General features: G+C 53.4%; 52 protein-coding genes (1 of these 52 running past the window's edge). 37 read left to right on the top strand and 15 right to left on the bottom strand.

Annotated elements, in window-relative coordinates; genetic code table 11:
• Positions 1-812, top strand: the 3' portion of a protein-coding gene (gene dnaA / locus FJM65_RS06385; protein ID WP_140620678.1) for a chromosomal replication initiator protein DnaA. The gene continues 613 nt to the left of window position 1, outside the view; 812 of the gene's 1425 nt are visible here — the last part of the coding sequence; its start codon lies beyond the left edge, outside the window; it ends in the stop codon at positions 810-812.
• Positions 813-890: 78 nt separating this feature from the next.
• Here dnaA and FJM65_RS06380 read toward each other — a convergent pair whose 3' ends face one another.
• Together FJM65_RS06380 and FJM65_RS06375 are read right to left on the bottom strand one after the other, a co-directional pair.
• Positions 891-1400 (bottom strand): hypothetical protein, encoded by a 510-nt coding sequence (locus FJM65_RS06380; RefSeq protein ID WP_140620675.1) that lies wholly within the window; start codon positions 1398-1400, stop codon positions 891-893.
• A gap of 59 nt (positions 1401-1459) precedes the next feature.
• On the bottom strand, positions 1460-1894 hold the full coding sequence (locus FJM65_RS06375) for an OsmC family peroxiredoxin (protein WP_140620673.1): 435 nt from the start codon (positions 1892-1894) through the stop codon (positions 1460-1462).
• A gap of 164 nt (positions 1895-2058) precedes the next feature.
• On the opposite strand from FJM65_RS06375, the gene FJM65_RS06370 reads away from it, so the two are divergent.
• The 6 genes from FJM65_RS06370 (at position 2059) to FJM65_RS06345 (ending at position 8233) form a co-directional block, all read left to right on the top strand.
• Entirely contained in the window at positions 2059-3558 is a 1500-nt protein-coding gene (locus FJM65_RS06370; protein ID WP_140620671.1) for a GH3 auxin-responsive promoter family protein, read from the top strand.
• Positions 3559-3582: 24 nt separating this feature from the next.
• Positions 3583-3969, top strand: a complete 387-nt coding sequence (locus FJM65_RS06365) for a four helix bundle protein (protein ID WP_140620668.1) — start codon at positions 3583-3585, stop codon at positions 3967-3969.
• Positions 3970-3975: 6 nt separating this feature from the next.
• The gene (locus tag FJM65_RS06360) at positions 3976-5127 is read left to right on the top strand and encodes a 1-deoxy-D-xylulose-5-phosphate reductoisomerase (protein ID WP_140620666.1); all 1152 of its coding nucleotides are present in this window, start codon (positions 3976-3978) and stop codon (positions 5125-5127) included.
• Positions 5128-5188: 61 nt separating this feature from the next.
• Positions 5189-6502, top strand: a complete 1314-nt coding sequence (gene rseP / locus FJM65_RS06355) for an RIP metalloprotease RseP (protein WP_140620664.1) — start codon at positions 5189-5191, stop codon at positions 6500-6502.
• 13 nt (positions 6503-6515) lie between these two features.
• Complete coding sequence (locus tag FJM65_RS06350; RefSeq protein WP_140620661.1) at positions 6516-7667, top strand: LysM peptidoglycan-binding domain-containing protein; 1152 nt, start codon at positions 6516-6518, stop codon at positions 7665-7667.
• 59 nt (positions 7668-7726) lie between these two features.
• Positions 7727-8233, top strand: coding sequence for a DUF6702 family protein (locus FJM65_RS06345; RefSeq protein ID WP_140620659.1), 507 nt, complete (start codon positions 7727-7729; stop codon positions 8231-8233).
• Between the two features lie 60 nt (positions 8234-8293).
• Here FJM65_RS06345 and FJM65_RS06340 read toward each other — a convergent pair whose 3' ends face one another.
• Positions 8294-9028: a DUF4184 family protein gene (locus tag FJM65_RS06340; RefSeq protein ID WP_140620657.1), complete on the bottom strand. Its 735-nt coding sequence runs from the start codon at positions 9026-9028 to the stop codon at positions 8294-8296.
• 73 nt (positions 9029-9101) lie between these two features.
• Entirely contained in the window at positions 9102-11072 is a 1971-nt protein-coding gene (locus tag FJM65_RS06335) for an OmpA family protein (protein WP_140621036.1), read from the bottom strand.
• A gap of 224 nt (positions 11073-11296) precedes the next feature.
• On the opposite strand from FJM65_RS06335, the gene lon reads away from it, so the two are divergent.
• The 20 genes from lon to FJM65_RS06235 all read left to right on the top strand — a co-directional run bounded on the left by lon (position 11297) and on the right by FJM65_RS06235 (position 35566).
• Complete coding sequence (gene lon / locus FJM65_RS06330; RefSeq protein WP_140620655.1) at positions 11297-13783, top strand: endopeptidase La; 2487 nt, start codon at positions 11297-11299, stop codon at positions 13781-13783.
• A gap of 147 nt (positions 13784-13930) precedes the next feature.
• Entirely contained in the window at positions 13931-14974 is a 1044-nt protein-coding gene (gene porQ, locus FJM65_RS06325; protein ID WP_140620652.1) for a type IX secretion system protein PorQ, read from the top strand.
• Positions 14975-15042: 68 nt separating this feature from the next.
• Positions 15043-16437, top strand: a complete 1395-nt coding sequence (hslU, locus tag FJM65_RS06320; protein WP_140620650.1) for an ATP-dependent protease ATPase subunit HslU — start codon at positions 15043-15045, stop codon at positions 16435-16437.
• A gap of 356 nt (positions 16438-16793) precedes the next feature.
• On the top strand, positions 16794-18644 hold the full coding sequence (locus FJM65_RS06315; protein ID WP_181163655.1) for a DUF3857 domain-containing protein: 1851 nt from the start codon (positions 16794-16796) through the stop codon (positions 18642-18644).
• Positions 18645-18751: 107 nt separating this feature from the next.
• Positions 18752-19375: an MFS transporter gene (locus FJM65_RS06310; protein ID WP_140620646.1), complete on the top strand. Its 624-nt coding sequence runs from the start codon at positions 18752-18754 to the stop codon at positions 19373-19375.
• 89 nt (positions 19376-19464) lie between these two features.
• On the top strand, positions 19465-20193 hold the full coding sequence (locus tag FJM65_RS06305) for an SDR family NAD(P)-dependent oxidoreductase (RefSeq protein ID WP_140620644.1): 729 nt from the start codon (positions 19465-19467) through the stop codon (positions 20191-20193).
• 300 nt (positions 20194-20493) lie between these two features.
• Positions 20494-20757, top strand: a complete 264-nt coding sequence (locus FJM65_RS06300; RefSeq protein WP_140620642.1) for a DUF4212 domain-containing protein — start codon at positions 20494-20496, stop codon at positions 20755-20757.
• A gap of 27 nt (positions 20758-20784) precedes the next feature.
• A complete protein-coding gene (locus tag FJM65_RS06295; RefSeq protein WP_140620640.1) occupies positions 20785-22476 on the top strand; it encodes a sodium:solute symporter family protein in 1692 nt (563 codons plus the stop codon).
• A 394-nt stretch (positions 22477-22870) separates the two neighbouring features.
• Positions 22871-24769 carry an acetate--CoA ligase gene (acs, locus tag FJM65_RS06290; RefSeq protein ID WP_140620638.1) on the top strand — a complete coding sequence of 633 codons (1899 nt, stop codon included), beginning with the start codon at positions 22871-22873 and terminating at the stop codon, positions 24767-24769.
• A 136-nt stretch (positions 24770-24905) separates the two neighbouring features.
• Complete coding sequence (locus tag FJM65_RS06285) at positions 24906-25295, top strand: hypothetical protein (protein ID WP_140620636.1); 390 nt, start codon at positions 24906-24908, stop codon at positions 25293-25295.
• Positions 25296-25369: 74 nt separating this feature from the next.
• A complete protein-coding gene (locus tag FJM65_RS06280; protein ID WP_140620634.1) occupies positions 25370-26041 on the top strand; it encodes a hypothetical protein in 672 nt (223 codons plus the stop codon).
• Between the two features lie 267 nt (positions 26042-26308).
• Complete coding sequence (locus tag FJM65_RS06275; protein WP_140620632.1) at positions 26309-26872, top strand: NUDIX domain-containing protein; 564 nt, start codon at positions 26309-26311, stop codon at positions 26870-26872.
• Between the two features lie 238 nt (positions 26873-27110).
• A complete protein-coding gene (locus FJM65_RS06270; RefSeq protein ID WP_140620631.1) occupies positions 27111-27917 on the top strand; it encodes a lysophospholipid acyltransferase family protein in 807 nt (268 codons plus the stop codon).
• On the top strand, positions 27859-28146 hold the full coding sequence (gene gatC, locus FJM65_RS06265) for an Asp-tRNA(Asn)/Glu-tRNA(Gln) amidotransferase subunit GatC (protein WP_140620629.1): 288 nt from the start codon (positions 27859-27861) through the stop codon (positions 28144-28146). The genes FJM65_RS06270 and gatC overlap by 59 nt, the downstream gene beginning before the upstream one ends.
• A gap of 124 nt (positions 28147-28270) precedes the next feature.
• Positions 28271-31309 (top strand): tetratricopeptide repeat protein, encoded by a 3039-nt coding sequence (locus tag FJM65_RS06260; RefSeq protein ID WP_140620627.1) that lies wholly within the window; start codon positions 28271-28273, stop codon positions 31307-31309.
• Positions 31310-31319: 10 nt separating this feature from the next.
• Positions 31320-32045 carry an ABC transporter ATP-binding protein gene (locus FJM65_RS06255; RefSeq protein WP_140620625.1) on the top strand — a complete coding sequence of 242 codons (726 nt, stop codon included), beginning with the start codon at positions 31320-31322 and terminating at the stop codon, positions 32043-32045.
• Entirely contained in the window at positions 32046-32597 is a 552-nt protein-coding gene (locus tag FJM65_RS06250) for a cob(I)yrinic acid a,c-diamide adenosyltransferase (RefSeq protein ID WP_140620623.1), read from the top strand.
• Positions 32598-32641: 44 nt separating this feature from the next.
• Entirely contained in the window at positions 32642-33715 is a 1074-nt protein-coding gene (locus FJM65_RS06245; protein ID WP_140620620.1) for a branched-chain amino acid aminotransferase, read from the top strand.
• A 93-nt stretch (positions 33716-33808) separates the two neighbouring features.
• Positions 33809-34886, top strand: a protein-coding gene (gene prfB / locus FJM65_RS06240) for a peptide chain release factor 2 (RefSeq protein WP_140620618.1) whose coding sequence is annotated in 2 segments (ribosomal slippage) — positions 33809-33868 and positions 33870-34886 — 1077 coding nt in all. Because the reading frame shifts where the segments join, the coding sequence is not laid out codon by codon here.
• Between the two features lie 83 nt (positions 34887-34969).
• Complete coding sequence (locus FJM65_RS06235; RefSeq protein WP_140620616.1) at positions 34970-35566, top strand: ribonuclease HII; 597 nt, start codon at positions 34970-34972, stop codon at positions 35564-35566.
• Between the two features lie 77 nt (positions 35567-35643).
• Here the strand turns inward: FJM65_RS06235 and FJM65_RS06230 are convergent, their stop codons facing one another.
• Entirely contained in the window at positions 35644-36081 is a 438-nt protein-coding gene (locus tag FJM65_RS06230; protein ID WP_140620613.1) for a response regulator, read from the bottom strand.
• A 34-nt stretch (positions 36082-36115) separates the two neighbouring features.
• Positions 36116-37606, bottom strand: a complete 1491-nt coding sequence (locus FJM65_RS06225) for a sensor histidine kinase (RefSeq protein ID WP_140620611.1) — start codon at positions 37604-37606, stop codon at positions 36116-36118.
• Positions 37607-37927: 321 nt separating this feature from the next.
• On the opposite strand from FJM65_RS06225, the gene gcvT reads away from it, so the two are divergent.
• Together gcvT and FJM65_RS06215 are read left to right on the top strand one after the other, a co-directional pair.
• Complete coding sequence (gcvT, locus tag FJM65_RS06220) at positions 37928-39016, top strand: glycine cleavage system aminomethyltransferase GcvT (protein WP_140620609.1); 1089 nt, start codon at positions 37928-37930, stop codon at positions 39014-39016.
• A 95-nt stretch (positions 39017-39111) separates the two neighbouring features.
• Positions 39112-39837 (top strand): 2-phosphosulfolactate phosphatase, encoded by a 726-nt coding sequence (locus tag FJM65_RS06215; protein ID WP_140620607.1) that lies wholly within the window; start codon positions 39112-39114, stop codon positions 39835-39837.
• 364 nt (positions 39838-40201) lie between these two features.
• Here FJM65_RS06215 and FJM65_RS06210 read toward each other — a convergent pair whose 3' ends face one another.
• The 3 genes from FJM65_RS06210 to FJM65_RS06200 form a co-directional block, all read right to left on the bottom strand.
• Entirely contained in the window at positions 40202-40528 is a 327-nt protein-coding gene (locus FJM65_RS06210) for a nucleotide pyrophosphohydrolase (RefSeq protein WP_140620605.1), read from the bottom strand.
• Positions 40529-40530: 2 nt separating this feature from the next.
• Entirely contained in the window at positions 40531-40989 is a 459-nt protein-coding gene (gene dtd, locus FJM65_RS06205) for a D-aminoacyl-tRNA deacylase (RefSeq protein ID WP_140620603.1), read from the bottom strand.
• 152 nt (positions 40990-41141) lie between these two features.
• A complete protein-coding gene (locus tag FJM65_RS06200) occupies positions 41142-41720 on the bottom strand; it encodes a hypothetical protein (RefSeq protein ID WP_239022855.1) in 579 nt (192 codons plus the stop codon).
• A 203-nt stretch (positions 41721-41923) separates the two neighbouring features.
• Here FJM65_RS06200 and FJM65_RS06195 point away from each other — a divergent pair, with 203 nt between their 5' ends.
• Positions 41924-42826 (top strand): ATP-grasp domain-containing protein, encoded by a 903-nt coding sequence (locus FJM65_RS06195; protein ID WP_239022854.1) that lies wholly within the window; start codon positions 41924-41926, stop codon positions 42824-42826.
• Here FJM65_RS06195 and FJM65_RS06190 read toward each other — a convergent pair.
• Positions 42823-43731, bottom strand: a complete 909-nt coding sequence (locus FJM65_RS06190) for a universal stress protein (protein ID WP_140620599.1) — start codon at positions 43729-43731, stop codon at positions 42823-42825. The genes FJM65_RS06195 and FJM65_RS06190 overlap by 4 nt on opposite strands.
• Positions 43732-43861: 130 nt before the next feature.
• Between FJM65_RS06190 and FJM65_RS06185 the strand changes: the two genes are divergently transcribed.
• Positions 43862-46582, top strand: a complete 2721-nt coding sequence (locus FJM65_RS06185; protein ID WP_140620597.1) for a hypothetical protein — start codon at positions 43862-43864, stop codon at positions 46580-46582.
• Between the two features lie 14 nt (positions 46583-46596).
• On the opposite strand, the gene corA is transcribed toward FJM65_RS06185, so the two are convergent.
• Entirely contained in the window at positions 46597-47730 is a 1134-nt protein-coding gene (gene corA, locus FJM65_RS06180; RefSeq protein ID WP_140620595.1) for a magnesium/cobalt transporter CorA, read from the bottom strand.
• A gap of 42 nt (positions 47731-47772) precedes the next feature.
• Positions 47773-48378 (bottom strand): IMPACT family protein, encoded by a 606-nt coding sequence (locus FJM65_RS06175; RefSeq protein ID WP_140620593.1) that lies wholly within the window; start codon positions 48376-48378, stop codon positions 47773-47775.
• Positions 48379-48492: 114 nt separating this feature from the next.
• Between FJM65_RS06175 and FJM65_RS06170 the strand changes: the two genes are divergently transcribed.
• The 6 genes from FJM65_RS06170 to FJM65_RS06145 all read left to right on the top strand — a co-directional run bounded on the left by FJM65_RS06170 (position 48493) and on the right by FJM65_RS06145 (position 55702).
• The gene (locus FJM65_RS06170; protein WP_140621034.1) at positions 48493-48900 is read left to right on the top strand and encodes a sugar 3,4-ketoisomerase; all 408 of its coding nucleotides are present in this window, start codon (positions 48493-48495) and stop codon (positions 48898-48900) included.
• Positions 48901-48912: 12 nt separating this feature from the next.
• The gene (locus tag FJM65_RS06165) at positions 48913-50022 is read left to right on the top strand and encodes a DegT/DnrJ/EryC1/StrS family aminotransferase (RefSeq protein WP_140620591.1); all 1110 of its coding nucleotides are present in this window, start codon (positions 48913-48915) and stop codon (positions 50020-50022) included.
• Positions 50023-50434: 412 nt separating this feature from the next.
• The gene (locus FJM65_RS06160) at positions 50435-51373 is read left to right on the top strand and encodes a glycosyltransferase (protein WP_140620588.1); all 939 of its coding nucleotides are present in this window, start codon (positions 50435-50437) and stop codon (positions 51371-51373) included.
• A gap of 192 nt (positions 51374-51565) precedes the next feature.
• On the top strand, positions 51566-52546 hold the full coding sequence (locus FJM65_RS06155) for an acyl-ACP desaturase (RefSeq protein WP_140620586.1): 981 nt from the start codon (positions 51566-51568) through the stop codon (positions 52544-52546).
• A 299-nt stretch (positions 52547-52845) separates the two neighbouring features.
• A complete protein-coding gene (locus FJM65_RS06150; protein ID WP_140620584.1) occupies positions 52846-53946 on the top strand; it encodes a vWA domain-containing protein in 1101 nt (366 codons plus the stop codon).
• Positions 53947-54181: 235 nt separating this feature from the next.
• Complete coding sequence (locus FJM65_RS06145; protein ID WP_140620582.1) at positions 54182-55702, top strand: sigma 54-interacting transcriptional regulator; 1521 nt, start codon at positions 54182-54184, stop codon at positions 55700-55702.
• A 78-nt stretch (positions 55703-55780) separates the two neighbouring features.
• Here FJM65_RS06145 and FJM65_RS06140 read toward each other — a convergent pair whose 3' ends face one another.
• The 3 genes from FJM65_RS06140 to FJM65_RS06130 form a co-directional block, all read right to left on the bottom strand.
• On the bottom strand, positions 55781-56074 hold the full coding sequence (locus FJM65_RS06140) for a hypothetical protein (protein WP_140620580.1): 294 nt from the start codon (positions 56072-56074) through the stop codon (positions 55781-55783).
• Positions 56075-56137: 63 nt separating this feature from the next.
• The gene (locus FJM65_RS06135; RefSeq protein ID WP_140620577.1) at positions 56138-56953 is read right to left on the bottom strand and encodes a hypothetical protein; all 816 of its coding nucleotides are present in this window, start codon (positions 56951-56953) and stop codon (positions 56138-56140) included.
• Between the two features lie 91 nt (positions 56954-57044).
• Entirely contained in the window at positions 57045-57557 is a 513-nt protein-coding gene (locus FJM65_RS06130; RefSeq protein ID WP_140620575.1) for a hypothetical protein, read from the bottom strand.
• Positions 57558-57671: the final 114 nt, after the last annotated feature.

Genomic DNA, 57671 nt, shown 5'->3' with positions numbered 1-57671 from the left:
TTTCCTCAGAGAAATTCGTGAACCAGTTCATCGAGTCCCTGAAGACGAACAACGTGCAGGACTTTGCCAATTTTTACCTGTTGGTGGATATCCTGATCATCGACGACGTGCAGTTTTTGAGCGGCAAGGAGAAGACGCAGGAGATGTTTTTCCATATCTTCAACCACCTGCACCAGTCAGGCAAGCAGATCGTGATGACCTCGGACTGCCCGCCACGCGACCTGAAAGGCCTGGAGGAGCGCCTGCTGTCCCGCTTTAAGTGGGGCCTGACGGCCGACCTGCAAAGCCCGGATTTCGAGACGCGTATGGCCATTATCCACAAGAAGATGCAGAGCGACGGCATCGACATTCCGGACAACGTGGTGGAGTACCTGGCCTACAGCGTGGATACCAACGTGCGTGAACTGGAAGGCGTGCTGATCTCGCTGATCGCGCAGTCGTCGCTGAACCGCAAGGAGATTGACCTGGAGCTTGCCAAGCAGGCGCTGAAGCATATTATTGAGGATGTGGAGACGGAGGTGAACCTCGACTTCATCCAGAAAACCGTGGCCGAGTACTTCCAGGTAAGCCTGGACTCGCTGAAGGCCAAGACGCGCAAGAAAGAAATCGTGACGGCGCGGCAGGTGGCTATGTACTTCGCCAAGGAGTTCACCAGCCACTCCCTTAAGTCCATCGGTTACCACTTCGGCGGCCGCGACCACAGTACCGTGATCCACTCCGTGCAAACTGTATCCGACCTGATCGACACAGACAAGAAATTCAAAGCCAGCATCCAGGAGCTTCAGAAGAAGTTTAAGTCCAAAGCCGGTTAAAAGTATAAACAAGTATAAAAAAAGCGGCGGCCATACTTTGCAAAGTATGGCCGCCGCTTTTTTTATACTTGTGGGGGCTTACACGTTGTTGCCCACGTTGTCGGTCAGTTCAAACTGGTGCATTTCGGCCAGGTCGCGGATCTTGTTCTTGATGCGGTCCAGGTCGCGCTTCTTGCGCACCTGCTTCAGGTCCAGGTATATCTGCTCACCATCTTTCAGCGTTACGCGCAGCGCCAGCGGCGTAATGTGCACCCCGGCAATGTCCGGAATTTGAATGATGTGCTTGGTACGGAACACGCCGAACTTCTGCACAATGTACTGCGGCGTTACCTCAATGTAGGATTGCACCCCAAAAATAGAGGTGTTCTGCAGCATTACATAGAAAAAGAAAGCAACGGCCAGCCCGAAAAAGACATAGTACAAGTAGTTCTGCTCATACGTGCGGTCTGCGGAGAAAAGGAGCATAGCGGCCCAGGCTAACCAGAACAGCGTAAGTATAAGCTGCACTGTAAAAGAGAGTTTTGCGTTACGCGTGGGGCTTAGCTGCACAATCAACGTCGATCGGGCGCTACTACCAGATACTGCCATTATCAAATTTTTTCGTGGAACAATCTGAGCCGGGCATGGCTCACCGCAATATAATAAAATTATTCCTTAAGCGTGGCCTGTAGTGTTATTTCGGGCACCGCGCCCAACGCCTTGGAAACAGGGCATCCTTTTTTGGCGTCCTGCGCCAGCTGCTGCAGCTTCTCACTGTCCAGGCCGTCGGCTTTCACCTCGGTGTTCAGCTCAATCTTCAGGATGGTAGGCGCTCCGTCCAGCTCGCCCAGCGTCACCACGGCTTTTGTCTCCACATAGTCGGGTGTCAGGTTTTCCTTTTCCAACAGCGCGCTCAGGAACATGGAAAAACAGCCGGAGTGCGCCGCTCCGATCAGTTCTTCGGGCGAGGTGCCGCTGGTGCTGTCGCCGAAGCGGGAGGCGAAACTATACTTTGACTGAAAGGCGCCTGTGGCTGATTTTACTTCTCCGTTGCCGTTCTTCAGGCCGCCGTTCCAGCGGGCTTCTGCTCTGTGTTTTCTCATCGTTAAAAATGTTTAATAGTATACTTGTTAATGTATAACTAATACTGCGTTAGCCGGTTTAGGTTGAGAAAGGTATAATTTTGTGGGAATTGTGCTTATATAACCGCCAGGTGTGGCATTGCGGCATTATCTGGTTATCTTTACTTCCTACTAAAGCTGAATGTATGGGTGTAAGAGCGTTGTTGAGTAAGCCGTTTGCGGCCTATGTGCACCGGCAGAACCAAAGCTGGATAAAGCATCCGGTAGAGGCGCAGCAAGCTGTTTTTGAGGAGATTATTGCAAAGGCACAGGCGACCAAGTTTGGCAAAGACCACGGCTTTGGAAGAATAAAAACGCATGCCGATTTTGTGAAGGCCGTGCCCGTGCGCGATTACGAGGCGCTTTTGCCATACTTTAACCTGGTGAAGCAGGGCGAGAAAGATGTGCTGTGGCCCGGCAAGCCGCTGTACCTGGCCAAAACCTCCGGCACCACCTCCGGCACCAAGTATATCCCCATCTCCTCCGACTCCATCTCCAACCACATTAACGGGGCCCGCGACGCGCTATTAGCCTACGTGCACGAAACAGGCAAAGCGGCTTTTCTGGACGGGAAAATGATCTTTCTGTCGGGGAGCCCGGAGCTGGAGGAGGTGGGCGGCATCAAAACCGGCCGTCTGTCGGGCATAGCCAACCACCACGTGCCGGGCTATTTGCGCACCAACCAGCTGCCCAGCTACCGCACCAACTGCATCGAGGACTGGGAAACCAAGCTTGACCAGATCATAGAGGAGACCATAGACCAGAACATGACGCTGATCTCGGGCATACCGCCCTGGGTGCAGATGTATTTTGATAAACTCATCCGTCAGACCGGCAAGCCGATAAAAGACATTTTCCCGAACTTTAACCTGTTTGTGTACGGAGGCGTGAACTTTGAGCCGTACCGCAAAAAGCTGTTCGAGTCCATCGGGCGGCAAGTGGACTCTATCGAGACGTTTCCGGCTTCGGAGGGCTTTATCGCTTACCAGGATAGCCAGACCGAGCCGGGCCTGCTGCTGCTCCTGAACTCTGGTATTTTCTATGAGTTTATACCTGCCGACGAATATTTCAGCGAGAACCCCACTCGCCTCACCATCGGGCAGGTGGAGACGGGGGTAAACTATGCGCTGGTGCTTAGCAGCAACGCTGGCCTTTGGAGCTACTCCCTCGGCGACACAGTGAAGTTTGTGTCCACAGAGCCTTACAGGCTGGTTGTGAGCGGCCGCATCAAGCACTTTATTTCCGCTTTTGGCGAGCACGTGATTGGCGAGGAAGTGGAGAAGGCAATGAAACTGGCCATGCAGAAGTTTAAGGAGGTGGAACTGATCGAGTTTACCGTGGCACCATTTGTGAGCCAGAACCAGGGCCAGTCGTACCACGAGTGGCTGGTGGAGTTTTCGCAAAAGCCGTTGAACCTCGATATTTTTGCCGAGGAACTGGACAGGCAGCTGCGCAAGCTCAATTCCTACTATGATGACCTTATCGCGGGCAATATTCTGCAGAAGCTAAAGCTAACGCCGCTGCCGAAGGGCGCCTTTCAGAAATACATGAAGTCGCAGGGCAAGCTGGGCGGGCAAAACAAAGTACCCAGGCTGAGCAATGACCGCTCGCTCGCCGAGGGCTTGCTCACAGTTACGAGTTCCTAATTCCGAATTGGTATAGTTGACTTTATGAGTAAGAGCATTATTGCAGAAAAGTCTTATGCCTTCGCTGTTCGGGTAGTTAGAATGTACCAGCATTTATCTGCAGAGAAGAAGGAATTCGTGCTGTCTAAGCAAGTACTGCGCAGCGGAACCTCTATTGGTGCTAATGTACAGGAAGCTACAGGGGGACAGTCAACTGCGGATTTTATCCATAAACTGAGCATAGCCAGAAAAGAAGCCCGGGAAACATCGTACTGGCTCAGGCTCTTACATGAAACGGGATACATTGAGACAAAGCATTATAAGAGCATACATGACGACTGTCTGGAGCTGATAAAAATTTTGAATAGTATAATCCTTACGAGCCAAGGAAAGAGCAAAACAAACTCGGAACCAGGAACTCGTAATTCGTAACTCACCATGAAGAGAATTGCCATACTTGGCTCAACAGGTTCCATCGGCGTGCAGGCACTGGATGTGATAAAGGCGAACCCGGAGAGCTTTGAGCTGGAGGTCATCACCGCCCACAGCAACGCCGACCTGCTCGTGCAGCAGGCGCTGGAATTTAAGCCCAACGTAGTCGTTATCGCTCGCGAGGACTTGTACGAGCAGGTGCAGCAGGCGCTGCAGCACGAAGACATCAAAGTATACGCCGGCAGCAAAGCCCTTTGCTCGGTGGTGGAAATGGGCACTGTGGACATGGTGCTGACGGCCATGGTCGGCTATGCCGGCCTGCTGCCGACCATCCACGCCATCAAAGCAGGCAAACAAATTGCCTTGGCCAACAAAGAAACGCTCGTGGTAGCGGGGCAGCTCATCACCAGCTTGGCCAAGGAGCATGGCGTGAACATTTACCCCGTAGACTCCGAGCATAGCGCCATTTTCCAGTGCCTGGCCGGCGAGTTCCACAACCCGATCGAGAAGATCATACTGACCGCCTCCGGTGGGCCGTTTAGGGGAAGAACTGCCGCAGAACTGGCTGAGGTGACCAAAGCGCAGGCCCTGAAGCACCCAAACTGGGACATGGGCGCCAAAATCACCATCGACTCCGCCTCGCTCATGAACAAAGGCCTGGAGGTGATCGAGGCCAAGTGGCTGTTCGGGCTGCGCAACGAGCAGATAGAGGTGGTGGTGCATCCGCAGTCCATCATCCACTCGCTGGTGCAGTTCGAGGACGGCTCCATCAAAGCCCAACTGGGCCTGCCCGACATGAAGCTGCCGATACAGTACGCGCTGGGCTACCCTAACCGTTTAAAGTCTGATTTTCCGCGTTTCAGCTTCTTAGACTACCCGCAGCTTACCTTTGAGCAGCCGGACCTAAAGACCTTCCGGAACCTGCAGCTGGCTTTTGATGCCATGGAGCGCGGCGGCAATATGCCCTGCATCTTGAATGCGGCCAACGAGGTGGCAGTCAGCGCGTTCCTGCACGACGAGGTAGGTTTCCTGCAGATGTCCGACATCATCGAAAGCTGTATGGCAAAAGTTGCGTATATTGCGAATCCTTCTTACGAGGACTATGTTACTACAGATGAGGAAGCCCGCAGACTGGCTGCGGAACTGATAAACAAATAAAGTATACTTCCTGTTGCCTTTGCCGGCAGCGCTATAAAAACAGATAATTTTTTCTTTTTAGATGGATATATTGATCATGGTGGGCCAGCTCATACTGGGCCTCACAATCTTAGTTGGCTTACACGAGTTGGGGCACATGCTAACGGCCAAGTGGTTCGGGATGCGTGTAGAGAAGTATGCGATTGGCTTCCCGCCGAAGGTTTTCGGCAAGAAAATAGGCGAAACCGAATACATGCTGGGCCTGATCCCGCTGGGGGGCTTCGTGAAGATTTCGGGCATGGTGGATGAGTCGATGGACACGGAGGCACTGAAAGAGGAGCCGAAGCCGTGGGAGTTCCGCGCCAAACCGGCCTGGCAGCGCCTGATCGTGATGATGGGCGGCATTATTGTGAACGTGATCACGGGTATTGTCATCTTTATCGCCCTTACCTACCATTACGGGGAGCAGTACATACCTGCCAAAGAGGTAAAGTATGGCATTGTGGCCAATGAGCTGGGCCAGGAGATCGGTTTTCAGACGGGTGACAAAGTGGTAGCAGTGAATGGCAAGCAACTGGAGCGCTTCGAGGACATCCGCTCTATGGATGCTCTGCTGGGCAGCAATTCATACTATACCGTGGAGCGCAACGGCCAGTTGGTTGACCTGAAAGTGCCGGTGAACCTGATGGACAAGCTGGCAGACGATAAGAGCCAGGGCTTTTTTGTAGAGCCGCGCATGCCCTTTAAAGTAGGGCAGGTGGTAAAAGGCAGCGCCGCCGCCAAAGCAGGCCTGCAGGAAGAGGATTACATTACCATGGTGAACGGCAAAAGCGTAAAGTTTTTCCATGAGTTTCAGGGGGCCCTGAAAGAGAACGCGGGCAAGCCGATAACCCTGACGGTGGAGCGTAACGAAAAGCTGGTGAAGCTGAAGGCCGAGGTGAGCGAGGAAGGGACAATCGGGTTCCAGCCGGTGCCCCTGCTGCAGACGGCTACCAAAGAGTATAGCCTGGGCGAGGCCATCCCGATGGGCACAGATCAGGCGTTTGGCGTCATCACGGCCAACCTGAAAGGCTTCGGTAAGATCTTCCGTGGCGAAGTGTCTGCCTCTAAATCCCTGAGCGGCCCGATCGGCATTGCCCAGATCTTCGGCGATACCTTTAACTGGTACAAGTTCTGGAGCATCACCGGCATGCTTTCCATGGTGCTGGCCTTTATGAACTTCCTGCCAATTCCGGCGCTGGACGGCGGGCACGTGGTGTTCCTGACCTATGAGATGATCAGCGGCCGCAAACCGTCTGATAACTTTTTGGAAAATGCTCAGAAAGTGGGCATGGTTTTATTGTTAGGCTTAATGGCATTTGCTATCTTTAACGATGTATTTAAGATATTCTTCTAATTAGGGTTTTCCCATGAGTTTCATCGTTCGAGTAGTTTTAGCAAACTTAATCCTTCTTTTTGTAATTGCATTTAACAAGGCTGAAGCTGCACCGGCAGCCTGGCCCAAAAGTATAAACATTACTGCAGCCGCGGCACCAACCGACAGCGTGTACCTGGTGCAGCAGGGCGATACCTACTACAGCCTTGCCCGCCGCTTCGGCATACCGCTGGACTCGCTGCAGAACTGGAACGGGCACAAGCTGCAGATCGGGCAGACCTTGTTCCTGACCAGCCCAAACAAGAAAGCGCCAGTAGCGGTGGCCAAGAAGGCTGCTGCACCCGCACCGGCCCGTAAACCAACCCCGGCTCCTAAACCCTTTCCGGCGGCAAGGCCTGCGCCGGAAAGGGCAGTGGCCGCTCAGAAAGTAGAAAGTACGTCGGCTTTTCCGGCGCCAGAGCCTAAGCCGGCCGCCTACAAGACCAAAAGCCGTGTCCTGGTGGTGCCTTTCGACCCGCACCTATACTTCTCCGATGCCGATTATGAGATTGCGCGCCAGTCACGGATACCGCGCCAGAACGTGCGCTACGTGTTCCGGGGGCGCCTGAACGCCATGCTGGCGCCGGAGGGCTACGAAACCGTGCACCTGCTGGGCGGCGTGTACCGCGACAGCGTAAGCGAGCTGAGCCGCCTGTACAAGTCGCTGCACTATGCCTACGCCGACAACAAACAATCCAGGTATAACCACCAGCCTGCCGCCAAAGAGGAAAAAGGCAATGTGCTGAGCTGGGTAAAGGAGCAGAAAGGCAAGCTGGGCCTGCAAGGGCAGCCAGCGGTGCTTCCGGTGGCGCAGGACCCGGACAAGCACTTCGGCGTAACCGTGAAGGACCCGGAGTTCTTCTCCTACTTCAACAACCAGTATGGCATCGATTACTATGTTTTCATCAACCAGTTTGAGGTGAAGACGATTTACGAGCACTGCCTGGACCGCGCCGCCCAAAACTACCAGCGCGACTTTACGGTGCACTACAGCATCTACGACAGCAAAGGCCAACTGGTATCCGGCAACAGGGTAAAGGTGCCCTTTGAGTCCAACATCAACGACGTGAACCGTATTGTGCGCGACAGCATGCCGGCAATGGCCGAACGCGTGCTGGCCGACTTGCCAAACGCAACAAAAAACTAACGGTGGCAGGAACTGGTATCACATTTGCTTCCGTTTAGCTGTATACAACTCCTCTGTTTATGAAGTATAGATTCCTGCCCCTGCTGTTACTGCTGTTCGTTTCTTTCCTGCCAAAGCCTGCCGCTGCCCATGATTACCATGCCAGCATTGCCGATGTGCGCTTTAACCCGCGCACGCAGCACCTGGAGCTGGCGGTGAAGGTGTTTATGGATGACTTGGAAACGGCACTCTCGCAGCGCAACAAGACGAAGGTGGTGTATAGCCCCACATCGGAGCAGGTGAAGAAATACCTGAGCGAGTACCTGCGAACCAACCTGGTGCTGGAAGTGGAGAAAGGAAAGCCCTTGAAGCAAAACCTGCTGGGCTCGGAGGAGGACGCGGATGTGGTATGGATGTACCTGGAGGTGCCCGTTAACCAGGCCTCGCTGTCGCAGCTGTACGTGAAGAATGCCCTGCTGACTGAGCTTTTCTCGGACCAGATGAACATCGTGAACATCAACTACAAGGGCAAAACAGAAAGCGTGATGATGCAGCGCGGCGATACGCAGAAAAAGCTGACGCTATAGTATAAAGTATAAAAACGAAGAAGGCTGGGTTTCCGGAGAAGGAGGCCCAGCCTTCTTTTGTTATAGTTGCTGCCGGATCTTGCTGGCCACCCCAGAGAGAAACAGCGCGAGCATCCAGCCGCTTATCAGCGTAACGATCATGTAGCTTACCGATTGGATCAGGTGCTCGCGCACCAGCAGGTTGAGAAGCAGAAATACAATGCCCGCTATAAACATAGCTACCCAAAAGGTAAACCAAGGCTGCTCCTGCCTGATGGGGCTAGCCGGTAGCCGGTGGACAAACCAAAGTATGGCTACACAGCCCACCACCGTGCTCAGGTGCTGCAGCACCCGGTTAAGCTGCATGGAGAGCTCCAGTACCGGCAGCCGCACCTGTTGCGAGAGCACCGGAAACTCTGCCACGAAATACATGCCCGAATGCGTGAAGCTGTCCCAGAACAAATGAGAAAAAGCACCCACAACCGCCGAAACCGACACGGCCAGCCAGTTAGACCGCAGGTAGCGCAGCCAGTTGGCAGGGTATGACACAGCCAGTGCACGGCTTTTAAAGTATGGCGGCAGGTGCTGGATGGCCACATCGCGCACCAAGGTATGGAACAGCAGGCTCAGGAGCAGGGTAACAGGCAGGTTGAACAGAAAGAGCCCCAGGAAAGTATGGCTGATGTCGCTGACGGTGCGCAGCCGGAAGAAATACTCAAAGTCCGGTGCCATGCTACCGATAACCAGGGCCGTGGCGGAAAGCCGGCGGCGGGTAAAAGGAAGTATAATGGCTGGATGAGCGGCGGTAAAAGGCATGAAGTATCAAGTTTGCTTAAGGTACTAACGCAAAATGTTGGCGCAAGGTACACACAAAGCGCTACCGGGGCTCTTACTTTCTGGGCCTGAAAACTTTAAACTCCACGCGTCGGTTAATGCGGCGGTCCTCCTCGCTGTTTTCTTCGCGCAGGGGCTTGCTGCTGCCGTAGCCAATGGCGTCTATGCGGTCGCTGCCGATGTTTACCTTTTGCTCGATGTAATTTTTTATGGCATCGGCGCGGTCCTGCGAGAGCGACAGGTTAAACTCAGGGTCGCCGGCGCTGTCGGTGTGGCCGGCAATCTCCAGCCGGTAGGTCGGGTGGTCAATCAGGAAGTAAGCCACCTCATCCAGCACAGGCTCCATCTCCGCTGTAATATCCGACTGCATCGGCTCAAACTCGATGTTCTCAAACACAATCGGGATGCTGTAGTCAATCACCGAGGTCATAAAGTCAAGGGAGGTATCGCCGCGCAGCTCCAGTTCCTTCTCAATCGTGAAAAAGTCAGGGCTTTGGATGATGATCATGTAGCGGGTGCTGTCGATGAGGTTGAACTCAAAAGAGCCGTCCGGCCGCACATACTTGCTCGATATCTCGATGCCGTTGTCCAGGTCGATGATGGAGACCACCGCCGAGAGCGGCTTATGGGTAACAGAGTCTGTGAGGGTGCCTTCCACCTTCGTCACGGCCAGCGGGTGCGCCTCCATGGGCAGCGGGAACGAGAACAAATCCAGGTTCTGGATCTCGTTTGCCTCGGAGCGGGCGTAGTACAGGTTTTTGGAGTTGGCGTCGATCGCGAAGTAATACTCGCTGCCGCGGCCGTTTACCAGCGGGCCAATGTTGCGCGGCTCCTGCCAATGCCCGTCCACTTTATAGGTTTTATAGATGTCGAAGTCGCCGAAGTTATTGAGCTGGCCGCGCGAGCTGAAGTATAAAACCTGGTATTTAGGGTGCAGGAAAGGGCTTACCTCCGTTTCGCGGGTATTGATGACCGGGCCCATGTTCTGCGCCGGCGCCCAACTGCCCGCCTTGGTTTTATGGGTAAAGTAGATGTCGGACAGGCCGAAGCCGCCCAGGCGGTCGGAGGCAAAGTATAGCGTGTCTTCCTGCTTCGAGAGGGTAGGCTGAGAGTCCCAGGCGTCGCTGTTTACGTTAGTGCCCAGGTTCTTGATCTGTCCCCAGGTGCCGTCTTCCTGGCGGGTTGCCACATAAATATCGCAGTTGCCGTAGCCGTCCGGAGCCTCGCAGCGGGTAAAGTATAAGGTGTTGCCGTCGCGGCTCAGGCAGGCCGAGCCTTCGTTGTAGACGCTGTTAATCGGTTTGCCAAACGACTCCGCCTCTTGCCAGAAGCCGTTGTTCTGCTTGCTGAAGTATAAATCCTCGTTGGAGATGTTGCGCAGGCCCACCACGTTCCGCTTAGAGGTAAAAATGAGCACCTCGTTCTCGTCGTTCAGCGTGGGGCCGTAGTCGGCATAGGGCGAGTTGATGGCATTGCCCATGTTCAGGTACACGCCTTTGGGCGGCTTAAACGTGGCGATGGACTTGCGGTACTCCACCAGCTCGTAGTAATAGTCCAGCGGCACGTAGTAGTCTTTGGTGTTCTGCTCCAGCGAGTCGTAGTATGACTTCACCTGGCTTACGTCCGTGCGGTGGTGCTTCAGCACGAGGCGGTAGAGGGCTTTGGCTTTTTCGGGGTTGCCCTGGCGCTCGTACAGCTGCCCCAGGCGCCAAAGCAGGTCGGTGTCTTTATAAAAGTTCTGTATCCCGAAGTGCTGCACATACTGCTCCAGAAGCGGGAGGGCGCGGCGGTACTGCTTCCGTTTTTCCAGCCGCTGTATCAGCGCAAGCTTCTTTCGGTCGTAATAGTAAGGGATTTTGTTTAAATTGGGGAAATCGGGGGACCACGCGGCAGTTGGCTTAGCTTGGCCTACCCGGAGGTTGGCCTCTGGCTGGTTGGGCTGTAATGGTTTAAACTGCTGTGCCTGCGCCGAAACAGAACATAGCAGCGTGAGCAGGAAGTATACCAACAGGAACAAACGATTCATCAGCAGTGCAATTTTGCCCAACGCTCAAAGATATTAATTTTGCGCTATATAATTGTCAGGGAGCGGCTACTAAGTACTATTTTTTTGAAGCGGGCGCGGCCCTTGTTCCAAACCGGACATTTCAACAGCCTCAGCAGCCTTGGCACAAGTCTTGAACAACTACCGAAGGACAGGAAAACCGGGGGATTTAGGTGTTTTCCTGTCAAAATGGCATTGATCTACATATGAACCAAACACTCAAGCAATTTTTGCAAAACCTGCTCCTTAGTAGTGCCTCAGACGATGATGGCACGGAACTTATACCAGTTATAACCGCTGAAATAGAAGATGAAATGAACCCGATGGAGCTGCCCGACGAGCTGCCAATACTGGCGGTGCGTAACACGGTGCTCTTTCCGGGGGTGGTGCTGCCGATTACGGTAAGCCGCAAAAAATCTGTAAAGCTGGTGCGCAAGTCGCATGCCGGCGACAAGGTGATAGGGGTGGTGGCGCAGAAAAATACCAGTTCCGACGACCCTACCGCTGAGGACCTGTACCGTGTGGGCACTGTCGCCAAAATCCTGAAAATGCTGGTGCTGCCAGACGGCAATACCACCATCATCATACAAGGGCACAGCCGCTTCGAGATTGAGGAGGTTACCCAGGAGGACCCGTACCTGATGGCAAAGATAAGCCTGTGCGAGGAAACCCCGATGGATAAGAAGAGCAAGGAGGTGAAGGCGCTGGTGCAGTCGCTGAAAGATGCGGCGGCCAAGATGCTGAAGCTGAACCCAGAGATTCCGCAGGAGGCGCAGGTGGCGCTGGATAACATCGACAGCCCAAGTTTCCTGACGCACTTCCTGTCTTCTAACCTGAACGTGGAGGTGGCCCAGAAGCAGGAACTGCTGGAGGTGAACGACGGCAAGGAGCGCGGCACCCAATTGCTGGAGCTGATGCTGCGCGAGATACAGCTGCTGGAGCTGAAGCAGGAAATCCATACCAAAGTGCACACCGACCTGGACCAGCAGCAGCGCGACTACTTCCTGCGCCAGCAGATAAAAGTGCTCCAGGATGAGTTGGGCCAGGAGGGGCCGGACCAGGAGATTGAGCGTTTCCGGGAGCGGGCCGTCAAAAAGAAATGGCCGGAGGCCGTGGCGCAGCATTTCAAGAAAGAGATTGACAAGCTGGCCCGCCTGAACCCTCAGGCAGCGGAGTACCCGGTGGCGGTGAGCTATCTGGAGTTTTTGCTGGACCTGCCCTGGAACGAGTATACCAAGGATAATTTCAACCTGAAGCGCACGAAGAAGATACTGGACGCCGACCACTACGGGCTGGAGAAAGTGAAGGAGCGCATTCTGGAGTACCTGGCCGTGCTGAAGCTGAAGAACGACATGAAGGCGCCTATACTTTGCCTCTACGGACCTCCGGGCGTGGGTAAAACCTCGTTGGGCCGCTCTATTGCCAAGGCACTGGGCCGTAAATACGTGCGCATGTCGCTGGGCGGTGTGCGCGATGAGGCCGAAATCCGTGGCCACCGCCGTACCTACGTGGGCGCCATGCCGGGCAAGATCATCAACCAGATCAAGAAAACGGGCTCTTCTAACCCGGTGATCATACTTGACGAGATCGATAAACTGGCCTCTGATTTCCGAGGCGATCCATCCTCTGCTTTGCTGGAGGTGCTGGACCCGGAGCAGAACCATACCTTTATGGATAACTACCTGGATGTGGAGTACGACCTCTCAAAGGTGCTCTTCATTGCTACGGCCAACTCCCTGGAAACCATTCAGCCTGCCCTGCGCGACCGTATGGAGATCATCGAGCTGACTGGCTATACCTTGGAGGAGAAAACCGAGATTGCCAAGCGCCACCTGGTGCCCAAGCAAGTGGCAGAGCATGGGCTGGAGCCGGAGGATGTGAAGGTGCCCAAAGCCACCATTCAGAAACTGATCGAAGACTATACCCGCGAATCCGGCGTTAGAAACCTGGAGCGCAAGATCGGGCAGCTGGTGCGCAACACGGCCAAACAGAAGGCGATGGAGGAGGAGTTCACTAAATCCATTAAGCCGGAGGACGTGGTGAAGATTATGGGCTCCGAGATCTTCGACAAAGAGATTTACCAGGACATTGACACGGCCGGCGTGGTAACGGGCTTGGCCTGGACCTCGGTGGGCGGTGATATCCTGTTCATCGAAAGTATACTGAGCCGCGGCAAAGGCAAGCTTACCTTGTCGGGGCAGCTGGGCGATGTGATGAAGGAGTCGGCCATGACGGCGATCTCCTACTTAAAAGCCCACGCCGATCTGTTGGACATCGACTACCGCCTGTTCGACCAGTACGACCTGCACATCCACTTCCCGGAGGGGGCTGTGCCGAAGGACGGTCCGTCAGCGGGTATTGCCATCTTTACCTCCATCGCCTCGGTGTTTACCCAGCGCAAAGTGAAGTCGAGGTTGGCAATGACCGGTGAGATCACGCTTCGTGGAAAAGTATTGCCGGTAGGTGGTATAAAAGAGAAGATCTTGGCTGCCAAGCGAGCGGGCATCACCGATATCATCCTTAGCCAGAAGAACAAAAAGGACATCAACGAGATTCCGGAGCAATACATCAAAGGCCTGCACATACACTATGTAGACCGTGTGGATGAGGTAGTTAAGATCGCCCTGCTGAAGGAGAAGGTGAAGCACCCGCTGAAGCTGGTAGTGCGAGAAGAGAAAGCTGAGAATGAATAATTGTTGATTGTTAATAGCTGATTGTTGGATGACTAAATTATCAAGGACAGTAGAGACGCAATACGTTGCGTCTTTTACACTTGCTGAGCAGAAATAAATTAACCATTCACACAATCTCTCATTCACTCATTCAAAATTGGAATTCCCATGAAAACTGCCGCCCTCATACTTTGCACGCTGTTGGGCTTATCGCTCACGGCGCAGGCGCAGGTAGGCGGGCAGCGGGGATTTTCGTTTCTGGAGTTGCCGGCCAGTGCCAAACAGGCGGCGCTGGGCGGCGTAAACGTAACGGCAGGCGGCCACGACGTGAACATGGTAACAGTGAACCCGGCCTTGCTGAACGCGGAGATGGACGGGCAAGTGAGTTTGAGCTACGTTGGCTATCTGGCTGACATCAAGCAGAGCCATGCGGTGTATGCCTTTAACTCGGAGAAGCTGGGGCGCTGGGCGGCAAGTATAAATTACCTGAGCTACGGAGACTTTGTGGAGCGCGACCCTACAGGTTTAGAAATCGGCACCTTTAATGTGAATGATTATACGTTGGCACTCACGCACTCCCGCGAAGTAGAGGCTTTTACCATCGGTGCAACGGCTAAAGTGGCAGTATCAAGTATGGCAGGCGACCAGGCCGTGGGTATATTGGCAGACGCTGGGGCTGTGTTTCAGCATCCGGAGAAAGATTTTACGGTGGGGCTGGCGTTTAAGAATATAGGCTATCAGGTAAAGCCGTTCCATAGTGCCGATAGGCAGCAGATGCCATGGGACGCCCAGCTGGGGGTAAGCTATAAGCCCGAGCACATGCCTGTACGGCTCTCGCTCACGGCGCACCGGCTCTACCAGTTCGACATCGTGTACCTGGACCCTAACGCACCCGGAAAGCTGGATGAGAGCGGCAACGAAGTAGTGGAGGAGAAGAAGCTAGGCGATAAGATTGCCAGGCATTTTGTGGCAGGGGCCGAGTTTGTGTTCAGCAAGAACTTTCAGCTTAGGGCCGGTTACAACCACCTGCGCCGCAAAGAGCTTCGGCTGGATACCAAGTCTGGCGGGGCAGGATTCTCGGTGGGGGCCATGCTGCGGGTGCGGAACTTTGAGCTGAACTATGGCAGCGCCTTTTTTCATCCGTCTGGCGCTACGCACTACATCACCATCGCCACCAACACCGGCGCGCTCCTCAAAAAGAAAAGCAGTTAATAACCAAACGGCCCTGCTCCTTGTATTAGCTTAGGTCCGGGTTTGATTAATAAACACAAGAAGAAGACATGTTAGAAAATATCGCATCGTTAACGCCAGCGCAGATCGTGGCGGAACTGGATAAATATATCATTGGGCAGAAGGACGCCAAACGCAACGTGGCCATTGCGCTGCGCAACCGCTGGCGCCGCATGAACGCCGACAAAAGTATACAGAGCGACATCGTGCCGAACAACATCCTGATGATCGGGGCTACGGGTGTGGGTAAGACCGAGATCGCCCGCCGCCTGGCCAAAATCGCTGATGCGCCTTTTACCAAGGTAGAGGCCTCTAAGTTTACGGAGGTAGGATACGTGGGCCGCGACGTGGAGAGCATGGTGCGCGACCTGGTGGAGCAGTCGGTGAACATGGTGAAGCAGAAGAAAAAGGAGGAGGTGAAGCAGAAAGCCGCCGAGATGGTGGAGGACATCATCCTGGATGCGCTGATCCCGCCGATCCAGGGCCGCTCCGGCATGCCAGTAGCCACATCCGCCGACCCCAATGCCATGCCCGACAATGATTACGAGCTGAACGAGCGCACCCGCGAGAAGTTCCGTGAGAAGATCCGCAACGGTGAGTTGGAAGACCGCAAGATTGAGATACGCGTGCAGCAAAGCTCTATGCCAGGCGTAGGCGTGATGGGGCCGGGTATGGACGAGGCTTCCATGATGAACATTCAGGAGATGATCAGCGGCATGATGCCCAAGAAGACCAAGAAGCGCAAAGTAACCATTGCTGAGGCGCGCAAGATCCTGCTGGAGGAAGAGGCCTCAAAGCTGATCGACATGGATGAGGTGAAGGAAGAGGCTATTTTTAAGGCGGAGAACTCGGGCGTGATCTTTATTGATGAGATTGACAAGGTAGCCAGCGCGAGCAACAAAGGCAGCGGTGGCCCGGACGTGAGCCGCGAGGGTGTGCAGCGCGACCTGCTGCCGATCGTGGAGGGTTCCACGGTGAACACCAAGTATGGCATCATCAACACCGACCATATTCTGTTCATCGCCGCCGGTGCCTTCCACGTGGCCAAGCCATCCGACCTGATCCCGGAATTGCAGGGCCGTTTCCCGATCCGCGTGGAGCTGGACAGCCTGACCAAAGACGATTTCTACCAGATCCTGAAATTCCCAAAAAACGCGCTTACGAAGCAGTATGAGGCGCTGCTGTCGGCAGAGGAGGTGGAGCTGACCTTTAACGACGAGGCGCTGGATGAGATCGCTTCTATTGCCTACGAGGTGAACACGGAGGTGGAGAACATCGGTGCCCGCCGCCTGCACACAGTGATGAGCCGCCTGCTCAACGACATTCTTTTCGACGTGCCGGATAAGATCGGCGCCCACGCCCACATCGTGGTAACCCGCGAAATGGTGCAGGAGAAGCTATCAGGCATGGTGAAAAACCGCGACCTGAGCCAGTATATACTCTAAGTTAGAGAGTTTAGGAGTTAGAGAGTTAAGAAGTTAGAAGGTTAGAAAGTATAAAGTTGACCTGGCGCCGGTATCCAACCGGTGCCGCCTGGTGTGCCGCGAGTCTCCAGACTCGCTTTCGAACAGTTTTATACTTTAGCTATACTTCAAAAGCCAGTGTTTCTGCCAGGGCAGGGGCGCTGGCTTTTTGTTTGGCATATAAAGTATGTAGGTAAAGCCTTATATTTAGGCGTACTAATGAATATTGCAGCTTACCCGTGAAAACAAACTTTACAATCCTATTGCTAACGCTTCTGCTTTGCATGGCTGTTAGGCAGCCCTCAAGAGGACAAGGCCCTAAATTTGGTCGAATTGATATGGCAGACCTTACCATGTCTGCCTACGCACCGGATACCTCCGCTGCAGCTGTCATTCTCTCAGACCACGGTAGCCTGGAGTATGTGCAGGATTATTATGCGGCTTTCGTGTTTAAGCGCCACGTCCGGATCAAAATCCTGAAGAAGGCAGGGTATGAATGGGCTAACGTGGATATACCTTATGTAAAGGCCGGCGGCGCAGGAGAGCAGGTTACTGACATCAAAGCATCTACCTATAACCTGGTTAACGGGCAAATCACGGAAGATAATATAAAAGACAAAGAGATCTATGACGGTCGCCACAGCGCTTTTGTGTATCTCAAAAAGTTAGCCATGCCTAATGTGCGGGTAGGCTCTGTCATAGAATATTCTTACACCATTGATTCGCGGTACATCCACAACTTAAAAGAGTGGAGCTTTCAATCATCCATACCAATTGTGTGGAGTGAGTATCGGGTGAAAATGCCTGAACGTTACGCATTTAAAATGGTGAAGCAGGGCAACCAGCCACTTTATACGCCGGAGGACCTGGGCCTGAAACATAACTTCAGGAAAGAAGGAAACCGCTGGATAGCCAAGGATGTGCCCGCTTTACACCTGGAAAGCTATATAACAACCCTGTCAGACTATGTGACGAAGGTAGAGTTTGAACTGTACAAGGTAAGCTATTCTAAAAATAACCAAAAGGTGCTATCTGGCGACTGGGACGAGTTTGCCGGAATTTTAGCGGAGGATGAAAATTTTGGGGAGCACCTGAAGCCAGTCGGCAGGTTCGGAACGCAGGTAGCAAAGATTAAGGCTAAAGATACAAACCCACTGCAGCAAGTAGAAGGCATCTACAGCTTTGTGCAGGATAGTATGAAATGGAACGGCTACCATAGCCTGAGGCTTGATAAAACACTCCCTGAGATCCTGAAAAAGCGATCGGGCGATGTTGCAGATATAAACATGCTGCTGATAGCCATGCTACGGGAAGCTGGTTTCAACGCCAACCCTGTGCTGGTTAGTACCCGCAGCCACGGCAAACCATACAAAAAGTCACCGCTCTTCACAAAGTTCGATTATGTGGTTGCGCAGGTGCAGGTTGACGGGGCAGAATTACTTTTAGATGCTACAGAACCTCAGTTGTTACCAGGCATGCTGCCTGTCCGCTGCCTGAATGGCGAGGGGTACTTAGTGAAAGGCGCCGAATCTAAGTGGATTCCGCTAAGTACCGGAGCTGCGTTTAGTAACTACTACATAAGGAATTTAACAGTTGATAACTCCGGTAAGGTAACTGGCACCGGAGAAGAATTATTGGACGGCTATAGTGCACTCTCTGCAAGGCAAGCTATAAAAGAGGAGGGAGCCGAAAAATATGCTGCTACCTACAGTGGAGCGGGCAGTTTCCGGTTAGCTGAGGCTATTATAAGTAATGCTGATAGCCTCCATAAACCCTTATCTGTAGCGTACAAAATTGCCGCAGATAACGCTGGCAGCGCCAACACCATTTATCTGAACCCAATGATGGGCAGTGGGGTGTCTAAAAATCCGTTTCAGAACCCAGTGCGCATGTATCCTGTTGATTTTGCTGCTCCGATAAAGGAAACAGTAGTATGTAACGTGAAGCTACCCGTCGGCTGGCAAGTAGAGGAAGTGCCACAGAATATAAGCCTGACTTTGCCCAACCACAGCGCCACCTATACTTACATGGTGCAGCAAGTAGGCAACATGCTGATGATAATTAGTAAGTTAAACGTTAATGAAACACTGTTTGCCCCGGAAGAATACCCTCAACTGCGTGAACTGTACCATCAGGCCGTTGCCAAACATGCGGAGCAGGTTGTGCTAAAGAAAGAAGCGCTGAACTAAGATGGGTTAAGAAGACAAAAGCCAGTGTTTCTGCCAGGGCAGGGGCACTGGCTTTTTGTTTTGGCTGGGATTTTATACTTTGAGGAAGTATAAAGCACAAGCTAGACATGCTTCAGAAGATTCTAAATGCCTTAAAGAAAGAATTCAGAAAGCCCACACCTTTCCTGCTGATAGGTATTTTAGGGATTGGCTTTTTTACCTTTGTGTTTTTTGCGTTGTTGCCAGATCAAACGGCAGGTCTAGGAGTAGCCTATGCTTTCTTTCTTGTTATAGCCCTTTTTGTTGCTGTAGTAGCAGACCGCTTGGCCGTTCGCATGGCCAGGCTTCGGCCAGTGATTTATTCAGAATTTATATTGTTGCTTTTGCTTTATGCCGTAGTCATGTATTCTTACCGAACTACAAAGTTGGTTGTTACTACCGATAAAGATCATTTTGTAGTTGTTTATAAGGATGGTGGGGAAACGGTAGAGGACTTCGAATATGTATTCCCCTTCAGCAGGAAATTAGAGATAAGCAACCAGGAGTGCATTGTGTTAGCTAAGTCTCTGGAAGATAGGAACGATATCATAATAATGCCGATGATAAATAAAGAAACAGATGCTTGGAGAGGGTATTCTACCACATCTGATGAAGTATATTTAAATGGAAAATGGGTTGATGTTAAAATATTTTGGACAGGCAACGTTGATGCTGATACAGATGAGTTTCTAACCTGTGCAGAACAACTTTAGATATTCATCTTCTCCTAAACTCAAACCTCAACTTTAATGGCTTCCGTATCTTAACACCTAAACTCACAATCTCTCTAACACCCAAAACCTTGAACATCTACATCATCACCGGAGCCAGCAAAGGCATTGGCAAAGCACTGGCCGAAGAGCTGCTGAAAGACGAGAACAACCGTGTGGTGGGCGTGTCGCGCAGCTGCAGCATCAAGCACCCGAACTACCGCCACCAGCCCCTCGATTTCTCAGACATACCTGCCGTAGAGCACAACCTGCAGAAGATCTTCTTGCCGTACCCGGATGCGGAGAAGTTGGTGCTGGTGAACAATGCCGGCGTGCTAGGCGATATCGGCTATGTGGGCGAGCGGATGCCGAACGAACGCTTCGAGTTTGTGTTTGATGTGAACGTGATCGTGCCGGCCATGCTGATGAACACCTTTCTGGAAGTATACCGCGAGCAGCAGGCGCAAAAGGTGGTGGTCAACATCAGCTCCGGGGCAGGCAAGCGCCCCGTGGACGGTTGGGCGAGCTACTGCGCCTCCAAGGCCGCCATCGATATGCTGTCGCAGACGGTGCAGTTGGAGCAGGACATGCGCGGCACCGGGGTGAAAATATTCGCTTTGTCGCCGGGTGTGGTAGATACTTACATGCAGGGCCAGATACGGGAGAGCGACGTGAGCCGCTTTAGCACGGTGGAGAAGTTTCGGCGGTACAAAGCCAACAACGAACTGGCCTCGCCGGAGGAAGTAGCTGTTAAAATGGTGGATTTCCTGCATAACACCGACAAGTATAAAGAGGTCATCGTTTCGGTGCGGGACATGTAATAATGTTACAGGTAAACCTTTTTTCAGGCTCTGCCCCACGGCAGGGCTTTTTTTATGCTAATACCTGCCGTGGCTAAAGTGCAGAGGTTGAAGTATAAAAGCTTTTTCTTATATTTCAAATTCACTAAATTATTGCTGCTGTTAGAGTTGCACACGCGCTGTTAACCCAAGCCCATCCTAAACAGGAAGCAGGTTGGCAGCGGCATCGGTCAAAAGGAACCGGTAAAGTATAAACGAGCCTTAAAGCCGCCTCAACCGGAACACACAAAATACCACATGTATACTTCTTACCACTAAACAATGGAGAATAAAAGACAAAAGATGCAGGCCTACTGGAAACGCAACCTTCGCATATTGCTTTTCCTGCTCGGGGTCTGGTTTGCCGTATCGTACGTGTGCGGAATCCTGCTGGTCGAGGAGCTTAACCAGTTTACGCTGGGTGGCTTTAAACTGGGCTTCTGGTTTGCGCAGCAGGGGGCCATCTACTTTTTCGTCCTTATCATCTTTGCGTATGTCTGGCTGATGAACAGGCTTGACCGGGAGTTCGACGTGCACGAAGACTAATCCCATCTCACCTTAAACTTATTTACCATGAGCATCTTAGCCTGGACATACCTGATCGTGGGCCTCACCTTTACCCTATATATCGGCATTGCCATCTGGTCGCGTGCCGGATCTACCAAAGAGTTTTATGTGGCCGGGGGCGGGGTTAGCCCGCTGGCAAACGGCATGGCCACCGCCGCTGACTGGATGAGCGCGGCTTCCTTTATCTCCATGGCCGGCCTGATCTCGTTTATGGGCTACGACGGCTCCGTGTACCTGCTGGGCTGGACGGGCGGCTACGTGCTGCTTGCGCTGCTGCTGGCCCCTTACCTGCGCAAGTTCGGCAAATTTACCGTGCCCGATTTTGTGGGCGAGCGCTACTACTCCAAAACCGCCCGTTTGGTGGCGGTGGTGTGTGCCATCTTCGTTTCGTTTACCTACGTGGCAGGCCAGATGCGCGGCGTGGGCATCGTGTTCTCCCGCTTTCTGGAGGTGCAGATCGAGACGGGCGTGATCATCGGGATGGTGATCGTGCTGTTTTACGCCGTGCTGGGTGGTATGAAAGGCATCACCTACACCCAAGTGGCGCAGTACTGCGTGCTGATTTTTGCCTACATGGTGCCGGCTATCTACATCTCCATCATGCTTACCGGGCACCCGATCCCGCAGCTCGGCTTAGGGGGCACTTTGGAGGACGGTACGCCTTTGCTGCAGAAACTGGATGGCATGCTGGCCGAACTGGGCTTTGCTCCCTACACCGGCGGCACCAAGTCGACGATCGACATATTTTTTATCACGGCGGCGCTGATGGTGGGTACGGCTGGGCTGCCCCACGTGATCGTTCGCTTCTTTACTGTGCCTAAGGTAAGGGATGCCAGGAAGTCTGCCGGGTATGCGCTGGTGTTTATCGCCATACTTTATACCACGGCTCCGGCAATTGGCGCTTTTGGCCTCTATAACATGCTCAACAACATTAGCAACCGGTCGGTAGCGGAAATGCCGCAGTGGGTGCAGAACTGGCAAACGACGGGGCTCATCAGCATCGACGACAAGAACAGCGATGGCCATGTGCAGTATGTCAACCACCCGGATGCCAACGAACTGATTATCGACAAAGACATCATGGTGCTGGCCAACCCCGAGATCGCGGGGCTGCCCAACTGGGTGATTGCACTGGTGGCGGCCGGAGGGCTGGCGGCGGCACTTTCCACGGCGGCCGGTCTGCTGCTGGTTATCTCCACTTCCATTTCGCACGACCTGCTCAAGAAATCCTTTATGCCAGGAATTTCAGAAAAGCGCGAGCTGGCGGCGGCACGGCTGGCGGCGATGCTGGCAGTCGTGGTGGCCGGCTACTTCGGCATAAACCCACCGGGTTTTGTAGCCGAGGTGGTGGCCTTTGCCTTTGGCCTGGCGGCGGCCTCCTTTTTCCCGGTCATCATCATGGGCATTTTCTCGACACGCATGAACAAGCAGGGAGCTATCTGGGGCATGGTAGTGGGGCTCATCTTTACCATCGCATACATCTCTTACTTTAAGTTTATCAACCCGGAGGCGAACCTGCCGGAGAACTGGTGGTTCGGCATCTCGCCGGAAGGCATTGGTACGCTGGGGATGCTGTTTAACTTCACCGTGTCCTTTTTGATCTCGCGGATGACGCCGCCCCCACCGATGCACATTCAGGAACTGATTGAGGACATTCGCGTGCCGAGAGGTTCAGGTGCTGCCGTGGCGCACCATTGATTGCTAAGCGCGGCGTTGTTAAATTGATGCATGGCTAAATTGCTGGTCCTGCTTTCGTTAAACCCATACTTCTAACGCCCGCCAGCTAAGCTTCGGTTACCGGCCGCGGAAGTATAAACCGATCTTATCCGGCAAATGAAGTATGATGTTTAAGCATTTATTGCTTATTTTTAGCTGAGGAGCACCAGCCGGGACAGCGTAAACCAAGGAGGCAAAGAGGGGTAGGAGAGGACCGGCATCGGCTACAAATAACTTTATAAATCGTATATTGCATATAGCCCCGTTGCTGAGCGGCTATACCGACCAGGGTTCCCGATTCGCCTGAAGCGAAGGCGAATCGGGAAACGCATTTATTAACCTTATAACGCTATCTAACCAAGAACTAGACCTTGTCATGACGAACTATCAAGTTAAGACCTACGAAGAGTACGAAGAAGCCTATAAACGCAGCGTGGAGGACCCGGAAGGGTTCTGGAGCGACATTGCCGATACCTTTACCTGGCGCAAAAAGTGGGACAAGACACTGGAGTGGAATTTTGACGAACCGAACATAAAGTGGTTCCAGGGCGGAAAACTCAACATCACCGAAAACTGCCTGGACCGCCACCTGAAAACCCGTGGCAATAAACTGGCCCTGATCTGGGAGCCCAACGACCCCAAAGAGCGCTTTGTGCGCTATACCTACCGCGAGCTGCACGAGAAAGTATGTCAGTTTGCTAACGTGCTGAAGAAGAACGGCGCCAAGAAAGGCGACCGCATCTGTATCTACATGCCGATGATTCCGGAGCTGGCCATTGCCGTGCTGGCCTGCGCGCGCATCGGGGCTATCCACTCGGTGGTGTTTGCCGGCTTTTCGGCAGTAGCCATGGCCGACCGCATCAACGACGCGCAGTGCAGCATGGTGCTTACCTCCGATGGCCTGAACCGCGGCACCAAGCAGATTCCGGTAAAGCGCGTGGTAGACGAGGCCTTGGAGAGCTGCGCTTCTGTAGAGAAAGTGATTGTGGTAGAGCGCCTGGGCTGGGCCGTGAACATGGTGGAAGGCCGCGATGTGTGGTTCCACGACGAGGTGCAGACCGTAAGCAAGGAGTGCCCTGCCGAGGAAATGGACGCCGAGGACATGCTGTTCATACTTTATACTTCCGGCTCCACGGGCAAGCCAAAGGGCGTGGTGCATACCTGCGGCGGCTACATGGTGTATGCGCAGTATAGCTTCACAAATGTGTTTCAGTACCAGGAGAGCGATGTGTATTGGTGTACCGCTGACATCGGTTGGATAACAGGCCATACGTACCTGCTGTACGGCCCATTGCTGAGCGGCGCTACCACGCTGATGTTTGAGGGCGTACCGACTTACCCGGACAATGGCCGTTTCTGGCAAGTGGTGGATAAGTTTGGCGTTACCATCTTCTATACTGCCCCAACCGCTATCCGTGCCCTCATGGCCGGCGACATTGATGACGTGCTCTCCTATAGTTTAGACTCGCTGAAAGTGCTGGGCTCTGTGGGCGAACCGATAAACGAAGAAGCCTGGCACTGGTACCATACCCACGTCGGTAAAGAGCGCTGCCCGGTGGTGGATACCTGGTGGCAAACCGAAACCGGCGGCATCATGATCTCCACGATTGCCGGCGTAACCCCAATGAAGCCAAGCCACGCCGCCCTGCCGTTGCCGGGCATCCAGCCGATATTGGTAGACAGCGAAGGCAATGAGATTACCGAGAACGGCGTGGAAGGCTACCTGTGCATGAAGTTCCCGTGGCCAAGCATTATCCGCACCACTTACGGCGACCACGAGCGTGCCCGCCTCAGCTACTTCTCCACCTACAAAGGCCTGTACTTTACCGGCGACGGCGCCAAGCGCGACGAGAACGGACTGTACCGCATCATTGGCCGCGTGGACGATGTGATCAACGTGTCCGGTCACCGTTTTGGCACTGCCGAGATCGAGGAGGCCATCAACCACAACGAGCACGTGGTGGAGTCGGCTGTAGTGGGCTACCCGCACGATGTAAAAGGGCAGGGCATTTACGCCTTTGTGATACTGCGCGACAGGCCGGAGCGCGACGAGTACCTGCGTGCCGAGATCATTGAGACGGTGGTGGAGAAAATCGGTAAGATTGCCAAGCCCGATAAAATACAGATCGTGAGCGGCCTACCGAAAACCCGCTCCGGCAAGATCATGCGCCGCATCCTGCGCAAAGTAGCCGAAGGCGATACGTCCAACCTGGGCGATACCTCCACGCTCCTCGATCCGGAGGTAGTAGAGGAGATTAAGGCTGGCGCTTTGTAAAGTAAAACCTCCCCCTTGCCCCCTCCTAAAAACAGGAGGGGGTTTTATTTTAAAACGGATATGGCTTTAGATTAAGTCCTGTGACGAATTAGCAGGATTAAGCGTACTCAACCTTTAAGGCACCCAAAGATAGTATATGTTATACTTACTGAGCCTAATACTTATAGGCTATACCTCCTTCAGCACAAATACTTGCCAATCAATAAAATCAGGAACCTTTAAAACAGTTAGTCATATAGAAGGAGCTGCCCCCATCACTACTATTATTGAAAGGGTTGGCGACATTCAGTATGAGCGGTCGGAGCAATTAGGTGCGGCCTATAAATTCAAGGTTGAGTGGATAAACGATTGCACTTATACTCTTACGTGGTTAGAAACCATCAAAGACGAAAACAACTTTGGCTATCCCGAAGAGATGGTATTGACAATAGAGGTACTAGAGGTAAATGCTGACTATTATATACAATCAGCTAGCTCTAACTTATTTGATGATAAGATTGAGGGAAGAGTAGAGATCATAAAGTAAGTGTCATGCTAAGAAAAGCATTTGCCGCAAAACCAGCATTCCTGTACTTAGTGTTCAGAAACTATAGTTTCTAAATGATACGTATTCTTCTCCTGCTAACTCTTTTGCCTTTTGAAATTTATGCGCAGAGTGATTCTACCCAATTCCTGAACATTGGTAGAGAGGAATTTTATAATACTCGCTGGTTAGCTTTTGGGACCAACTATGGATTTGCCAACTCAGTAATCGGTTTTCAAGTGAGTAATGGAGTTGATGAAGAGCCGCTAATCCATTTTGAAGACTTTCAGGACAACCTATTGATCAAAGTTCAGGGACAAACCGGCTTTGACTCTAGCTACTCGTATGGTGCTGAGTTAGGATTTTACTCACTGAAATATGTTGGAAGGACAACGCTGAAGTATGATGTGCTCAACTTTAATGACTCAGATCTTTTTCTTACAGATTTTAACCTAACATCTAGAATAAGATATTTTAGAAACACGGGCTTGATTTTCAGAACAGGTTTTCATCAGTTGGATGGAAATAAGAACTTTGGATTTGGCTTTGGTCTAGAACAGAATGCACGCAATGCTTATTTTGGCCTTAACTCTAGATATTATTTTGAGTATTTCCATCATGAAGCATACTTTCAATATCGGATACCTACAAAAAATTTTATTAGCTTCCGAACAATCTACAACCGAATTGATAAAAAGGATTTGCTTACAATCGGGCTGAACTACTCTTTCGTGCGAAACAACAAGTAAGACCATCCCTCCGCCCTTATTAGCATTTTCACCACCAAGCACGCCGCTATTCCGGACATCTTTGTCCGGGAATTTACCTGCTGCGGACTTCCTAGTCCGAGTGAAGGCAAGGCCAAACAATGGGGACTAGGAAGTCCCCCGGCAGAAAGCTTTCGGATAGGTAAGCCCGAAAGAGCGATACTAACACACCTCTAAAACTCCATAACCCCGCAGCCATACTTCTGCAAGCCAAAACCCCTATCTTTGCAGCAGCAAAAAGTACAAGCTATGATCGACGAGACACACAATCCCTGGACCATCCTGTCCAGCAAGAATATTTACCAGAACCCCTGGATACGCGTGCGCGAAGACCAGGTGCTGAACCCGAACGGCGGCGAGGGCATCTACGGTGTGGTCAGCATGAAAAACAAAGCCATCGGCATCATCCCCATCGATAGCGAAGGCTATACCTACCTCATCGGCCAGTACCGCTACCCGCTGAAAGAGTACAGCTGGGAGATACCCATGGGCGGCGGCCTGGTAGAAAACGACATCCTGGAGTCGGCGAAGCGGGAGCTGCAGGAGGAGACCGGCTTTACCGCCGCCCGCTGGACCAATATCTGCCGCCTGCACACCTCCAACTCCGTAACCGACGAAGAAGGATTTGTTTTTCTGGCTGAGGAACTAACCGCCGGCGAAACTGCTTTTGAAGAGACAGAGGAGCTGCACATCAAGAAGGTGCCTTTTAAAGAGGCCGTTCGCATGGCCATGAACAACGAGATCACCGATGCCATCAGCGTGGCCGGTATCCTGAAGGCCGCTTTTCTGCTGCAGGAGCAGGGAAGGCTGTAGCTTTTTTGCCGCTCTCTGGTACGAATCTCTAGATTCGTGACTTATAGTTAAAGTTGAGTCTGCGACTCAACTGGGACGGAGGGCCAGGAAGTGGTAAGCCACGAATTCCCCTCCTCGGAGGGGCTAGGGCTGGGTTTACAGGAATAAAGCCTCAGCAAAGTATAAAGTATAAATTTACTGCGTTTTACCGGCAGCCCCGGCACTGGCAAACTAAGGGATTATACGTACATTTGGAGACATGAAAGCCATTAAGTACATATCACAGCGGATCTACACTACCTGGTGCGTTACCTGGTTTGTACTTCCTTTTGTGGTTACCTACCCGCTACAGGCCGTGCTGATGCGGCGGGTGCAGTGGTACAGGCAGTTACACGGCATCAACCGGTTCTGGTCCTCCTCCTCGCTGCGCATGTTCCTGACGCCGCTGCAGGTAGAGTGGCGCTTTAAGTTCGACCCGAAGAAAGTATACGTCTTCACGCCCAACCACAGCTCCTACCTCGATATTCCGGTGATGCTGCATGCCATCCCCGGATTTCTTAACTTTGTGGGCAAAGCCGACCTGTGCAAGGTGCCGCTGTGGGGCAAGGTATACGAAAAACTATACATCTCCGTAGACCGCAAAAGCACCATCAGCAGCGCCAAAAGCTATATTAAGTCGGCAAAGTCGCTGGAGGCGGGGCGCAGCCTGGCTATTTTTCCGGAGGGCACCATACCCAAGACTGCCGGCGAGCAGCTGATGGCTTTTAAGGACGGGCCGTTTAAGCTGGCCATTGAGAAGCAGGTGCCGGTGGTGCCGGTAACCATGCCCTACAACCAGCACTTCCTGCCCGACCTGGACGGCAAACTGAAGGTGCGCTGGCACCCGCTCAAGATCGTGATGCACGAGCCGATCGAGACGAAGGGGCTGACGCTGGAGGACCTGCCACAGCTAAAGGAGCAGGTGTTTAACATCATACAAACAGAAATTACGCAACATACAAAAGCACATGTCAACAGATATTCAAACCATCCGCAAGATAGCGCACTTAGCAAGGCTGGAGTTTAACGAGGAGAAGGAGCAGGAAGTGCTGCAGGACCTGAACAAGATCCTGAACTGGGTAGACCAGCTGCGCCAGCTCGACACCGAGCACGTGGCGCCGCTTATCCATATGTCGGAGGAGGTGAACGTGCTGCGCGAAGACGAGGCCCGCAACACCATCACCCACGAGCAGGCACTGCTGAACGCGCCCAAAAAGGACTCCGATTATTTCCGGGTGCCAAAAGTACTGGAATAAGCCGTAGGCATAAGTATAACGCTTATTTGTTGCCCCTGAAGTATACTTCATACTATCAGGCGAATCAGCAAGGAAGTATAAACGGAACAGCTTATGTCTTGATACTTGCGTCTCAAAGAAATATATGAGTAAGATTAAGTTTTGGCAGGGATGGGATACGCACACCAGGTATCCCTATCTTTTTTTATTGCTGTTAGGTATCGTGTCGCTGCTGCTGGGCGTGTATTACTACGCCTGGGGCGAGGCCACTGCCTTTGCCTGGGACAAGATAACCGACCTGCAGGTGGTGCCGGTGCCGGTAAGCGAGGTGCCGGGGCTGCTGGAGAGCTTTACCCTCTCGGCCGACGGCTACCTGCTGTTTGAGCAGTACGACGTGGCCCTGCCCCAGGTAAACTATGGCGCGGCCAATGTGCTGCTGGCCATTCTGGCGGTGTGCCTGGCGTTTTATGCGGCGGCCATCAGTGCCATGCGGCGCATCCCATACTTTGCAGGCATCCTGCTGCTCATGCTGTTCCTGGCTACCTTCAACTTCGACCTGCTGGAGATCTTTACGGGCTCCGGCCAAACCATGCTGCTGCTCAGTATTGTGCTGCTGGCCATCGCGAGCTACGTTTTTCAAGCTTTCTGGCCCACCACGGGCTTTGGGCTGCGGGTGCTGGCGATGTCGGGCGTTGTGGGGCTGCTGGGCATGCTCATCTACTCAGAGGCAGATTTTCCGGCCAGGCTGATAACGCTGCACCTGGTTAGCTACAGCTCTATCGGGTTGCTGGCGGCTGCGGTGCTGTTTATACTTTGGGTGAGCTACGAAAACGTGAACGCGCTGCTCTGGATCAACACGCAGGCCAAAACCCCGGAGCGCCGCTTTAGCATGTGGCAGTTCCTGCTTATCAGCATTCTGTACCTGCTCAGCCTGCTGCTCATGTACCTGCGCCACGTAGGTTACCTTAGCACCGAGGTCATCCCGCTGAACCCATACCTGATCCTGCTGGCATCCACGGTGGCGGGCTTCTGGGGCATGCGTCAGCGGGAGGCCGCCTATGGCAAATGGTTCTCTTTCCGGCCTGCGGGGGCGGTGCTGTACCTGGTATTTGCCACCATGGCTTTCCTGAGCATCGGCTATGCCTTTGCCACCGCCAATGACCCGCTCATACAGCTTTTCCAGAACCTGATCGTGTACACGCACCTGACCTTTGGCTTCGGCTTTTTAGTGTATGTGATGATCAACTTCGGGGGCCTGCTGGACCAGCGCCTGCAAGTATACCGCGTGGTGTACGAGCCTAAAACCTTCTCGCTTTTCTCCTTCTTCGTGCTGAGTATGGCACTGTGCGCTCTCCTGATCATGCGCACGCAGTACCGTGCCTACTTTCAGGCGCAGGCGGGCTATTACAGCTACATCGGAGACCTATACCGTGGCTCTGGCAACGACATCCTGGCCCGCCGCTTTTATGAGGAAAGCGATGTATACGACGACGGCAACGTGAAAGCCAGCTACAACCTGGCGGCCATGTACCGGCAGGAGGAGAAACCTAACGAGGAGATTCTGCTGCTCAAGGAGGCGCTGGAGCGAAGCCCGAACCCAAAGCTGTACGTGCGCCTGGCCAACCTCTACGATGAAAAACAGTTCTTTTTTGAGAAGCTGTACGTGCTGCAGGAGGGGGCGGAACACTTCCCGGAAAACCCCGAGATCTACAATAACCTGGCCCTGCTGTATGCCCAGACCAGCGTGCAGGACAGTACCGAGTACTACTTTAACCTGGCGCAGGCGTATGGGCGCAAAAACAATGTGGTGCGCAGCAACCGCCTCGCCTACTATACCCGACAGGCCATGTTGGAGCCAGCTAAAACCGTTTTGGAGGAGTCCAGGAAAAGCAAGTATGAGACGCTGCGCAGCAACCAGGCCGTATTGCGCCAGCTGCTGGGCAAGGAGCCGCAGGACGACGAAGAATTTATGCCGGACTCCCTGCAGCAGGTAGAGGACTTCACGCTGTTCTACAACCAAACCATCAGCTCGCTCGCCCATGGCGATACTTCGCGGCTTGGGCATATCCGTAACTACCTCAAGTCGCCCGGCAACCAGATCTTCTTCAGTGATTTGGCGTACCTGCAGGGGCTCATCCACCATTACAACGGGCTGCCGCGCGAGGGCAGGCGGCTGGTGGAGAACCTGGCGCTGCAGATGGAGGCCCAGAGCGGCTACTACTACAACACTCTGGGGCTGTGGATGCTGGAGGAGAAGAACAACCGTGCCGCCGCCGCATATTTTAAGCAGGCCAAAGACCGCGGCTACACACAGGCTTACCTCTCTCATGGCTACGCCCTGGCTATGGCGCACCAGCCGGAGGCTGCGGTAGCGGCACTGGAGGAGGTGGCTTATACCGAGAACGAGGCTGCCGTTAACGTGGCGCACGAGCTGGCCATGGTGCTGCGGCAACCCGCCGACACTATGCTGGCCCAAGGATCTGACAAAGAGAAACTGCAGTACCTGCTAACCTTCCTGCCAACCCTGGCGGAGGGGCAGGTGCGGGCTTTTGTGGAGGCCGTGCAGGAGAAAGAGCTGAAACGACAAGCCTTGGTGGCGCAGGTGGAATACCTGTTGCAGCATAAAAAGTGGAAGGGCGCCTACGATGCCATGCAGGAGGCAAGCGCGCAACTGCGGCCGGAGGGCACGCTGCGCTCTGAGCTGAACCTGCAGCAGCTCCGGCTGTGGCTGTACACCGAAAAGTATGACGTGCTGAACAACAAGCTGAACCACCTTTACCTGACGGACCGCGACAAGCGCAAGGTGCTATACTTTAAGGCGCGCATTGCCGAGGTAAAAGGCCGAGAGGAGGAAGCTGCCGCCCGCTACGAGCAAGCCGTGAAAATGCTGACCTACGATGAGGAAACGCTGTTGGCCGCTGCAGATTTTTTCAGAAAGTATAAGCCCGGCGACGAAAAAGCGTATAACATACTTTTAAGCGGCATCACCTACAACCCGTACTCGGCCCAACTCTACCAGGCGTATGCACTGGAGAGCCTGGAGCAGGGTTTATACTCTTACGCAGACCAAGCTGCAGAAACGCTGCAGGATTTGCTTCCTGCGTCGGAATATGCTACATTTAAAGAGAAATTAGAACAAAAGCGTCAGGAAGTGGAGGCGCGCGCCGACAACTGGCAACTATGAAAAAAGCCCTATGAGCACCATCATCGAAACCCACGACATCTCTAAAGTATACCACATGGGTACGGAGACTATCCATGCCCTAAAATCGGTGTCTATCAAAATAGACAAGGGAGAGTATGTCGCTTTTATGGGGCCGTCGGGCTCCGGCAAGTCCACGTTCATGAACATCATCGGCTGTTTGGATACGCCTACAGGCGGCACGTACATACTTAACGGGCAGGATGTGAGCAACATGACGGACAACGAGCTGGCCGAGGTGCGCAACAAGGAGATCGGCTTTGTGTTCCAGACATTTAACCTGCTGCCGCGGCAGTCGTCGCTGGAGAACGTGGCGCTGCCGCTGATCTATGCAGGCTACAGCAAAAGTGCCCGCGAGGAGAAGGCGCAGCGCGCGCTGGAGAGCGTAGGCCTGGGCACCCGCGGCAAGCATAAGCCCAACGAGCTATCGGGTGGCCAGCGGCAGCGTGTGGCCATTGCCCGCGCCCTCATCAACGACCCCAGCATCATCCTGGCCGACGAACCGACCGGTAACCTCGATACCAAAACCTCTTACGAGATCATGGAGCTTTTCGAGAACCTGCACGCCAAAGGCAACACCATCATCATGGTAACGCACGAGGAGGACATTGCCCGGTACGCCCACCGCATCGTGCGCCTCCGCGACGGCCTGGTTGAGTCGGACACCATTAACCCTGATGTGATTACAGCCTCTAAGCTACAGACAGAGCAGCACTAGATGAAGATATACACCAAAACAGGCGACAAAGGAACCACCGCGCTGATTGGTGGAACCAGAGTATCAAAAGCACACCTCCGCATAGAAGTATACGGCACCGTGGATGAACTTAACTCCTACATCGGGCTGGTACGCGACCAGGAGGTAAACCAGGGCCGCCTCGACATCCTGAAGGAAATACAGGACCGGCTGTTTACCATTGGCTCCACGCTGGCCACCGACCCAGACAAGAACACCAAAATGGCCACCCCCGACCTGCACGAGGAAGACATTGCGCTGCTGGAGCAGGAAATAGACAAGTATACGGCTGAGGTGCCGCCGCTGCGGGCGTTTATACTTCCGGGTGGGCATCCGTCAGTGTCGTTTTGCCATGTGGCCCGCTGCGTGTGCCGCCGCGCCGAGCGCCTGGCCATTAGCCTGCAGGAAGTGTCGGCGGTGGATGAGTTGGTGGTAAAATACCTGAACAGACTTTCGGATTACCTGTTTGCTCTTTGCCGTATAATGGCTCATGAGCTGGGCGCAGAGGAAGTAACCTGGAAACCCAGAATATAACACTTAACCATACACTACGAACGGAATTAAAAACCAAACTTAAAATGTCTATAGATATGCTAACTATACCGGCACAGTGCGTGGCAGAGTCGCGCATCTCGGAGCTGGACTACAACAACATCGAGTTCGGGAAGATCTTTTCAGACCACATGCTGGTGGCTGATTACAAAGACGGCAAGTGGCAGAACCCGCAGATACTGCCTTACGGCAACATGTCCTTGAGCCCAGCTACCTCGGCTCTGCACTACGGGCAGTCCATTTTTGAGGGGATGAAGGCCTACAAAGATGCGAATGGCGATCTGCTGCTGTTCCGTCCGCTGGATAACTTCCGCCGCCTGAACAAATCGGCTGAGCGCATGTGCATGCCGGCCATAACAGAAGATATTTTTATGCAGGGCCTGGAGCAGCTGCTGAAGCTGGACGCCGCCTGGGTGCCGCCAACTTCGGGCTGCGCGCTGTACATCCGCCCGTTTATGTTCGCTACGGATGAGTTTATCGGCGTTCGGCCATCGTCTAACTACCGCTTTACCGTTTTTACCTGTCCGGTAGGCGCCTATTACGGGCAGCCGCTGAAGGTAGCCATCGAGCCACAGTATGTGCGCTCTGCGGAAGGCGGGGCCGGTTTTGCCAAGGCTGCCGGTAACTATGGGGCGGCTTTGCTGCCTGCCCGCAACATGCAGGAGCGCGGCTACCACCAGCTGATCTGGACCGATGCCAAAGAGCATAAGTTTATAGAAGAGTCTGGCACCATGAATTTGATGTTCGTGATAGACGGCAAGCTGATCACCCCGCCAGTAAGCACCACCATCCTGGCTGGCATCACCCGTGACAGCGTGCTGACCCTGGCAAAAGATCTGGGCTATACCGTAGAGGAGCGCAAAGTATCCGTAGATGAGCTAGAGGAAGCTTATAAGGCAGGCAAGCTGCAGGAGGCATTCGGAACAGGCACAGCGGCTACCATCGCGCAGATTGCCACCATCCACTACAACGGCCAGGACATGCACCTGCCGGTCGTTGAGGAGCGCGAGATCTCGAACCGCATTGCCAACGAGCTGGATAAGATTAAAACCGGGCAGGCGCCGGACAAGCACAACTGGGTGCACCGCATCAGCCTGTAAAAGTATAAAGTATAAAGTACGAGGATGCTGAAGTATACAATAGTTTATACTTCAGCATTTTCATGTTAAAAGGAAGTATAACCCATCACGCTAATGACAACTGAGCAAGTAAAAGAGTTGAAGGCCAGAGTAGAGGCCTTGAGGAGGTATCTTTGACTACGATGCCAAGAAAGAGCAGGTAAAAGAGACCGAGGTCCAAACCACTGCCCCCAATTTCTGGGATGACCCCAAGGAAGCCGAGAAGATCCTGAAGGAGATCAAGTCGGTGAAAGTATGGACAGACCACTATGAGGAGGTGGAGAAGGCCGTGTCTGACTTTGAGGTGCTGTTCGATTTCTACAAGGAGGGCGACGTATCGGAGGAGGATATCCAGCAGGAGTATAAAAAGGCCGAGGAGGCCGTGGAAGGGCTGGAGTTTAAGCGTATGCTCAGCGGCGAGGAAGACCAGCTAAGCGCCATCCTGGAGATTAACCCGGGCGCGGGCGGCACCGAAAGCCAGGACTGGGCTGAGATCCTGATGCGCATGTACATCATGTGGGCCGAGTCGCATGGCTTTGGTGTGAAGCAGATAAACTACCAGGCCGGCGATGGCGCAGGCATCAGGTCGGCCACGCTGGAGATCACCGGCGACTTTGCCTATGGCTACCTCAAGTCCGAGATCGGGGTGCACCGCCTGGTGCGCATCTCGCCCTTCGACTCCGGCGGCCGCCGCCATACGTCGTTTGCCTCTGTGTTCGCCTATCCCGTGGTGGATGACACGATCAATATAGAGGTTAACCCAAGCGACATTGAGTGGGATACCTTCCGCTCCGGCGGCGCAGGTGGCCAGAACGTAAACAAGGTAGAGACAGCCGTTCGTCTGAAGCACAAGCCAACCGGTATCGTGATCGAGTGCCAGATAGAGCGCTCGCAGCTCATGAACAAGGAACACGCCATCCGCATGCTCCGCTCCAGGCTGTACCAGATAGAGCTGGACAAGCGCAACGCCGAGCGCGACCGCATCGAGAGCACCAAGAAGCGCATCGACTTCGGCTCTCAGATCCGCAACTATGTGCTGCACCCCTACAAGCTCATCAAAGACGTGCGCACCGGCGTAGAGCGCACCGACGTGCAGAACGTGCTGGACGGCGACCTGGACGAATACATCAAGGCTTACCTGATGCAGGCATAGAATGACGCGTAAAAGTATGGCTCCGCCGCTAATCTTAGGGGCGGGCTGTGCTCTTTTTTATACTTGTTTTGTTATCTGATAGTATGCTTTTACCAAACCACAGTGGCTATACCTTAGAGGCTGGCGTGGACGAGGTGGGGCGTGGCTGCCTGGCCGGGCCGGTGGTGGCCGCAGCGGTTATACTGCCCCCGGATTACCGGCACCCGCTCCTCAACGACTCTAAAAAGCTAACCCGTAAGCTTCGGGAGCAGCTGCGCGGGGAGATTGTGTCTGAGGCCGTAGCCTGGGCCATAGGGGAGGCCTCGCCGGAAGAGATTGATAAAATAAACATACTGCAGGCCACTTACCTGGCCATGCACCGGGCGCTGCAGGCGCTGCCACGGCAGCCGGAATACCTGCTGGTGGACGGCAACCGCTTTAAGCCTTTTGGGCAGGTGCCCCATAGTTGCATGGTGAAGGGAGACGGCAAGTACTTGTCCATCGCTGCGGCCTCGGTGCTGGCCAAAACCCATCGCGACGACCTGATGTGTGAGCTGGCAAAAGAGCATCCATACTTTGGCTGGGAGCAGAACGCGGGCTATCCTACCCAAGCGCACCGCGCGGGTATCGCAAAGTATGGCGCTACGCTGCACCACCGCCAATCGTTTGCGCTGCTGCCCCGGCTACCGGAGCTGCTGTAGATTTAAGCAGGCAGTAAGTATAAAAAGCCGCAGCACAAGCTTGTGCTGCGGCTTTTTATACGTTGGGGCTTTATTGGTTACTTTAGTTTGATCAGGTCCAGGAAAAGGCTGAAGCTGTCGAGGGAGGAGTCGCTGCGCTCGAAGCTGTCGAAGGAGAGCGGCTTTACAATGTAGCCCGACACGTTGAGGCGCTGGGCCGCCAACCGGTCGGTTTCCTCGTTAGAGGTGGTCATGATAAATACCGGGATGTGGCTAAACTCCGGGTCGCGGCGCAGCTCGGTCAGAAACTCCAGGCCGTTCATCTTCGGCATGTTAATATCCAGCAGGATAACGCTTGGTGAAGGGGAGATTTTCTCTGCCTCAATACCTCGTAGCATGTTCAGTGCTTCCTTGCCGTTCCGTGCCTCAAAAATCGGATGGTTGATGCCGATCTTTTTCAGCTCCCGCTCCACATTCATGGTATCCAGGTAGTCATCCTCCACTAGCAGGATGTTTACAACGTCTTTCTCGCCCATTATAATTAATTGCTTCTAATCGAATTAAACAAAGCTATAAAAATTTTTGATCTTTACCTGACACTTTGGGCCAGGTAAAAGTAAATGTCGAGCCTTTGCCGGGCTCTGATGACACCCAAATGCTGCCTCCCTGCAGTTCTACTATCTTCTTTACGATACTGAGGCCCACACCGGTGCTTTCCATGGCGTCACGCTCCTGCAAGGTCTGGAAAATCACGAAGATCCGGTCATGGTAGTCTGGGTCAATGCCCGGGCCGTCGTCGGCCACTGAGAAAACGTGGAAATCCCCCTCCTCATTGTGGCTGATGTTGATCAAACCGTGGTCCTTGTCGTGGTATTTAATGGCATTGCTGATGAGGTTGCTGAACACCTGCTGCAGCTGTATCCGCACGGTGTGCAGGGTAGGCAAGTGTGGCGGCACTTGTATCACAAACCCTTTTGGCGGCGCCAGCAGGTCTACCACCTCGCCCAGCAGGTCGCTTACGTCCACGTCTTCTTCGGCCTGCGTTGTGCGGCCAATGCGGGCCAGCGCCAGAATACCATTGATCAGGTTCTCCATGCGGTGCACGCGCACGCGCATCATCACCAGGTACTCCTGCACGTTGGCAGGCAGCTTGGAGCCCATGTCTTCCTCTACCCAGCGCGAGGCCACCTCAATACCCCTAAGCGGCGCTTTCAGGTCATGCGATACTACGTAGGCAAACTGGTCTAGTTCCTTGTTTTTCAGGTCTAGCTCGGTAAAGGTCTCATCAATGGTGGCCGACATGCGGTTAAGGGAGTGCGACAGGCGGCTCAGTTCGTCGTTACTCGTGTCCACGATCTGGGTTTTGTAGTCGCCCTGCGAGATCTGCTCGGCCAGCCTCACCATCTTCATGATGCGGTTGGTGATGAGGCGGGTAATGTAGTATGCCCAGCTCAGGCCGATGATCACTGAGAGTATGGTGAGTATGGTGGAAAGGTGGCGCGTGTTGTTTATACTTTTGTTGAGGCGCTGGCTGCGGTCTTCCCGTACTTTGTACTCATAGGCATTAAAATCCCGGAAGCTGGCGCGTATCGAGTCGGTAAGGGCTTTCTCCCCGAGCAGCAGCAGCTCGACCTGCGCGTCCAGCTCCTGGTCTGTCAGTAGCGTGTCCTGGGCGCGCTTCATCTGTATCAGGGGTTCAGCAAACTTCTTCTCAAAGCGGTTCTGCATGCCTTCAATTTCATTGATCTTCTCCACCTGGTCCTGGGAGGCGGTAACGAAATTCTTCATTTCCTGGATCAGGCCGGGCATCTGGTCGCGGGCTTGCCAGTAGGGCTGCAAAAACGTTTCGTTGCCGTTCAGCATATAACCGCGCAGGCCGGTCTCCATGTCAATGATGTTTCGCTGCAGCGCGGCAGAGTTACGCACCACGATCTGCGACCGCGACACCCACTGCGTGTTCTCGATCACGGCCTCCGAGAGCCGGAAGTTAACGATAGCAACGGCAGTAAAGAGCACCAGGATCAGAACGAATCCGGCAAAAAGTTTAAAAGAAAGTTTCATGTATAAGGGCTGGAGCTACACGTTAAGCCGGAGCTTACAGGTTTTGCAAGGCAGGCGACTCGGAGCCTGCGTTATGTACTGAACAGGTAAGAGGGTACAGGGCAAGGCCGTAACGGCGATGCGAGACAAGCTCTAATATCAGGGTAATCATATATATGCTTTGGCTATTCCTTTGGTGTTAGCTTGTACGGGCATTCAGATAATTTGTTGCAGCTGCCGCCCCACCAGAGCGCAAAACCACGGCTGCGGCAGGTATAAATTTAGGAAGCGCCCGAAAATTAATTAATTTTGCTTTAACAACAAGAACAGTTAAATACACACATGGAACTGAAGAAAATCGCTCTGAATGATGTGCACGAGGCGCTGGGCGCCAAGATGGTGCCTTTTGCCGGCTACAACATGCCTGTGCGCTACTCATCAGACATAGAGGAACATAAAACAGTGCGTGAGGCTGTCGGCATTTTCGACGTGTCGCACATGGGCGAGTTCATGCTGCGCGGCCCCAAGGCCCTGGACCTGATCCAGCGCGTGACTTCCAACGATGCCGCTAAACTAGCGGACGGCAAGATCCAGTACTCGTGCCTGCCAAACGAAGATGGCGGCATTGTGGATGACCTGCTGGTGTACCGCATGGGCGAGGAGGAGTATCTGCTGGTGGTAAACGCCTCCAACATTGAGAAAGACTGGAACTGGATCAGCAAGTATAACACCGAGGGCGTAGAGATGGAGAATATCTCTGATAACATCTCTTTGTTTGCCGTGCAGGGGCCAAAAGCCGCCGAGGCGCTAGCTTCGCTCACGAAGATCGACCTGCCCGGCATGGTATACTATACGTTTGAGAAAGGCGAGTTTGCCGGAGCGCAGGATGTGATCGTGTCGGCTACAGGCTACACCGGCGCAGGCGGTTTTGAGATCTACGTGAAGAATGAGGACGCCAAAAAGGTGTTCGATGCGATTATGGAGGCTGGCAAGGCGTATGGCATCAAGCCAATCGGCCTGGGTGCCCGCGATACGCTGCGCCTGGAAATGGGCTTCTGCCTCTACGGCAACGACATCGACGACACCACTTCGCCGCTGGAGGCTGGTTTGGGCTGGATCACGAAGTTCGATAAAGACTTTACCAACGCTGACAATCTGAAGGCGCAGAAGGAGCAGGGCGTGAGCCGCAAACTGGTTGGTTTTGAGATGCTGGAGAAAGCCATTCCGCGCGCGCACTACGAGATCGTGAACGCAGAGGGAGAGAAGATCGGGGAGGTAACTTCCGGCACCATGTCGCCATCCCTGGGCAAGGGCATTGGCATGGGCTACGTAGCCAAAGACTACAGCAAAGCCGGCTCTGAGGTCTTCATCCGCATCCGCAACAAGGACATGAAAGCACAGGTAGTGAAGCTGCCTTTTGTAAAAAAATAAGCTGATTGTTGATTGCTGGTTGTTAATTGTTTTTCGGGTTGCCGGACAATTTTTATAAACCAACAATCAATAATTTAACAATCAACAATTAAACAATGCCAAGTATAGACGTGTGTTTCAGCCCGGAGCTGTTGCACCTGTATGATCTGAAGGGAAAGGCAGTGGTGGCCGTGGATATTCTGCGGGCTACCTCTACCATGGTAACGGCATTTGCCGAGGGCGCTGCCAATATTTTTCCGGTGATGGAGCTGGAGGAGTGCCGTGGCTTTTCGGAGCGCGGCTGCCTGACGGCGGCGGAGCGCAACGGGATAAAGGCCGAAGGCTTTGACCTGGGCAACTCGCCTTTCGGCTACATGGGTGGCCATGTGCAGGGGCGCGATATCGCCATCACGACCACCAACGGCACCCGCGCCATTCGTCTGTCGGAGGCGGCGGAGGAGATCGTGGTAGGTTCTTTCCTGAACCTGCAGACCGTGGCCGACCACCTGGCGGAGCTGGGACTGGATGTGCTGGTAGTATGCGCCGGCTGGAAAGGACAGTTTAACCTGGAGGACACGCTGTTTGCCGGTGCGCTGGTGGAGCGCCTGCAGGATAGCTTTTCCTCTGAGAACGACAGTGCCCTGGCCGCTGTATACTTGTATCAAACCGCTAAAGCCGATATGGTTGCTTTCCTGCGGCAGTCGTCGCATGTGCGCCGGCTGGAGCACCTCGAGATCCACAAAGACATCGAATTTTGCCTCCGCCACGATGTATACAACGTGCTGCCCGTGTGGCGCCACGACAGGCTGGTGGACCTTAGAGTTGAGGAGTTGGAGAGGTAGAGAGGTAGAGAGTTAGAAAGTTAGCTCTTCTGAAGTATAAAACGGGAGCGGCTGGTACTACTTAAAGTGCCAGCCGCTCCCGTTTATACTTTACAGCTTTCTGCCGCAAGTTTAACGAAGTGTAACTTGTGGCTGTTATGATGCAAGTTTTCAACTTGCTTTCTGCGGAGCAGAAATGTATACTTCAGAGCAATTTTAGAAAAGATGCCCTGCAGCCCAGTTGAGTTACCCTGCCCCGAAGCATTTATGGAAACTCAACATCAAGTATAGCCACAAGTTGAAAACTTGCGCCAGAGGCAGCCTCTACAGCATCACCTTCTAACTTTCTAACTCCCAAACTCTCTACCTCTCTAACTCTCAAGGCTTACTTCAGTTTCTCGTTCTGCTTATGGCGGTCGCTGTCGCGGTTGGTCTTTTTCTCCAGGTTTTTCTGCAGGGCCTCGGTCAGGTTCACGCCGGTTTGGTTGGCCAGGCAGATCAGCACGAACAGCACGTCGGCGAGTTCGTCGCCCAGCTGCTTGCCTTCATCGCTCTTCTTAAACGATTGCTCCCCGTACTGCCTGGAGATGATGCGGGCCACCTCGCCAACTTCCTCTGTAAGTATGGCCATGTTGGTGAGCTCGTTAAAGTAGCGTACCCCGTTCTCCTGTATCCACTTATCTACTGTGGCTTGTGCTTCGGCTATGGTCATACTTAAAAGAGATCTTTCTGTTTCGTGTCCATCACAATCGTCACCGGCCCATCGTTCAGCAAAGATACTTTCATGTCGGCCCCAAACTCGCCTGTCTGCACCGGCTTGCCCAGCGCCTCTTCCAGCAGCTGTACAAAACGCTCATACAAGGGGATGGATACAGCCGGGGGGGCTGCGTTGGTGTAGGAGGGGCGGTTGCCTTTCTTGGTGCTGGCGTAAAGGGTAAACTGGCTGATCACCAGCGCGTCGCCGTTCACGTCCTTTATACTGAGGTTCATCTTGCCTTCTTCATCAGAGAAAACACGCAGGGCGGCCACTTTCCCTGCCAGCCACTTCAGGTCTTCCTCGGTGTCATCGGAGGTGAAGCCGGCCAGCAGCAGAAGCCCTAAGCCTATTTCTCCCTTCGTTGCGCCTTCAATTTCCACGGCAGCTTGCGTCACCCGCTGAATCACAATTCGCATGGTATGCTATACTTTGGTTCAGGGCAAAGGTAATGATTTGGAGATTTGAAAATCCAGGGAATTTGGAGATGTGCGCTTGAAGCTTCTAAGTATAGAAGAAGGCTATCCTAAAGTATGAAGGACAACAATTTACCCAGCCAACAATTAAGCAATTAATCCACATACCCTTCATACAGGATTCTGCTCACCTTGCCTTTCTGCAGGAAGAAGTGCAGCGAAACGGGTGCCCCTTCGCGTGCCGAGGCAATGATCTGCTGTGGCGTTTGGGTTATTCGGATGTCATCGCCCTGGCGCTTGAGGCTGCTTAGCAGCTCGGCCTGCGGCATACCCACCCGCAGGTTGTTGCGCAGCGTCACGTCGGCGCTGCGGATGTCGGCCACCTGCAGCATCAGGTGCCCAGATTGCGACGGCACGTAAAACTCTATAAAAGAATCCCCGAAGCGGATGGTATAGATCGAGTCGGTGATGCCCGGTGTGTGGCGGTTCTCAATCGCGTCGGCATCCACGGTAAAGTTTGCGTCGATGCGGTCGAAGTAGGCGTTAAGGTCGTTGCTTTGCTGCAGGTCTGCTACCAGCGGGTTGCCCAGCAGGTCGTGTGTAGCGGCGCTGCTGCCAGCAGAGGCGGTGTCGGACGCAACAGCGTCGTGGCGCGCAAGCGGAGTGTCGCCTTCCTCTTCAGAAGGCTTGTCGGTGCAGGCGGAGGCAAGGGTTTGGATAAGCAGCAGGAGCACAAGCAGCTGGACTTTAAGGCTGTGCCTGTGGCGGAACCTGTTTAGGCGGAGAAGCATAGTGAACGTCGTATAGGGTAAAGGTGCGGATAAAACTATACTTCTATATACGAGTTTCTACTGCCAAAAAGTTATAGCCAAAACAGCTGCCGCACGTTTGGTTAGGCCCGGGATAAAGTATAATTTGGCGGCAAAGATGATAAAAAATGAATACACCGCAAATAGCGTTGATCACTTATCAGGATCCCGGAAAGTATACGGGCATCTCGGAAGATGAAAACGCCCGCTTATTTACCTTTCTGCAGGAAAAAGGGCTGCACGTGCAGCTTGAAATATGGGATGACCCAGCCGTGAACTGGGCCGCCTACGATGTGGTGGTGCTGAAGTCGCCGTGGGATTACTTCGATAAAATCGACCAATTTTACACTTGGCTGAACCGGCTGGAAGAGCTGCAGGTGCGGGTACTGAATCCCATACAAACCGTGCGCTGGAATTCGGACAAGCGTTACCTGGTGGAGCTGCAGGAGAAGGGCGAGAAAGTAGTGCCGACGGTATGGCTGGAGCAGGGCTCGGCGCTAGACGTTTCCGACGCGTTCGGGCAGCTGCAGTCAGAAAAGATTATCGTGAAGCCTGCCGTAAGCGGCGGCGCCAAAAACACCTTCGCCCTTACCCGCCCCGAGGCAGAGGCACAGGCCGACCACATAAACACGCTGCTGCAGCAGGAGAGCTTCCTGGCGCAGCCATTCATCCCGGAGGTGCAGACCAAAGGCGAATGGTCGATCCTGTTCTTTAACGGGCAGTATAGCCATACGGTGCTCAAAGCTGCCAAAGCCGGCGACTTCAGGGTACAGCACTTTTTTGGAGGAACGGTACACACACCGGAGCCGCCGGCGCAGCTGCTGGAGGCCGCCCACAACCTGGTAGATAAGTATGCACAAGACTGCCTCTATGCCCGCGTAGACGGCGTGGAGCAGAACGGAGAGCTGGTGCTGATGGAACTGGAACTGATAGAGCCTTTCCTGTTCATGGCCACCAGCGAGGGCGCTATCAACAGGTATTACGAGGCGCTGATAGCGCAGCTGCAGGCACCTGCCGCAAGTATGGCTTAGGCTTTTTCGGGGCTGTGGAACACCAGCATCGGCACCTGCGACTCCAGCACCAGCTTTTTGCTGAGGCTTGGCTTAAAGATGCTGCTAAAAAGGGACCGGTGATGGTTGTTCACGGCTATCAGCTCCACCTGCTCCTGCTGTGCAAACTCCTGCAGCTCCTCCGCCACGTCTTCCTTGCCGCTCGGTATGATGGCAAACTGAAGGTCGTGGCCGGGCATGGCGGTGTAGAGGCGGGCCTGGAGCTGCTCCATTTTGCGGCTGTCTTCCGACTCAGATCCTGCTATGCCGATGTGGGCGCACAGCACCTGCGGGTTAAAAGGCTCCAATAACTGCAAAAGCTTTTCCAGCGCCTGCGCGTCTGTTTTGTCGAAGTCGGTGGCGTAGAGGACGCGGCGCAGGCCGTGCTGCTTGTACGGTTCGGGCACCGTTAGAAGCGGCACTTTGGCCTCTTCCACCATTTTGGTAGTGATGGTGCCGAACAGGGAGCGGGCAATGTTATCTTCGGCCCGGGTGCCCATCAGCAGCAGGTCAGGCTTAAAACGTTTTATTTCATCCGGGATCACGTCTTCGGGCAAGCCGTTGATAAACGCCTGCTTCAGGTGGATGTGCTGCCCCTTTGCCCGGGCCGCCCCCTGCAGTTCGTTGTAAAGGCTCGATAGCTTTTCCTGTTCGTCCTGCTGGTTGCGGTGCAGCACGCGGTCCGTCACCTGCTCCGACCCGGGGCTCAGGGGGCTGCGTCCGGTTTCGTCATACGAGTCATCCAGCTCGGGCTGCAGCAGGTAATCGCTGAAGCAGTGCAGGAGCAGGATCTCGGCCTCCGGGGTAGCGGCAGCCAGGTGCAGGGCGTAACGGCAGGCGTTGCCGGTGCTTTCTGTGAAGTCTACGGGAATCAGGAATCTATACATTTTTCAGTATCTGTGCTTGGGTGTTGTATACGAAGCAGACCGGAAAAGATTTGTGTCTGCCCCGGGCAAAGTATGGCCGTGGAGGCAGTTTAAAAAATTACGCTATTTTTGTAGCCTGTAAGCGCTTGCTATGCCAAAACGCATCGTATTTTTCTTTGTAGGGTTTGTTGTGCTCGCCTCGCTGCTATACTATGGTTTTAACCAATGGAAGGCAGGAAGGGAGAAGGTGGACCTATGGACGCTGGTGCCGGATGATGCCGCGTTGGTGGTGGAGACAAACAACCACCAGGCCCTGATGCAGCACCTGCGTGAAACGGAGCTTTGGCAGACCTTCTCGCAGTTGCCCATGGCGCACCGGTTTGAGGAGGATATCGCCTACCTGGACAGTGTGGCCCCCGGCAACCAGCGCCTGGAGCGCTTTCTGGACGAAAAACGAATCCTCACCTCGCTGCACGTGGAAGGGAAGACCTCGCTTTCTTACGTGTTCTACATCCCTGTCAACTCTGTGGGGGAGCACCGCTTTCTGCGCAACCTAACCGAGAACATCAGCAAGAGCGACATCTTTGGCGAAGTGACTAACCGCGATTACCAGGGCCAGCAGCTCACCGATGTCTACAACACCCGAAATGGAAGAGGCTTTACCTTTTTTACCTATCATAACAACGTTATCCTGAGTGCCTCGCCTGTGCTGGTGGAGGAGATCGTGCGCCGGGTGACGCGTGGCGAGCCTGTGTCGGTTGCTGCTGCGTTTAGCAACGTGGATTACCTGCAGCAGCCCGACGTGTACGCCAACGTGTTTGTGAACTACCGCGCGCTGCCAGAGCTGTTTGGCCTGTTCCTGAAAGAGGAGGTGATGCCGCAGGTGCGCTACCTGTCTACCTTGTGCCAAAGCGCCATGCTGGAGCTGAAGCTGGAGCAGAACACACTTTTTCTGAATGGCTTTTCTACATCGGAGGGGTTGAAGAACTCGCTGCACAACACCATGCAGCCCCGCAAGCCCCAGCCGCTCGCCCTGAAACCTTACCTGCCCAACCGCACGGCCATGATGCTCCATTTCGGTATGCAGGAGATTGCGCGCCTGCGCAGGCAACAGGAGAACGAATCAGCTTACGGCGTCACGGTAGACAGCCTGGCGCGGAGCTTTAGCCAGGAGGCAGCCCTGGTGTACATGGAGTCGAACAGCATCAGCCAAACTCCCGAGAAAGTGATGTATGCCCACAGCGCAAACCCGGCACGCACTAAGGCCTTGATAAACAGGCTGACAAACCAAGTGGCGGAGGCACGAAAGGCGCAGCCATTCGCCGAAAAGTATGGAGACTACACGATTCATCTGTTGGATGTGCCGGAACTGCCGGAGCAGTTGCTGGGCAGCGTTTTCCATGGGTTTGAGCAGAGCTATGCCGTGCAGGTGGACGGGTACCTTCTTATTTCGGAGGAGGTGGCTACGCTCCGGCACCTGCTCGATGACATTGCCGAGGAGAACGTGTGGAGCAAGTCGGGTGGGCAGAAATTGTTTCTGGAGGAGACGCTGCAGGAGGCCAACTTCAGCCTTTTCCTGAACACGGTAAACGCCTGGTATATTCTGAACCGCTATACGACCGAGGAGGAGCGCGAGAACCTGCTGCAGAACGCCACGATCATGAAGCGCTTTGCGCAGGTGGGGCTGCAGTTTGCCGCCGTGGAAGACCGCTACTATACCAGCCTGCTGATCCGGAGGCCGGACCTAAACAGTACTGCCGGGCAAAATGTGTTTGAAGAGGAGCCAGGTATGGAGTTTGATAACCGGCTGGACACGCCTCCTTTCCCGGTGCAGAACGCCGTAGACCGCAGCCGCGAACTGGTGGTGCAGGACTCTGCTAACGTGCTCCTCAACATCACGGCCCTGGGCAAACGCGGCTGGACGGATAGCCTCGGCGCCCCGCTCCGCAGCGACGTGAAGCAGATAGAGTACGGGCCGGACAAGAAACTGCGCTACCTGTTCATCACCGCGGACCGTATCCACGCCATCAATAACCAGGGGCAGCCGCTGGAGAACTTCCCGTTTAACCTGCCCGACACCCTGCACCTGCAGCACCTGGCCGTGTTCGATTACGAAAAGAACGGCGACTACAGGCTGTTGGTGGATGACAACCTGGGTAACCTGTACATGTACAATATGCGAGGAGCAGGCATACAGGGCTGGCTGCCGCGCCGCATGGACTACCGCCTCGCCGCGGAGCCGCAGCACCTGCGCGTAGGCGGCCGCGACGTGATTCTGGTGCCACTGGAGAACGGGTACATCTATGCCCTCAACCGGAATGGCGATACCTACCCGGGCTTCCCTATCAACCTGAAGGCGCCTCTGACCTCTGGCACCATGGCCAAAATTGGGGCAGATTTGCGGCGCACCGAGGTAACAGCGGTAACCAGGTATGGCAACGTGGTGACGTTTAACCTGCAAGGCAGGGTGCTGCGCCGCGAGCAGCTGATGCGCCCGAGCAAGCGGGCCTTGTTCCAGTTGGTGCCGGAAAGCAGCAACGGGCGCTCGTATGTTATTGTGCGGCAGGAGCAGGGCAAAGTAGCCATACTAGACCAGGACCTGAACGAGCTGTTTGAGAAACGCTACGTTACCTCGGCCTCTAAAATAGTGCAGTACTTCCATTTTGGGGGCGATAACAAGGTATACGCCATCACCGAGACCGGCCCCCGCAAAACCTACCTCTACGATGCCAAGGGCAAGCTAATCGGCGGGCGCTCCATCGAAAACAACCAGCAGGTGACGGTATACTACAACGAAACAGCCAACGATTATACCTTATACTTTACCTCCGGAAACCAGCTGAAGAAGATGCGGTTTAGTGTGGGGGAGTAGGCGCGCTGTGGAAATCAAAAGCTCCTGAACCAGCCCTTCCGGTAGAAGAAGTAAATCTGAAGTATGATCAGCACGGCCATCAGCCCCAGCAGTATGGGGTAGGCATTGGGTTGGTAAAGCTCGGGCATGTTGTGCGGCAGTACCTTGCCTGTGTCCGGGTCCTCATGGGCAAAGTTCATCCCATAAAGCCCCACAATAAAGCTTAGCGGAATAAATATACTGGAAATGATGGTGAGCACCTTCATGATCTCGTTCATGCGGTTGCTAACCGTGGACATGTACAGCTCTACCATACTAGAGGCCATGTCGCGGTGGTTGTCTACCAGGTCTATCAGCTGCACGGCATGGTCGTAGGCATCGCGGAAGTATACCCTGAGGTGGGCCGGAATGGTATTCTCGTCCATGCGGAGGAGTTCGTTCATCAGGTCGCGGGCGGGCCAGGTAATGCGGCGCAGTTTGATCAGCTCGCTCTTCAGGTCCAGCACCTGGTGCAGCGTGCTCTTGCTCGGCTGCCGGAGCACCTCCTGCTCCAGTTCCTCCATGTAAACCCCAATATCAGCGATAACCGGGAAGTAATAATCCAGCACCACGTCCAGAATGGCATAGGTGATGTACATGGCCGGCCGCTGGCGGATAATGCCTTTGCCCACCCGGATGCGCTCCCGCAGCGGGTCCAGGCAGTCGCCGTAGTCGCTTTGCAGGGTAAGCACATAGTTAGGGCCGGTAAAGATGGAAAGCTGTACATCGTCCAGGGTGTGGAACTCAGGCGACCAGCGCAGCATACGCGTGATGATAAAGAGCCGGTTAGCGTCGAACTCCTCTACTTTGGGGCGCTGGTAATCGTTCAGCACGTCCTCCATTTGCAGCGGGTGCAGCCCAAAGTCGGTGATGAGCTGCTCTAGCATGGTTTGGTTGGCATAGCCGCGTATGTCTATCCAGTGCCGCATGTCGGGAGTTGCCCTTACCTGCTGCATCAGCTCCTCATACGTCTTCAGCTCTTCCTCCATCAACTTCTCCTCATTAAACGACATCAGGAAAAAGCGCGGCGCATACGCTTCGGTCGGGATCAGCAGCGAGCCTGGCTTTACACCTGCTTTGCGCTCCAGTATCTTGTTGCGGCGGCGGCTGTGTCGGTTGCGTTTAGACATAGGGGAGAGTTTTGTGAGTTAGGGGATTTAGGAGTTAGAGGGTTATTCGCTTAGAACAGACACTTCTACGCCTTCTATGTCCTGCAGTTTGGCGGTGATCTCTTCCTGCATGCTCCGGCGTACCTCCAGCGTCAGGCGGCAATCCAGCTCAAACTGCTGGTCGCGCACGGACAGGTCGTGCTCCTTCACCAAGCTCATCACATCGTTCATCTGCGGATAGGCATAGTGCGCCTGCAGCAGCGCGGTTTCGTGTTTCTCTACTACCACGGCGGCCGCCAGGGCCTCGGCCGTAGAAACTTTGTAGGCGTTTATCAGGCCGCTTACACCTAATTTGGTGCCCCCAAAGTAGCGCACTACTACCACCAGTACATTACTGAGCCCGGCCGAGCGGATCTGGCCAAGTATGGGGTCACCGGCAGAATGGTTCGGCTCGCCGTCGTCGTTGGCGCGGTAGCGGCTTTGGTCGGCGCCCAGTATGTAGGCGTAGCAGTGGTGGCGGGCATCGTAGTATTTCTTGCGGAGCTCGGCCAGCACCTCCTTCACCTCCTCCTCAGAGTATACCGGATAGGCCAGCGCTATGAACTTGCTTCCTTTCTCTTTGTATAAGCCTTCGGCGGGTGCTTCGATGGTTCTGTAGGTGTCTTCCATAGATTGACTTCTTCTGCCTGCAAAGCTGCAAGATAGCCAAAGCCCGCCAAGGGTAAAAATTATAGCAGTCTCCCTGAATTACGTACCTTTGCACTTATACCTAAACCTATGCTTTTGCCAAGCCAACCATACCTGCTTTCTTTCCTCCATGTCGGCGACCCCGGCATAGGCTACATTACCAGCACGCAACAGGCCCAGCATATCCCGTTCGAGATAAAGCGGGTATTCTGGACCCAGGGCACCCCCCCGGATGTGGTGCGGGGGCGGCATGCGCACAAGGCTACCGAGCAGGTGTTGGTGGCGCTAAACGGCAGCATAACAGTGGAGGTGGATAACGGGAAAGAAGATCCCCATAAGTTTTTGCTGACCCAGCCCGACCAGGGGCTGTACCTGCCGCCGATGGTTTGGGCAAATCTACATTTTTCGGAGGGCGCTATCCTCTTAAGTCTAACCTCTTCCGATTTTGATGAAGCTGACTATATCCGCAGTTACCAGGCTTTTGTAAAATTGGCCAACAGCTAAAGGCATAAACCGATGCAGGTACCTTTCTTTGCTTTCAGAGATTTTGTGCCGGGCATGCAGCGTTGCCTGGAGGAGGCGCTGGTGCAAGTGGCGCAGCAGCATAGCTTTATACTTGGAGAAGAGGTTAAAGGCTTTGAGCAGGAGTTTGGCTCATACTTGGCTGGTGGCGTTTCAGTGGCGGGGGTAGGCAATGGCTATGATGCACTGGTGATCTCTTTAAAGGCCCTCGGAATTGGTAGTGGTGATGAAGTGCTGCTCCCCTCTAATAGTTATATGGCCACGGTAAATGCGGTGCTGCAGGTGGGGGCAAGGCCGGTGCTGGCAGAGCCGGACAAGTATACTTACAACCTTACCGCAGAAAGCGCCGAGCCTCTCATCAGCTCAAAGACCAGAGTTATACTTCCGGTGCACCTTTACGGGCAGGCTTGCCAGATGGACGGACTGTTGGCGCTGGCGCAATCACGAAGTATAAAGCTACTGGAAGATGCCGCCCAGGCACATGGGGCAACTTATAACAACCGTTTTGCCGGCACCTTCGGCGAGGCTGCTGCCTTTAGCTTTTACCCCACCAAAAACTTGGGCGCTTTAGGCGATGCCGGTGCCGTGGTAACAGCTAATCAGGAGGTTTTATCCTTTGCGCTGCAGTACCGCAACTACGGGCAGAAGCAAAAGTATGTAGGGCAGGTGGTAGGCATTAACTCTCGTCTGGACGAGCTGCAGGCGGCGGTGCTGCGGGTAAAGTTGCGGCACCTGGACGACCTGAACGCCGAACGGCAGCGGCTGGCGCAAGTATACCTGCAGGAGCTCCAAAACACCGGTGATCTTATTCTTCCGCAAGCAGCGCCCGGTTGCGGGCATGTTTACCACATCTTCAACATCCGCACAAAGTATAGAAACGAGTTGCAGGCTTACCTTCAGGAACAAGGTATAGGCACAGCCATCCATTACCCGGTGCCGGTGCACCTGCAGCCTGCCTATAAGTTTCTGGGTCACAAAGCCGGCGATTTCCCGGTAGCCGAAGAGCTTGCCTACACCAGCCTCAGCCTCCCGCTTTTTCCGGGCCTAACAGAAGCAGAGCAGCAGCGCGTGGTGGAGAAGGTGAAGGCGTTTTTTGATAGTTGATTGTTGGTTATTAGTTGTTGATTGTAGTACCGGATCCAACCACCCCTGCCCCTCCTTGTCTAAGGAGGGGAATTTTACCTCACCCCAGCCCTCTCCTAAAAACTGGAAAGGGAGTGCTGTTCAAGTGGCATAGCAATGGCTATCTTTTCCGATCCCAGTCCTTGGGTTGAGCGCCTTCTAGATTTCCAGTGCCGAAGGCATTGCGACGCAGGAGCAAAGGAAATGTAGACAGCGCGATGCCCGCGAGCCAAAGTATGAAATGCAACTGTAGATCTGTAAGTCTGGAGGATGAACGGCAGCTAGAAAGGATAATCAAGTTACTGAAAGCCGTGGCTAAAGTATAAAAGCATAAGCGAACGCTTACGCCAGCAAAAGCTACATTAAAGCAACACAATATTCCCTATCTTCGCACATGTCCCAGCCACTCGTCTCTATTATCTGCCTGTGCTATAACCATGAACGTTTCCTCCGTGAGGCCCTGGACTCGGTGCTGACCCAGACGTACCCAAACCTGGAGGTTATTATTGTGGACGACTGCAGCACCGATAACAGCGTCAGTATTATCCGGAAGTATGTGCAGCAGTACCCGCAGCTGAAGTTTATCAGCACCGGCCAAAACCTGGGTAACACTAGGGCTTTTAACATAGGCTGGCGTGCCAGCCAGGGGCAATTTATACTTGACTTTGCCACCGACGATGTGCTGCTGCCCGGGAGGGTGGCGCAGCAGGTAGCGCAGTTTCAGCGCCTGGGACCGGCGTATGGCGTGGTATACTCGGATGCCGAATATATCTCGGACGCTTCGGAGCATTTATACTTCCACAGCCAAAGGTATAAAGCTGCACCGGACGGCGACGTTTTTGCCGAAGTGCTGGGCCGTTACTTTATCTGCCCGCCAACCATGCTTATGCGTCGCGAGGTGTTTGAAAAATTGCACGGTTACGATGAGGCTTTGGCCTATGAGGACTTTGACTTTTGGATACGCTCGGCCCGCCAGTACAAGTATGCCTACTTACCTGAAGTAACAACCAAGCGGCGGTTGCACAACCACTCCCTTTCAGGTAACTTATACAAGAAAGGCAACCAATTGCTGGCCTCTACTGTTGTAGTATGCAGAAGGGCCGCAGAAATGGTACAGACACCGCAGGAACATGCGGCGCTGGCCAGGCGGCTAAAGTACGAAGCGCGGCACGCCTACCTAACCGCTAATTTTACGGAGGCAGAGCAGTTACTGCAGCTACTGAAGCAAACCACAGGCACCCCTTTTTTGTACAGCCTCATCCGGCAGTTAAGCAAGCGCAGAATTAATCTCGGTTTCCTGCGTTCATTATATTACAGGCTCCGGAACCGATAGGAAATAGCACCATTTTGTTTACCTGCTCTCTTTTTATCCGTAAGCTAAAATTAAACCGACTTTTAGTGGAGTAGTTGATAGCTTAAGTTCAGAAACACCTGTTTCAGGTGCTTTTACAGGTAAATTGTTACCTGTGCCGGGCTACTGTCAATTTTTAAAACTATATTTGGCATTCAATTAAACAACAGCAACATGATTACATCAGCGCTCGCCTCACGTGCAGAAGTTATAAAATGGATGGAAGACTTTGTGGGAGAAAAACTCTCTGAGTTTCTGAAAACCGTGGAAGATAGCTGGCAGCCTGCAGACCTTTTGCCGGACGCCACCATGGATACTTTCTTCGATGAAGTGAAGGAGCTGCGTGAGCGTGCCCGCGACCTGAGCTACGACCTGCTGGCCGTGCTGGTGGGCGATACGATTACGGAGGAGGCGCTGCCGACGTATGAAAGCTGGCTCATGACCATCGAAGGCTTGCCGAAAGACCCGCAGGGGCCATGGATGAAGTGGAACCGCAGCTGGACTGCTGAGGAAAACCGCCACGGCGATGCACTGAACCGTTATCTGTTCCTGAGTGGGCGTATCAACATGCGGGAGATGGAGGCCTCTACGCAATACCTGATCGCCGATGGTTTCGACTTGCAGACCGATGATGACCCGTACCGCTCGTTTGTTTATACTTCTTTCCAGGAGACAGCCACAAACATTTCGCACCGCCGTGTGGCGCAGATCGCCAAAAAGCAGGGCGATAACCAACTGGCCAAACTGTGCGGCCACGTAGCCGCCGATGAGGCCCGTCATGCCAAGGCATACAAGTCGTTTGTGAGCAAGATATTTGAGGCCGACCCGAACGAGATGATGCTGGCCTTTGAAGACATGATGCGCAAGAAGATCGTAATGCCGGCCCACTACATGCGCGAGCTTGGCGTGGACTTAGGTAAGACCTTCGGCCATTTTACGGATGCCGCGCAGCGTATCGGCGTTTATACCTCCGCAGACTATACAGACATTCTGGAAGGCTTGATCAAGGAATGGAAGATTGAGACCCTGACTGGTCTGGACGAAGCCGGTGAGCGCGCCCGCGATTACGTGATGGCCCTGCCAAACCGTTTAAAGCGTGTGGCAGAGCGCATGAAAGCGCCGCAACTAGAGTATAAGTTCCGCTGGATTGCGTAAGCAGCAGGAATATAAAGTAAAACAAAAAGGGCAGGTTGCAAGAGCAGCCTGCCCTTTTTGTTTTACCTCACTAAAAACAGGAAGGGGAGAGGAAAACTAGATCTGGCGCAAGCGTCCGCTTGTGCCTCTGTACATGCGGAATGAGGCACAAGCGGACGCTTGCGCCATGGGGGCATAACTGTTTCACGGCATCAATAAAAAGCTTCCCTTCCTGTTTTTAGGAAGGGGCCGGGGGAAGGTAAAGCTCGTATACAAACATTAGCAGGCACTGCGTTGTTGAAGTATAAATCAGGAGAATTATGAGTGTAGGATATCGATTTACAGATTACATACCGCCGCAGGACGACAAGCCGGGCTTTGAGTCGCTGCTGAAGATTTTTATGCAACTGGTGACGATTACCTCCGGCGACGTGGGCGAGGCACTGAACTGGCTTAGCTCGCTGGACAAGCAGTACAACCTGACCGGCGACGAGTACGGTATCGGTGATTTTATAGAGGACCTGAAAAAGAAAGGCTACCTTGATGAGAACCCGCAGGAGCGGGGCGCTTTCCAGCTTACCGCCAAGAGCGAGCAAGGTATAAGAAAGAGCGCGCTGGAGGAGATCTTCGGCAAACTGAAGAAAGGCGGCAAAGGCAGCCACGCCACCCCGCACACCGGCATCGGCGACGAGGCTAGCACCGACCGCCGCGAATACCGCTTCGGCGACGCGCTGGAGCAGATTTCTATGACCGACTCGCTGCGCAACGCCCAGATCAACCACGGCATCGGTGACCTGCGCCTGACCGAGCAGGACCTGGAGGTGACCGAAACAGAGCATAAAACGCAGGCTGCCACCGTGCTGATGATCGACATCTCGCACTCCATGATCCTGTATGGCGAAGACCGTATCACGCCCGCCAAGAAAGTAGCCATGGCCCTGGCGGAACTCATCAAGCAGAGGTACCCGAAGGACACGCTGGATATTCTGGTGTTCGGCAACGATGCCTGGCAGATAGAGGTGAAGGATTTGCCATACTTAGAAGTAGGCCCATACCATACCAACACCGTTGCCGGACTGGAACTGGCCATGGACATCCTGCGCAAGCGCAAAACGCCGAACAAGCAGATCTTCATGATCACTGACGGTAAGCCTACCTGCCTGAAGGAGGGGTTGCGCTACTACAAGAACAGCTTCGGGTTGGATAGAAAAGTGGTCAACAAAACCCTGAACCTGGCCGCCCAGTGCCGCCGCCTGAAGATTCCGATCACTACGTTTATGATCGCATCAGACCCATATCTGCAGCAATTCGTAGACGAATTCACGAAAGTAAACAATGGGCAGGCATACTACAGCTCACTCAAAGGCCTCGGCCACCTCGTGTTCCGAGACTACGGCCGCAACCGGAAGAAGAGCTTTTAGAGATTTGGAGATTTGAAATTTTGCAGATGTGAGGATGCTGACCTCACAGTGTCTTCAAGACCTGTGAGCGCCTTACTAGCTAGGAGTGATAAGCGAATAGGACCCACCCCTGCCCCTCCGAGGAGGGGAATTATCCTGTACGAAGATTCCCCTCCTCGGAGGGGCAGGGGTGGGTTTGCATTTGAAGGCTAACCTATAATTGGTTGCTGATAATTGTTAACTGATAACTGTACAAATGAACTACAGAGACGTACCAGCTGAGAAACTACATCAGATAAAGACCTTGGGCCAACTGAAGGCCGCCGGCTACGAGCCGGAGAGCGTGAAGCAGGAATTGCGCCGCAACCTGATCAAAAAACTGCAGAACAAGGAGGAGGTTTTTCCGGGTATCTGGGGATATGAGGAGACCGTGATTCCGGACATGCAGCGGGCCATACTTTCCATGCACCACATCAACCTGCTGGGCTTGCGCGGGCAGGCCAAAACCCGAATCGCGCGGCAAATGATCGACCTGCTGGATGAGTACATTCCGGTGGTGCAGGGCTCGGAACTGAACGACGATCCGCTGCACCCGCTCTCGCGCTACGCCAAAGACTTGGTGCACGAGCACGGCGACGACACGCCCGTCACCTGGCTGCACCGCTCCGACAGGTATACCGAAAAACTCGCTACGCCCGATGTATCGGTTGCCGACCTGATTGGCGATGCCGACCCGATTAAAGCGGCCACCATGAAGCTGCCATACTCAGACGAGCGCGTGATCCACTTTGGTCTGATTCCGCGTTCGCACCGGGGCATTTTCGTGATCAACGAGCTGCCCGATTTGCAGGCGCGCATCCAAGTGGCGCTGTTCAATATTCTGCAGGAAGGCGACATACAGATACGTGGTTTTAAAGTGCGCATGCCTCTCGACATCCAGTTTGTGTTCACGGCCAACCCAGAGGATTATACCAACCGTGGCTCCATCGTGACGCCGCTAAAAGACCGCATCGATTCCCAGATCATCACGCACTACCCTAAAACCCTGGAAACCGGCAAGAAAATTACGCAGCAGGAAGCACGTGTGAAAGATGGACAGGGCAAACTGGTGCAGACCAACGACATCATCGGCGATTTGATAGAGCAGGTGGCGTTTGAGGCCCGCGAGAGTGAGTATGTTGATCCGAAGAGCGGCGTGTCTGCCCGACTGACCATCTCTGCCTACGAGAACCTGATGAGCGCTGCCGAGCGACGTGCCTTGCTCAATGGCGAGAGCAAAACATACATTCGCGTGTCGGATTTCCTGAACACGATCCCATCGGTAACGGGTAAGGTGGAACTGGTGTACGAGGGTGAGCAGGAGGGGGCCGGCCATGTGGCGCAGGTGCTCATGGGCAAGGCCATCCGTACGCAGTTCCTGAACTATTTCCCGGACCCGGACAAAGCCAAAAAATCAAAAGAAGGCAACCCTTACAAGAAAATCACCGACTGGTTTGGCGACGGCAACACGATAGATATCCTCAACGACGCGCCTGCGGAGGCCTATAAAAAAGCCCTGCAAAGTATACCCGGCCTATCCGAACTGGTAGAGAAGCAGCAGCCCAAAGCCAAAGGCGACGAGAAGCTGTTTATGATGGAGTTTGCCCTGCACGGCCTGGCTGAGCACAGCCAACTCAGCAAAAACCGCCTCAGCACCGGCCTTCAGTTCAAAGACCTGCTCAGCGGTATGTTCTCGATGCCTACCTTCGGCGAGGAAGACGAGGACGAAGATTTTTAGGAGTTTGGGAGTTTAGGAGTGATTTTATGCAGAAGAGACGCAATACATTGCGCCTCTTTTCTTTTGCGGTGCAGCCTGCTATACTTCCTCCAGCAGTTCCGAGGCTATACTTTCCCACTCCTCCTCCAGCGTTTGCTGCGGCCTTTTTCTGCCGGCACGGCGGTACCAGTAATCGGCGTTCCCAGTGTCGCCCTCCTGGCGGTGCAGGTAAGCGTGTATCCAGGCGGCGTTCTGGTCGGGCAGGTCCTGAATAAGGACATGGGCTTTGTCCCAATCTCCTTTCGCCTCGTACCACAGCGCCTGCAGGTATACATTAGCTTCCGGTGGGGGAGTAGCGGCGGAGAGGCTGGCTTTGAAGGTGGTGAGGTTCATGGGTGTTTATTGGTTAGTATAGGCTGTGAACGAGGCGCAGCCGAGAATAAGGCATGTGCAGTGTTACTTGCTATAGTTCTTTACTTCTTTCAAATAGAAATCAACCAGCTTCTTTGTCTCGTCAGTTGTTAGAATACAACCATTCATTGTTTGTGTCTCAGGAAGCTCACTATAAATTATTTTGATCCTATCATCTATTTCAGTTTTATACTTCTTAAACCTTTCAGGATTTCTATAATAGTTTTCAGCAGCCGTCAGTCTTGTTGCTGGGTTCTTGCTGTAGAGCAACATAAGATAATCTTCAGGGGTAAGCTTGTCCTTAACAAAGTTGAAGGCGGCCCTATTTTCTAAGATAGTTGATCCTTCTCCACCCCGATAACCATAAACAATTCCGGAAAATGGCGTCATTAAATAAGCCAAAGCTCTTGTTGAAGGTGCTCTTGTAAAACTATCCAATGGTTTGGCCACATCTTTAAAGTTGATGTATAGGTCTACGGCTTGATCTTTCTCGTTGAATCGGTAAAGGGTGCTATAAAACCTCTTATACCTTTGCGTTAACCTGCTGTCTCTGGGCATTTGAGGACTAAGCCTATAGCTTACGAGTTTATCCTGAAAGTACACAAGATGATAAAACACAGTTACATAACCTTTGCCCATGCTTCCTTCAATGGAAGAGTAACCAAAACCTAGATCATTTCTTCTCTTTTTATCAGGTTGTAAGTATGATTCTATCTTAAGAGGATTCGCTTTGTAAGCTTTTATATAACTGGCAATGAAAACAGAATCATCCCTCACCCAAGACTCTTCAATTTTATCTTCCTGAGCATTAGCCAAAGAGAATATCAGCAAAAAGGTAAATAGCAGAGTAACCGTTTTCATTTTTGTGTAATGTAAGTAACGTCTTGTGTATATCATGGGCGAGACCGTCGGCCGTAGCATAAGGTATAAAACTTGTTGGCGACTGGAGTTCTTATTTTTTCACAAACGTTTCTCTTTCATTTATTACTTTGTTAATCCGCGGCTGTATGAACCATATGCCAACAGGCCATATTAACATCAGAACCACATCTCCCGCATACTCTCCTAATTTAACTTCTCTTCCTAATTCTATAGACTTAAGTTCTTTTACAGGAAAGGCATAAATATGCAGATAAGCAAACATGACATAATAAATTGGCAACGCCGCTAAACCGCTGAATTCATAATGTTGACCATCTCCAAAAGCCAAGGCAATTCCTACAATGAGCAACACTAGAGCCCCATTAACCAAAAAGAGGTTATAGTTTAGCTTCATTTTTTCTGGCACATATTCATAAAGTTCATTCCCTATAATTATAGGAAAACTTATAATGGCTATGAGAAATAAACTAGCAAAAAAGACTTCTAAGATTGATGAATCGCCAATGCTTATGTTACTGAGGAAAGACAAAAGCATAAGAATTACAAATATCTGCCAATGCTTTGCCTTTAGGATTGCTTTCATTCTTTAAAATTAATCTTACCGCTAACTTCTATATAACTTCTCTTAAGCAGCTTCTTTTTTAAGTTTAGAGAGCTTTCGCTCCAGGTAAACAATCTTTGCCTGCTTGTACTTCTG

This window comes from Pontibacter mangrovi, assembly GCF_006385705.1.
In the GTDB taxonomy this organism is placed as follows: Bacteria; Bacteroidota; Bacteroidia; order Cytophagales; family Hymenobacteraceae; genus Pontibacter; species Pontibacter mangrovi.
The sequence above is the reverse complement of the archived record's forward strand: the minus strand, read 5'-3'. Positions and strand labels throughout refer to the sequence as shown.

Excerpts from the sequence above, each read along its gene's own strand:
- FJM65_RS06250 (WP_140620623.1), top strand. The coding sequence starts at position 32,046 with ATGAAGATATACACCAAAACAGGCGACAAAGGAACCACCGCGCTGATT.
- FJM65_RS06270 (WP_140620631.1), top strand. The coding sequence starts at position 27,111 with ATGAAAGCCATTAAGTACATATCACAGCGGATCTACACTACCTGGTGC.
- FJM65_RS06260 (WP_140620627.1), top strand. The coding sequence starts at position 28,271 with ATGAGTAAGATTAAGTTTTGGCAGGGATGGGATACGCACACCAGGTAT.
- FJM65_RS06195 (WP_239022854.1), top strand. The coding sequence starts at position 41,924 with ATGAATACACCGCAAATAGCGTTGATCACTTATCAGGATCCCGGAAAG.
- FJM65_RS06365 (WP_140620668.1), top strand. The coding sequence starts at position 3,583 with ATGAGTAAGAGCATTATTGCAGAAAAGTCTTATGCCTTCGCTGTTCGG.
- FJM65_RS06175 (WP_140620593.1), bottom strand. The coding sequence starts at position 48,378 with ATGGAAGACACCTACAGAACCATCGAAGCACCCGCCGAAGGCTTATAC.
- hslU (WP_140620650.1), top strand. The coding sequence starts at position 15,043 with ATGTTAGAAAATATCGCATCGTTAACGCCAGCGCAGATCGTGGCGGAA.
- FJM65_RS06350 (WP_140620661.1), top strand. The coding sequence starts at position 6,516 with ATGAGTTTCATCGTTCGAGTAGTTTTAGCAAACTTAATCCTTCTTTTT.
- FJM65_RS06375 (WP_140620673.1), bottom strand. The coding sequence starts at position 1,894 with ATGAGAAAACACAGAGCAGAAGCCCGCTGGAACGGCGGCCTGAAGAAC.
- FJM65_RS06155 (WP_140620586.1), top strand. The coding sequence starts at position 51,566 with ATGATTACATCAGCGCTCGCCTCACGTGCAGAAGTTATAAAATGGATG.
- FJM65_RS06345 (WP_140620659.1), top strand. The coding sequence starts at position 7,727 with ATGAAGTATAGATTCCTGCCCCTGCTGTTACTGCTGTTCGTTTCTTTC.
- FJM65_RS06230 (WP_140620613.1), bottom strand. The coding sequence starts at position 36,081 with ATGGGCGAGAAAGACGTTGTAAACATCCTGCTAGTGGAGGATGACTAC.
- acs (WP_140620638.1), top strand. The coding sequence starts at position 22,871 with ATGACGAACTATCAAGTTAAGACCTACGAAGAGTACGAAGAAGCCTAT.
- FJM65_RS06245 (WP_140620620.1), top strand. The coding sequence starts at position 32,642 with ATGTCTATAGATATGCTAACTATACCGGCACAGTGCGTGGCAGAGTCG.
- FJM65_RS06380 (WP_140620675.1), bottom strand. The coding sequence starts at position 1,400 with ATGGCAGTATCTGGTAGTAGCGCCCGATCGACGTTGATTGTGCAGCTA.
- FJM65_RS06335 (WP_140621036.1), bottom strand. The coding sequence starts at position 11,072 with ATGAATCGTTTGTTCCTGTTGGTATACTTCCTGCTCACGCTGCTATGT.
- FJM65_RS06360 (WP_140620666.1), top strand. The coding sequence starts at position 3,976 with ATGAAGAGAATTGCCATACTTGGCTCAACAGGTTCCATCGGCGTGCAG.
- FJM65_RS06295 (WP_140620640.1), top strand. The coding sequence starts at position 20,785 with ATGAGCATCTTAGCCTGGACATACCTGATCGTGGGCCTCACCTTTACC.
- FJM65_RS06140 (WP_140620580.1), bottom strand. The coding sequence starts at position 56,074 with ATGAACCTCACCACCTTCAAAGCCAGCCTCTCCGCCGCTACTCCCCCA.
- corA (WP_140620595.1), bottom strand. The coding sequence starts at position 47,730 with ATGTCTAAACGCAACCGACACAGCCGCCGCCGCAACAAGATACTGGAG.
- FJM65_RS06130 (WP_140620575.1), bottom strand. The coding sequence starts at position 57,557 with ATGAAAGCAATCCTAAAGGCAAAGCATTGGCAGATATTTGTAATTCTT.
- FJM65_RS06210 (WP_140620605.1), bottom strand. The coding sequence starts at position 40,528 with ATGACCATAGCCGAAGCACAAGCCACAGTAGATAAGTGGATACAGGAG.
- FJM65_RS06165 (WP_140620591.1), top strand. The coding sequence starts at position 48,913 with ATGCAGGTACCTTTCTTTGCTTTCAGAGATTTTGTGCCGGGCATGCAG.
- FJM65_RS06300 (WP_140620642.1), top strand. The coding sequence starts at position 20,494 with ATGGAGAATAAAAGACAAAAGATGCAGGCCTACTGGAAACGCAACCTT.
- FJM65_RS06135 (WP_140620577.1), bottom strand. The coding sequence starts at position 56,953 with ATGAAAACGGTTACTCTGCTATTTACCTTTTTGCTGATATTCTCTTTG.
- FJM65_RS06235 (WP_140620616.1), top strand. The coding sequence starts at position 34,970 with ATGCTTTTACCAAACCACAGTGGCTATACCTTAGAGGCTGGCGTGGAC.
- FJM65_RS06145 (WP_140620582.1), top strand. The coding sequence starts at position 54,182 with ATGAACTACAGAGACGTACCAGCTGAGAAACTACATCAGATAAAGACC.
- FJM65_RS06285 (WP_140620636.1), top strand. The coding sequence starts at position 24,906 with ATGTTATACTTACTGAGCCTAATACTTATAGGCTATACCTCCTTCAGC.
- FJM65_RS06215 (WP_140620607.1), top strand. The coding sequence starts at position 39,112 with ATGCCAAGTATAGACGTGTGTTTCAGCCCGGAGCTGTTGCACCTGTAT.
- rseP (WP_140620664.1), top strand. The coding sequence starts at position 5,189 with ATGGATATATTGATCATGGTGGGCCAGCTCATACTGGGCCTCACAATC.
- porQ (WP_140620652.1), top strand. The coding sequence starts at position 13,931 with ATGAAAACTGCCGCCCTCATACTTTGCACGCTGTTGGGCTTATCGCTC.
- FJM65_RS06275 (WP_140620632.1), top strand. The coding sequence starts at position 26,309 with ATGATCGACGAGACACACAATCCCTGGACCATCCTGTCCAGCAAGAAT.
- gatC (WP_140620629.1), top strand. The coding sequence starts at position 27,859 with ATGTCAACAGATATTCAAACCATCCGCAAGATAGCGCACTTAGCAAGG.
- FJM65_RS06185 (WP_140620597.1), top strand. The coding sequence starts at position 43,862 with ATGCCAAAACGCATCGTATTTTTCTTTGTAGGGTTTGTTGTGCTCGCC.
- FJM65_RS06150 (WP_140620584.1), top strand. The coding sequence starts at position 52,846 with ATGAGTGTAGGATATCGATTTACAGATTACATACCGCCGCAGGACGAC.
- FJM65_RS06280 (WP_140620634.1), top strand. The coding sequence starts at position 25,370 with ATGATACGTATTCTTCTCCTGCTAACTCTTTTGCCTTTTGAAATTTAT.
- FJM65_RS06315 (WP_181163655.1), top strand. The coding sequence starts at position 16,794 with ATGGCAGACCTTACCATGTCTGCCTACGCACCGGATACCTCCGCTGCA.
- dtd (WP_140620603.1), bottom strand. The coding sequence starts at position 40,989 with ATGCGAATTGTGATTCAGCGGGTGACGCAAGCTGCCGTGGAAATTGAA.
- FJM65_RS06225 (WP_140620611.1), bottom strand. The coding sequence starts at position 37,606 with ATGAAACTTTCTTTTAAACTTTTTGCCGGATTCGTTCTGATCCTGGTG.
- FJM65_RS06370 (WP_140620671.1), top strand. The coding sequence starts at position 2,059 with ATGGGTGTAAGAGCGTTGTTGAGTAAGCCGTTTGCGGCCTATGTGCAC.
- lon (WP_140620655.1), top strand. The coding sequence starts at position 11,297 with ATGAACCAAACACTCAAGCAATTTTTGCAAAACCTGCTCCTTAGTAGT.
- FJM65_RS06190 (WP_140620599.1), bottom strand. The coding sequence starts at position 43,731 with ATGTATAGATTCCTGATTCCCGTAGACTTCACAGAAAGCACCGGCAAC.
- gcvT (WP_140620609.1), top strand. The coding sequence starts at position 37,928 with ATGGAACTGAAGAAAATCGCTCTGAATGATGTGCACGAGGCGCTGGGC.
- FJM65_RS06160 (WP_140620588.1), top strand. The coding sequence starts at position 50,435 with ATGTCCCAGCCACTCGTCTCTATTATCTGCCTGTGCTATAACCATGAA.
- FJM65_RS06255 (WP_140620625.1), top strand. The coding sequence starts at position 31,320 with ATGAGCACCATCATCGAAACCCACGACATCTCTAAAGTATACCACATG.
- FJM65_RS06310 (WP_140620646.1), top strand. The coding sequence starts at position 18,752 with ATGCTTCAGAAGATTCTAAATGCCTTAAAGAAAGAATTCAGAAAGCCC.
- FJM65_RS06340 (WP_140620657.1), bottom strand. The coding sequence starts at position 9,028 with ATGCCTTTTACCGCCGCTCATCCAGCCATTATACTTCCTTTTACCCGC.